Genomic DNA, 57,671 nt, shown 5'->3' with positions numbered 1-57,671 from the left:
TCCTGCGGGACGAGCGTGGACGGGTGACTTCGGTCGAGTTCGGTGGCCGGACGGCGAAGCGAGGCGCTACGGTTACCGGGTAGTAACTTCGGCTGACCAGGAGTGACCATGAGCGAAAAGGCGACCGCGTTGTTGCTGAACCCGGGTGGGTACGACCCCCAGCAGTTCGACCCGGAGACGCGTCGCCTGTTGCGTGCCACCATCGAGTGGTTCGAACAGCGTGGCAAGCGCAAGCTCGTCGAGGACTACCACGACCGGACCTTCTACGCGGACTTCATCGAGTTCGCGGGCAAGGAAGGGCTGTTCTCGACCTTCCTCACTCCCGGCGCCAACGCCGAGGGGAACCCCGACAAGCGCTGGGACACCGCGCGGGTCGCGGCCCTGTCGGAAGTCCTCGGCTTCTATGGCTTGAATTATTGGTACCCGTGGCAGGTCACCATCCTCGGCCTGGGCCCGGTGTGGCAGAGCGCGAACGAGGCCGCCCGCAAACGCGCGGCGGACTCGCTCGCGGCCGGCGGCGTCGCCGCGTTCGGACTGTCCGAAAAGGAGCACGGGGCCGACATCTACTCGTCGGACCTCGTGCTCACCCCGGACGGTGCGGGCGGTTACCGCGCGAACGGCTCGAAGTACTACATCGGCAACGGGAACTGCGCGCGGACGGTGTCGGTCTTCGGCCGCATCGAAGGTGTCGAGGGGCCGGACCAGTACGTGTTCTTCTACGCGGACTCGGAACACCCGAACTACCGCGTGGTGAAGAACGTCGTGCCTTCGCAGATGTACGTCGCCGAGTTCGAGCTCAACGACTACCCAGTGTCCGAAGAGGACATCCTGCACGTCGGCGCCGAAGCGTTCTCCGCGGCGCTGAACACGGTCAACATCGGCAAGTTCAACCTGTGCTTCGGCGGTATCGGGATGTCGACGCACTCGCTGTACGAGGCGATCACGCACGCGCACAACCGGGTGCTCTACGGCAAGAAGGTCACCGATTTCCCGCACGTGCGCAGGGAATTCGTCGAGGCGTACGCGCGGCTCGTCGCGATGAAGCTGTTCTCCGACCGCGCCGTGGACTACTTCCGCAGCGCGAACGCGGACGACCGCCGGTACCTGCTGTTCAACCCGATCACCAAGATGAAGGTGACCACCGAGGCGCAGAAGGTCATCGGCCTGGTCGCGGATGTGGTGGCGGCCAAGGGTTTCGAGGCCGACACCTATCTCGCGATGTCCAAGAACGACATCGACGGCCTGCCGAAGCTCGAAGGCACGGTGGCGGTGAACCTCGCGCTGATCGCGAAGTTCGTGCCCGCGTACCTGTTCGCGCCGCAGGCCTACGAGCCGGTGCCGACCCGTTCCGACGCGGCGGACGACGAGTTCCTGTTCCGCCAGGGCCCCGCGCGCGGGCTGTCGAAGGTGCGGTTCCACGACTGGCGCGAGGCCTACGCCAAGGCGTCCGCGATCCCGAATGTCGCGCGGTTCACCGAACAGGCCGAGGCGCTGGTGAAGCTGTTCACCGACGCGGCCCCGGACGAGGCGCAGCAGCAGGACCTCGACTTCGGCCTCGCGCTGACCGAGCTGTTCACGCTGGTCGTCTACGGGCAGCTGGTGCTGGAGCAGGCGGAGATCACCGGGATCGAGACCGAGGTCGTCGACCAGATCTTCGCCGTGCTGGTGCAGGACTTCAGCGTCGCGGCGATCGACCTGCACGGGAAGTCGTCCTCGACCGAGGCGCAGCAGGCGCTGGCGCTCGCATCGATCCGCAAGCCGGTCGTGGACGCGGACCGCTTCGACCACGTGTGGTCCCTGGTCCGCGATCTCTCCGGTACCTACGCGATGAACCCCTGACCCAAGTACATGAAGGCCCCCATCCTTGCGCCTAGGTACAGGATGGGGGCCTTCATGTACTTCTGAGCCTTACTTGCCGAAACCGGCCTTCCGGAGCGCGTCCGCCATGGCGCCGCCGCCTCCGAAGTTGCCGCCGCGGTCCCGGCCGCCACCACGGCCGCCCTGGCCGCCGCGCTGGCCGCCTTGACGCTGTCCGCCCTGGCCGCGGTCACGACCCCCGCCGCCCTGCTCGCGGGCGGGCTTGCCGGGCTCGTCGTCCAGGCGCAGGGTCAGCGAGATCCGCTTGCGCGGCACGTCGACCTCGAGCACCTTCACCTTGACGATGTCGCCCGGCTTCACGACCTCACGCGGGTCCTTGACGAAGTTCTTCGACAGCGCCGAGACGTGCGCGAGCCCGTCCTGGTGCACGCCGACGTCGATGAACGCGCCGAACGCGGCCACGTTCGTCACGACGCCTTCCAGCCGCATCCCCGGCTTGAGGTCGCCGATCTTCTCGACACCGTCGGCGAAGGTCGCGGTCTTGAACGCCGGACGCGGGTCGCGGCCCGGCTTTTCGAGTTCGGAGAGGATGTCGGTCACCGTCGGGAGACCGAAGGTGTCGTCGACGAATTCCGACGGCTTGAGTGCCTGCAGCGTCCGCGTGTTGCCGATCAGCGAACGGATGTCGGTGCCGGTCGACGAAAGGATCCGCCGCACCACCGGATACGCCGCGGGGTGCACCGAGGACGAGTCGAGCGGGTCGTCGCCGTCCGGGATCCGGAGGAAGCCCGCGCACTGCTCGAAGGCCTTCGGGCCCAGCCGCGCGACCTCCTTGAGCCCGCTGCGGGTCTTGAACGGCCCGTTCTCGTCGCGGTGCGCGACGATGTTCTCGGCCAGCGTCGTCGTGATCCCCGAAACGCGGGTCAGCAGCGGCGCCGACGCGGTGTTGACGTCCACGCCGACGGCGTTCACACAGTCTTCGACCACCGCGTCGAGTGACCGCGACAGCGAGATCTCCGACAGGTCGTGCTGGTACTGCCCGACGCCGATCGACTTCGGGTCGATCTTCACCAGTTCCGCCAGCGGGTCCTGCAGCCGCCGCGCGATCGAGACCGCGCCGCGCAGCGAGACGTCCATGCCCGGCAGTTCCTGCGAAGCGAACGCCGACGCCGAGTAGACCGACGCGCCGGCCTCCGAGACGACGGCCTTCGTCAGCTTGAGTTCCGGGTGCTTCTTGATCAGTTCGCCGGCGAGCTTGTCGGTCTCGCGCGACGCGGTGCCGTTGCCGATCGAGATCAGGTCCACCTTGTGCCGGGCGCACAGCGCGGCGAGTTCGGCGATGGACTGGTCCCATTTGTTCGCGGGCTGGTGCGGGTAGATCACGTGCGTGTCGACGACCTTGCCGGTCGCGTCGACGACGGCGACCTTGACGCCGGTGCGGAAGCCCGGGTCGAGGCCCATCGTGGCGCGGGTGCCGGCCGGGGCGGCGAGCAGCAGGTCGCGCAGGTTCGCGGCGAACACGCGGACGGCGTCGTCCTCGGCCGACTGGCGCAGCCGCATCCGCAGGTCGATCCCCAGGTGCAGCAGGATCTTCGTCCGCCACGCCCAGCGGACGGTGTCGCCGAGCCACTTGTCGGCCGGGCGCCCCTCGTTGGCGATGCCGAACTTGTGCGCGATCCGGTTCTCGTACTCGGTCGGCCCGGTGCGCGGTTCTTCGGAGGGCTCCTCCGACTCCATCGACAGGTCGAGGATCTCTTCCTTCTCGCCGCGGAACATCGCGAGGATCCGGTGCGAGGGGAGCTTGGTGTAGGGCTCGGAGAAGTCGAAGTAGTCGGAGAACTTCGCGCCCTCTTCGGCCTTGCCGTCGCGGACCTTCGAGGCCAGGCGGCCTTCCGCCCACATCTTCTCGCGCAGCTCGCCGATCAGGTCGGCGTCTTCGGCGAAGCGCTCGACGAGGATCGCGCGGGCACCGTCCAAGGCGGCCTGTGCGTCCGCGACACCCTTGTCGGCGTCGACGAACACCGCGGCGGCGGCCTGCGGGTCGGTGTTCGGGTCGCTCAGCAGCCCGTCGGCGAGCGGCTCCAGGCCGGCCTCGCGGGCGATCATCGCCTTCGTCCGCCGCTTGGGCTTGTACGGCAGGTAGATGTCCTCGAGACGGGACTTGGTGTCGGCCGCCATGATCGACGCTTCGAGCGCCTCGTCCAGCTTGCCCTGGCTGCGGATCGACTCCAGCACCGCGACCTTGCGCTCGCCGAGTTCCCGCAGGTAGCGGAGGCGTTCTTCGAGGGTCCGGAGCTGGGTGTCGTCCAGCATCCCGGTGACCTCTTTGCGGTACCGGGCGATGAACGGCACGGTCGATCCGCCGTCCAGCAGGTCGACGGCCGCCTTGACCTGCCCCTCGCGCACGCCGAGTTCTTCGGCGATCTTCTGCTCGACTGTCTGCAGGCCCTGCACGCTCACTCCCACGCTCCTGAAATCCGCCCTCGGGTGCTCTCGGACCCTGCATTCTGCCGCTCGCGCCGAGCCGACTTTCGTATGGCCTCCCCTAACCGAACCCTTGACAGTTGTATTGGTCTGTACCATTTTGATGTGGCCGACATCACCCGTTCGTGGAGGCCAGTCGTGAAAGTGAAGCCGAAACACGCGTTCCTCGCCCTGCTGTCGTCACTGGCCGTGTGCCTGGGGGTGACTTTCGCGGTCTCGGGCAACGCCTCGGCCGCCAACATCCTGACCAATCCGGGCTTCGAACTCGGGACCACGAGCGGCTGGACCTGCTCAGGCACGTCCTCCGTGGTCACCACGCCGGTCCACTCGGGAAGCCGCGCGCTCAGCGCCACCCCGGCCGGACAGGACAACGCCCGCTGCTCGCAGAGCGTGCCGGTCAAGGCCAACACCGCGTACACGCTTTCGGCGTGGGTGCAGGGCAGCTACACCTATCTCGGTGTCACCGGCACCGGGACGGGTGACAAGAACACCTGGACCCCGGGCGGCGGCAGCTGGAGCCAGCTCTCGCTGAGCTTCACCACCGGCGCGTCCACCACCAGCGTCGAGATCTACCTGCACAGCTGGTACGGCCAGCCCGCGTACTTCGCCGACGACGTGAACCTCGACGGCCCCGGCGGCTCGCCCACCACGACGCCGACCACGCCGACGACGTCCACGAGCCCGACGACCACCACGTCGAACCCGCCGACGACCACGACGAGCACCCCGCCGACCGGGAACCTGCCTAAGCACGTGATCACCGGCTACTGGCAGAACTTCTACAACGGCGCGAAGGCGCTCAAGCTCGCCGACGTCCCGACGAAGTACAACATCATCGCGGTGTCCTTCGCGGACGCGACGACCACGCCGGGCGCGGTCACCTTCACCCTCGACTCCGGTCTGTCGAGCCAGCTCGGCGGCTACACCGACGCGCAGTTCAAGGCCGACATCAAGACGGCGCAGGCGCGCGGGCAGAAGGTCATCCTGTCCGTCGGCGGTGAGAAGGGCACGATCCGCGTCGACTCCTCGGCCGCGGCGACGAACTTCTCCAACAGCATGAAGTCGCTCATCGCGACCTACGGTTTCGACGGCGTCGACATCGACCTCGAGAACGGCGTCAACGCGACCTACATGGCGCAGGCGCTGCGCAGCATCCACGCGGCGGGCGGCACCGTCATCACCATGGCGCCGCAGACGATCGACATGCAGAGCCCGGCGGCGGAGTACTTCAAGCTGGCGCTGAACGTCAAGGACATCCTGACCATCGTCAACATGCAGTACTACAACAGCGGCTCGATGCTCGGCTGCGACCAGAAGGTCTACTCGCAGGGCACGGTCGACTTCCTCACCGCGCTGGCGTGCATCCAGCTGCAGAGCGGTCTGCGGGCCGATCAGGTCGGTCTCGGCCTGCCCGCCTCCGGTTCGGCCGCGGGCGGCGGCTACCAGGCGCCCGGCAACACGGTCAGCGCGCTGAACTGCCTCGCGAAGGGCACGAACTGCGGCTCGTTCAAGCCTTCGACGACGTACCCGGCGATCCGCGGCGCGATGACCTGGTCGATCAACTGGGACGCCTCGCAGGGCTACGCGTGGTCGAACACGGTGAGCGCGGGCCTGGCCGGCCTCCCGTGATGATCCGCTAGACCGGGGCGGGGCACCGTCGTCGCGCGGGCGACGGTGCTCCGCCCCTTCCACTTCACGCGTTTCGTCCTCTGGATGCGGTAGTTGGCAGGGCGAACTACCGCATCCAGAGGACGAAACGCGCGGGGGTCAGAGGGGCGTGAGGGGCAGGCGGAGGGCCGCCGGGGCCTCCGGAGGGACGACGGGCTTCAGCGGGGCGACGGGGGACAGGCGCCGGTAGGCGGAGCCGAGCGGCGGCCGGGGATCGTCCTCGCCTTTGTTGGGCCACAACGACATCGCGCGTTCCGCCTGCGCGGTGATGGTCAGCGACGGGTTCACGCCGAGGTTCGCCGAGATCGCCGAGCCGTCGGCGATGTGCAGCCCCGGATATCCGTGCACCCGCTGGTAAGGATCGACGACGCCGGTCTCGGCGCTGTCGCCGATCGCGCAGCCGCCGATGAAATGGCCGGTGATCGGGATGTTCGCCAGATCCGTCCACGCTCCCTGCGCCAGCCCGCCGATCTTGTCAGCCACCCGCCGTGTGACCTCATGCCCGGCCGGGATCCACTCGGGGTTCGGCTCGCCGATGCCCTGTTTCGTGGTCATCCGGCGGCCGAAGAGCCCGCGTTTCGTGTACGTGGTCACGGAATTGTTCAGCGTCTGCATGACCAGCAGCCCGACCATCCGCTCCGACCAGCGTCGCGGGTTGTGCAGCCGCACCAGGTTCCGCCGGTTCCGCCACAGTTCGCGCGCGCCCAGCACCCATCGGCGTTTGCCCGGTTCGGCGTCGACGAGCACCGTCGTCAGCACGCCCATGAAGTTGCTGCCCTTGCCGTAGCGCACCGGTTCGACATGCGTGACGGCGTCGGGATGGATCGACGACGTGATCGCGACGCCGCGCGTGAAGTCCGTGTCGTCGCGCAGCGAGCGCGCGGCGAGGACGGCCTCGGAGTTCGTCCTGGCGAGCAGACCCAACCGCGGCGACAGTTCGGGCAGGATGCCCGAATCCTTGAGCGAGTGCAGAAGTCGTTGCGTGCCCAGGGAAGCGGCGGCGAACACGACCTGCTCGGCGGTGAAGGTCCGCTTGGCCTTGCGGAGCCATCGTCCTGTTCGGACGGTGTCGACCGCGTAGCCGCCGCCGATCGGCCGGACCGACACCGCGGTGGTCAGCGGATGGACCTCCGCGCCCGCCTTCTCCGCCAGGTACAGGTAGTTCTTGACGGTCGTGTTCTTCGCGCCCACCCGGCAGCCGGTCATGCATTCACCGCAGTGCGTGCACGGTTTCCGCAGCGGACCCTCACCGCCGAAGAACGGGTCGACGTCGCGCGCGCCGAAATGGACGCCGACCGGGGTCGGCCGGTAGGTGTCCGCGATCCCCATGTCCTCGGCGACTTCCCGCAGCACGCGGTCGGCCGGGGTGACCAGCGGGTTCTCGACCACGCCCAGCATCCGTTTCGCCTGGTCGTAATGCGGGGCGAGTTCGGCCTTCCAGTCGGTGATGTGCGCCCACTGTGGATCCCGGTAGAAGGTCTCCGGAGGCTCGTAGAGCGTGTTCGCGTAGACGAGCGAGCCACCGCCGACACCCGCGCCGCTCAGGACGAACGTGTTCTTCAGCAGGGTCAGGCGCTGGATACCGAAGCAGCCCAGTTTCGGCGCCCACAGGTATTTCCGCAGCCGCCAGGAGGTCTTCGCGAACTCGTCGTCGGCGAAGCGGCGTCCGGTCTCCAGCACGCCGACGCGATAGCCCTTCTCGGTGAGCCGCAACGCGGTCACGCTGCCGCCGAAACCGGAGCCGATCACCAGCACGTCGTAGTTCACCGCGGTCCCGCCGTCCGGTAGTCGCCGAGGTCGAGCGTCTTCGTCCGGCGGTCGTATTCGGTGACCAGACCGGGCCAGTTCGTGCTCACGCGCCCGTTCTCCTGGCGGTACCAGCTGGCGCAGGACGTCCAGACGCTCTTGCCCAGCCGCCGCTGGATCTCCTCGTCGTACCGTTGCTCGACCTCCGGGACGACGTCCATATAGGACACTTCGGGTTTCGCGAGGTGTTCGACGGCCTGGCGGATGTAGCGGGCCTGCCGTTCGATCATGTAGATGATGGAGCCCGCGCCGAGGTTCGTGTTGGGGCCGTAGACGCAGAACAGGTTCGGGAAACCCGGCACGGTCATGCCGAGGTACGCCCGCGCGCCGCCCTTCCACGCGTCCGACAACGCCTTTCCGCCGAGGCCTTCCACCTTCAGCTCGCCGAGGAAGTCGGTCGCCGCGAAACCGGTGCCGTAGACGATGACGTCCGCCTCGTGCTCGACGCCGTCCTCGGTGAGCACGCCGGACGGGGTGATCGCGCTGATGCGCCGCGTCTCGACGGCGACGTTGTGCTGCGCCAGCGCGGGCAGGTATTCGTTGGTGAACAGGATCCGTTTGCAGCCCAGCGGGTAGTCCGGGGTGAGTTTCTCGCGCAGCGCCGGGTCCTTGATGTGACGGCGGCGCAGCTGGGCCGTCCGCAGCTCGAAGACCTTGGCCAGCAACGGATGCTTCGTCATCGCGTACGTCGCGTATTCGGCGAGCAGGAAGATCCGGAGCCTGCCGAGTAACTGGGTGGCGGGCAGGTGCCGGAACAGCCGCTGCTGCCAGCGCCGGTAGCTGGTGTCCCGTTTCGCCATGATGTAGGGCGCGGTGCGCTGGAAGACGGTCAGTTCGGCCGCCTGGCGCTGGAGTTCGGGCACGAACTGGATCGCGCTCGCGCCGGTGCCGATCACCGCGACCTTCTTGCCGCGCACGTCGACGTCGTGATCCCAGTGCGCGGAGTGGAAACTGGTGCCTTCGAAGGTCTCCTGGCCGGGGATGTCCGGCTGGACGGGGCGCGAGAGCTGGCCGACGGCGGGGACGAAGACGTTCGCCTCATACGTCTCGCCACCCGCGGTCTCCACCCGCCAGAGCCCGCGCTCCTCGTCGAAGGCCGCGGAGGTGACGCGGACGCCGAACCGGATGTGCGGTTCGAGCCCGTAGCGGCGCACCACGCGTTTGAGGTACTCGTGGATGTCCGGTTGCAGCGAGAACCGCTTCGGCCAGTCGGGATTGGGCTCGTAGGAGAACGAGTACAGCGGCGACGGGATGTCGCAGCCCGCGCCGGGGTACGTGTTCTCCCGCCAGACGCCTCCGGGTTCGTCGGCGCTCTCCAGGATGGTGAAGTCGTCGAAGCCGGCGCGTTTGAGCTCGATCGCCGTCCCGACCCCGCCGAAGCCCGTCCCTACGATCAGCACACTCGTATCGCCCATGCCGATCGAAGTTACCCAGCGGTCACCCCTGGTGGAAGTACACGAGCGGCCACTCGATCGAGATTTCCGGCCACGCCCCTCCCGCATTTCGTCCTCTGAATGCGGTGGTTCGCGCTGCCAACTACCGCATTCAGAGGACGAAATGCACCGAGTGGGTCTCCGCCTGCGGGTGCGCCCAGGCCAGGAGGCGGTGCGCGGAGCTCTCCAGGGTGTCCAGATCGCGCTTCGGGACGCGCTCGAACGGCGTGATCACCACCGAAGCCGCCTTCTTCACCGTCTTGATCTCCCAGAAGCCCTTCACCATGCCGCCGACCAGGATGGTGCCCTTGACCAGGCCGTTCTGCGTGATGACGACCTTGCGGTGCTCGTCGCTGATCACCCGCGTGCGGTCGGCGTAGGACAGGACGGTCTGGTCGAACGGGCCCAGCAGCCGCGCGGGCGCGGGCGTGTCCGGATCCGGACGCGAGGCCTCGGGCAGGTCGAAGAGCTCGCGGCCGTTCTCGTCACGGAACGTCCGCAGCTCCGGCCGCAGCCGCTCGGCGACGTCGCCGAGTTTCGTGATCCCGGCCCAGGCCTGCGCGTCCTGCACGCTGGCAGGCCCGAACGCGGCCAGATAGCGCCGGAACATCGCTTCCGGCGACGGCGCGGTGTCCGGTTCGGCGCCCAGCCAGTCGCCGGTGGTCTGATACGTCGGCTGCCCGGACTTGCCCCAGACGCCGCGCGGTGGGATCTGCACCAGCGGCAGCAGCGCCCGCGCGACGTGTACCAGCGACGACGGCGCGACGCCCTCCCAATGCTTCGCCAGTTCCGCGCCGAGGCCCGCCGACGAAAGCGGCCGCTCGCCCAGCAGCTTGCGGGCGGTGCGGGCGATCTCCTGGTGGTCGAGACCCTTGATGTCGGGGCCGTGCTGGGTGTTGCCGAGCACCGAGCGGTCGTAGAGCGGCTGCACGATGGGGCGCCACGCGAGCGCGTCCGACGGCGTGACCAGGTGCACCGTGCCGCGCATGAGCGCGATCCGCACGACACTCTTGTCCAGCAGGAGGCTCGCCAGGTCTTCCTGGCGGAAGCCGTGCAGCCGGGTCCACAGCGCGAAGTACGGCGGGTTCGGCGCCTGCGCCTGCAGGCCCGCCAGATGCTCGACCGCTTCGAGCGCGGTCATCTTCGAACGCCGGAGCAGCAACTGCCGGTCCAGCATGGCGCGGTTCAGCGCGCGCCTGCTCAACGTGTCGGACATGCCGCTCACCCTAAAGGGGATCAAGGACAGTTATGGTCCTCGATGGGCCGATCGTCGCCAGGGGATCCATAATCCCGGCCATGGAACTACCGCCGCCGGTGATCCGGGACTGGGACTACCCGCGCGGCACGGCGAGCATCGTGCTCATGGCCCGCTTCGCCGCCGAAAACGGCGTCGAGGGGCTGGAGTCCTACGAGCACGCCCCCGTGGACGGCCAGGTCGACGCGCGTCAGGAACTCGCGGTGGTCCGGGCCCTGGTCCGCGGGCTCGGCGGCGAGGACGCCGTCGCGCTGCGGCTGAGCAGGCGATACCGGGTCAGCGCGTTTGGCATCTTCGGGTTCGCGTGCATCAGCAGCCCGACGCTGGGGGACGCGATGCGCTTCGCCCTGCGCTATCTGGATCTGAGCTTCACGTTCTGCATCCCGCACGTGACCGTCGAGGCGGGACGGCTCGCGCTCGCCATGGACGACAGCCGCGTGCCCGGCGACGTCGCCCGCTTCCTGCTGCTGCGCGACCTCGGCGCCATCCACACCGTCATGCGTGACATCCTGCCGGACATCTCCTTGCGCTCCCTGGCCTTCCGGCACGACAAACCCTCCACTGTGGACGAATACGTGCGGACCTTCGGGCTGGCGCCGTCGTTCTCGGCGCCGTCACATATCGCCACCCTGGACCCGCTCCTCCTCGACAAACCGCTGCCGCAGGCCAACGACCAGACCGTCGCGGTGTGCGCCGCGCAATGCGAACTGCTGGTGTCGCGGAAACGGGAGCGGTCCGGGATCGCCCAGCAGGTGCGGGAAAGGCTGGTGCGGCTCGGCGGGGTCGACGCGGGTATGGAGGAGGTCGCGCGGCAGCTCGCGCTCAGCCCCCGGACCCTGCGGCGACGGCTGTTCGAGGCCGGGACCGGCTACCGGGCCCTGCTCGACGAGGTCCGCCAGGCGCTGGCGGAGGAACTGCTGGACACCGGCGCGCTCACCGTGGAGGACGTCGCGCTGCGGCTGGGCTACGCGGAGGCGTCGAGTTTCATCTACGCCTTCAAACGCTGGAAGGGGATGACGCCGGCGGCCTATGCCCGGCGGAACGCGTTGCGAGCACGGCCGGGTAGGTGACCCGCAGCAGGTGCAGGATCGACTCGGTGAGGAACACCCGCAGCTCCTCCCGGCCGAGCGTGCCGCGGATCAGCCATTCGCGTGACGCCGCGCGCAGCATCCCGCCGTACGACCGGATCATCGCGCGCAGTTCTTCGCGACCCTCGGTGACGTCGCTCATCAACGCGGCCGCGAGCACGCGATCGGCGGCGATCTCGTCACCCTCCAGCATGATCCGCTCGATCTCCGGATCGCGGCCCACCGCCTCCGGGCCGATCGCCGTCAGCCAGGCCTGCTCGTTGCGCTCGACGACCTCGATCCAATGCCGGACGCTGATCGCGAGCCGCTCTTCAGCGGTCGTCTCCGGCAGGTTCTCGATCACCGGCGCCGGGACGATCATCATCTGCCGGACGACTTCCAGGTACAGCTCGCGTTTGCCGCCGAAGTAGTGGTTGATCAGCGGCCGGGCCACCCCGGCGGCCTTCGCGATGTCCGAGGTCGAAACCGAGGCGTACGTGCCCTCGCCGAACAGCCGCCGGGCCGCGGTCAGGATCTCGGCGCGCCGGGCGGCCGGTTCGAGGCGGCGCCGCCGGGTCTCCGGATCGGTGCTCATGGGCCGAGCGTAACCGTTTCACGTGGCCGTCTGCCGTTACTCATTCGGAACAACCCCTCGGTAACCCCTGGGGCCTTCGCGGCGACGTTCGGGGCGGGGGTACCGGGCGTCATGGGTAGGGACGAATGACCAGTGCTGAGCGCGATCCGGTTCGCCGCGCCGGGCGGTGGGTCAGTGTGCGGCTGCAGCATCGTGACGTCCGCATCCAAGGTGACATCGGGGAGGAAAGCGTCTCCTACGCGGGGATCGTGATCACGAGTTTCGAGAACGGTGCCGAGGTCTGCGAACGCTGGATCCCGCTCGGGGTGGATCCGTCGGAGGCCGACGACGAACAGCTCATCCAGCAACTGCGCGACGCGCTGGTCTGGCAGGCGCGGCGGCCTCCGAAGGCCGCGGGGGAGTAGCGCGGCGCGTGGGTCGTGAAGTGGCGTTTCGGGTCATTCTGCCAAGGGTGTCTTGGCTACCTGCCGGCTTCCGGCCGCGGCCGAGGTTGCGAAAGCCACTTCCGCAACGTTGAAGGTTGCGAAAGTGGCTTTCGCAACCCGCTCGGCGGTAGCCAGCTCTGCCGAGCGTCGTCCGCCCAGACAACGGATGCCGTCCCACCGGTCACGCGCCTAGCAACCCGAAACACTCACGATGCGGCACCTGCGACCGAACCGCCGCTCCCCGTAGCCGACCGGGGCGAAGGCTCCTTTCGTCGCATCAGACTCGGTGAAGGGAGCCTTCAGCCCACGACCGATCCGGCTATTGGGTCCGCAGGCCGTCGAAGGCGATCTTGCACACCGCGTCCGCCAGCTCCGTCCCGGCCGAACCACGACGCGGCCGGTACCACTCGATCAGCGAGTTCACCATGCCGTACAGCAGGCGCGCGGTGACCGCGGGATCGATGTCCGGCCGCACGTCGCCCTCGGTTTCGGCCTGTTTCACCAGTTCCGTGACGAGCCGGTCGAATTCGCGACGCCGCGCGAGCGCCGCCCGTTCGATTTTGGTGTTGCCGCGCACCCGCAGGAGCAGGGTCACGAACGGCAGCTGGTCGACCAGCACGAGAACACTGCCCCGCACCAGATGCTCCAGCTTCTCGATCGCCTTGCCCTCGAAGGATTCCGTCTCGGCGGCGACGGCGAACAGGCCGTTCAGCGCGCGGTCGACGGCGAGCCGTAGCAGCTCCTCCTTGCTCGGCACGTGGTGGTAGATCGCGGATTTCGTGATGCCGAGCTTGCGGGAGAGGTCCTCCATGCTGGTGCCGTCGTAGCCGCGCTCGTTGAACAGCTTCACCGCGACCTGCAGCAGCGACTCGAGGTCGTACCCGGGGCGCCCCCGGCGGGCGGGGGTGCTCAAGCGCGGTCCCGTTCGTCGAGGACGCGGCGCATCTTGCCCAGCGAGCGTTCCAGCGTGTCCGGGTCGACGACCTCGACGCCGACGCTCACGCCGACCCCGTCCTTCACCCCGGCGATCAGCCGGACGGCGGCCTCGGCGCGCTGCTCGGCGGTGGCGTCCGGACGCGCTTCGACGCGGACGGTCAGGTGGTCCATCCGGCCCTTAGTGGACCGGATCAGCTGGAAATGCGGCGCGAGCGCGGGGGTCACCAGCACGACTTCCTCGATCTGCGTGGGGAAGACGTTGACGCCACGCAGGATGATCATGTCATCGCTACGCCCGGTCACCTTCTCCATCCGCCGGTACGCCGGCCGCGCGGTGCCCGGCAGCAGCCTGGTCAGATCGCGCGTGCGGTACCGGATGATCGGCAGCGCCTGCTTGGTGAGCGAGGTGAACAGCAGTTCGCCCTCGCCATCGGTCGGCTTCTCGGTGAACGGGTCGATCACCTCGGGGAAGAAGTGGTCCTCCCAGATGTGCAGCCCGTCCTTGGTCTCGACGCATTCCTGCGCGACGCCGGGGCCCATCACCTCGGACAGGCCGTAGATGTCGACCGCGTCGATGCCGACGCGTTCCTCGATCTCCGTGCGCATCTGCTCGGTCCACGGCTCGGCGCCGAAGATGCCGACCTTGAGCGAACTCGTCTGCGGGTCGATGCCCTGCCGCTCGAACTCGTCGAGCAGCGTCAGCATGTACGACGGGGTGACCATGATGATCTCGGGTTTGAAATCGGTGATGATCTGCACCTGCCGCGCGGTCATGCCGCCCGACGCCGGGATCACCGTGCAGCCGAGCTTTTCGGCGCCGTAGTGCGCGCCGAGCCCGCCGGTGAACAGGCCGTAGCCGTAGGCGACGTGGACCTTGTCGCCCGGCCGCCCGCCCGCGGCGCGGATCGAACGCGCCATCACCGTCGCCCAGGTGTCGATGTCTTCGGACGTGTAGCCGACGACGGTCGGTTTCCCGGTGGTGCCGCTGGACGCGTGGATGCGGCTGACCTGCGCCTCCGGCACGGCGAACATGCCGAACGGGTAGTTGTCGCGCAGATCCTGTTTGGTGGTGAACGGGAACTTCGCCAGATCTTCCAGCGCCTTGCAGTCGTCCGGGTGAACGCCCGCCTCGTCGAACTTCCGCGTGTAGAACGGCACGTTGTCGTACGCGTGCCGCAGCGTCCACTGGAGGCGCTTCAGTTGCAGCGCCTGGAGTTCGTCGATGGTGAGGTTCTCGGCTTCGTCGCTGAAAGTCATCGTCACGCCTTCTGGATGGTGCGGCTGCGGCCGCGGAATTCGGCGACGACCTCCGGCCCGTCGGGGGTCTCCCGGTGCACGGTGACGTCGTAGATGCCGTTGCGGCCGTAGCGGGTCCGCTCGGTGGCGGTGGCGATGAGGTGGTCGCCGAGTTTGCCCGCCGCGACGAAGGAGATCTCCGCGCCGGCCGCGACGGTCACCGGTCCGTGGCTGTTGCAGGCGCAGGCGAAGGTCGTATCGGCCAGCAGGAAGACGTAACCGCCGTGGGCGATGTCGTGGCCGTTGACCATCGCCTCGGTGATCCGCATGGTGGCGACGGCGTGGCCTTCGGCGGCCTCGATCAGCTCGATGCCCAGCGCCTTCGACGCCTGATCGTCGGCGAACATCGTGTGCGCGGCGTTGCCAGTCATACGAGACCACCTGGTTACTGACCGAACGGACGGTTGTTAAAGGGTGCCGCAAGTAAAGGCGCGCTTTCGGGCAGATGTCAAGGGTCCACCGCCGTCAGGGGGTTTGCAAGACCCCGGTCAGGAGCTACAGTGAATTACTGAACGGACGGTCTGTTAATCCCACCATCGAAGGGTCGGCCCCATGGCATTGCTGCGCAGCTACGTCTCCGGCGGGTGGCACACGGCGGAAAGTGACGGAGTACCGCTGCACGACGCCTCCACCGGCGAAGAGGTCGCCCGGGTCTCGTCCGACGGCATCGACTTCGCCGCCGCGCTGGAGTACGGCCGCCGCGTCGGCGGCCCCGCGCTGCGCGAGCTGACCTTCCACCAGCGTGCCGCGCTGCTGAAGGCGCTGGCCTCCCACCTGCGTGAACACCGCGAGGAGCTGTACGCGCTCTCCGCGCGCACAGGCGCGACCAAGGGCGACTCGATGGTCGACATCGACGGCGGCATCGGCGTGCTGTTCGCCTACTCCAGCAAGGGCAAGCGCGAGCTGCCGAACGACACCGTCTACGTCGACGGCAACGTCGAGCCGCTGAGCAAGGGCGGCACGTTCGTCGCCCAGCACATCGCCGTGCCGCTGCGCGGGGTCGCCGTCCAGATCAACGCGTTCAACTTCCCCGTCTGGGGTCCGCTGGAGAAGTTCGCGCCCGCGTTCCTCGCCGGGGTGCCGAGCCTGATCAAGCCGGCCAGCCAGACCGCGTACCTCACCGCGCGGCTGGTCGAGATCATCATCGAATCCGGCATCCTGCCCGAGGGCACGCTGCAGTTCGTCGCGGGCAGCGTCGGCGACCTGCTCGACCACGTCACCGCGCAGGACCTCGTCTCGTTCACCGGCTCCGCGTCGACCGCGCAGAAGCTGCGCGCGCACCCCGCGATCGTGCGCAACTCGGTGCGGTTCAACGCCGAGGCCGACTCGCTGAATCTGTCGATCCTCGGCCCGGACGCCAAACCCGGCACCACCGAGTTCGACCTCTACGTCAAGCAGCTGACCACCGAGATGACGGTCAAGGCCGGTCAGAAGTGCACCGCCATCCGCCGCGCCTTCGTTCCCGCCGACCTGCTGGACGACGTCGCCGAGGCCGCGAGCGCACGCCTGGCGAAGACCACCGTCGGAAACCCGACCGCCGAGGGCATCCGGATGGGTGCCCTCGCCAGCCTGGAGCAGCGCGAGGAGGTCCGGCGGTCGCTCAAGGCGCTGCTGGACGTCGGCACGGTCGTCTTCGGCGACCCGGAGCAGGTCGAGGTCGTCGGCGCGGACGCCGAACGCGGCGCGTTCATCTCACCCGTACTGCTGAAGGCCGACCCGGAACGCTCCGAGCCGCACGAGGTCGAGGCGTTCGGCCCGGTGTCGACGCTGCTGCCCTACACCTCCACCGAGCAGGTCATCGAGCTCGCCGCCCGCGGCGGCGGCAGCCTCGTGGGCTCCGTCGTTTCCGCCGACAAGGAGTTCGTGCGCGAGGTCGTCCTCGGTGTCGCGCCGTACCACGGCCGCCTGCTCGTGCTGGACGCCGAAGACGCCAAGGAGTCCACCGGGCACGGTTCCCCGATGCCGCAGCTGGTGCACGGTGGCCCCGGCCGCGCCGGTGGGGGCGAGGAGATGGGCGGCGTCCGCGGCGTACTGCACCACATGCAGCGCACGGCGGTCCAGGGTTCGCCCGCCGCCCTGAGCACGGTCACCGGCCGCTGGGTCGCGGGTGCGCCGCGTGCCGAAGGCGACGTCCACCCGTTCCGGAAGTCCTTGGCGGAGCTCAAGATCGGCGACTCCGTGGTCGCAGGCCCGCGCACCGTCACCCAGGAGGACGTCGACCACTTCGCCGAGTTCACGGGCGACACGTTCTACGCCCACACCGACCCCGAGGCCGCAGCGGCGAACCCGCTGTTCGGCGGGATCGTGGCGCACGGGTACCTCGTGGTCTCGTTCGCCGCCGGCCTGTTCGTCTCGCCCGAACCCGGCCCGGTGCTGGCGAACTACGGCCTGGAGAACCTGCGGTTCCTCACCCCGGTCAAGGTCGGCGACTCGCTGACCGTGACCTTGACCGCCAAGCAGATCACCCCGCGGATCGACCAGGAGTACGGCGAGGTCCGCTGGGACGCCGACGTCACCAACGCCGACGGTGACTCGGTCGCCAAGTACGACGTCCTCACCCTGGTGGCGAAGGAGCAGTCATGACCGCGACGTTGCCGGAAGAAGACCTCGAACGGCATTTCGAGGCGACGATCGAGCGCGACCAGCGCATCGAACCGCGCGACTGGGTGCCCGAGGGTTACCGCAAGACGATGATCCGGCAGATCGCGCAGCACGCGCATTCGGAGATCATCGGCATGCAGCCGGAGGGCAACTGGATCACCCGCGCGCCTTCCTTGCGGCGTAAGGCGATCTTGCTCGCGAAGGTGCAGGACGAGGCCGGGCACGGGCTGTACCTGTACTCCGCGGCCGCCACGCTCGGCGCCGACCGCGCGGATCTGACCGACAAGCTGATCAACGGCAAGCAGAAGTACTCGTCGATCTTCAACTATCCGACGCTGACCTTCGCCGACGTCGGCGTGATCGGCTGGCTGGTGGACGGCGCGGCGATCTGCAACCAGGTTCCGTTGTGCCGCAGCTCGTACGGGCCGTACGCGCGCGCCATGATCCGCATCTGCAAGGAGGAGTCCTTCCACCAGCGGCAGGGCTACGAACTGCTGATGACGATGATGCGCGGCACCGAGAAGCAGCGCGAGATGGTGCAGGAGGCGGTGAACCGCTGGTGGTGGCCGTCGCTGATGATGTTCGGCCCGCCGGACGCGGATTCGCCGAACACCGCGCAGTCGATGGCGTGGAAGGTCAAGCGGCACACCAACGACGAGCTGCGCCAGCGCTTTGTCGACATGTCCATTCCGCAGGCCGAGGCGCTGGGCGTCACCTTCCCGGACCCGGACCTGAAGTGGAACGCCGAGCGCGGGCACTACGACTTCGGCGCCGTCGACTGGGACGAGTTCAAGAACGTGTTGAAGGGCAACGGCCCCTGCAACGCCCAGCGCGTCGCGCACCGGCGGCGGGCCCAGGAAGACGGCGCGTGGGTGCGGGAAGCCGCCTCGGCGCACGCAGCGAAGAAGGGTTCGCGATGAAACACGACTGGCCGTTGTACGAGGTGTTCGTCCGGGGCAAGCGCGGGCTGAACCACGTGCACGTGGGTTCGCTGCACGCGGCGGACGACGACATGGCGTTGCACCACGCGCGGGATCTGTACACCCGCCGCAACGAGGGCGTGTCGATCTGGGTCGTGCGCGCGTCGGACATCACCGCGTCCTCGCCGGACGAGAAGGACCCGTTCTTCGCGCCCAGCGGCGACAAGGTGTACCGGCACCCGACGTTCTACGAAATCCCCGACAACGTCCCCCACATCTGACATGAGCTTCGACAACGCCTACGAGGCGATCACCGAGGAGAACGACTCCCGCTGGGCCTTCGGCACCGGGTTCGAGGATCCACTGTCCGGTGTGGACACCACGGTTCCGTCCGGTGTGGACGGTGACAGGCTGGCGGCCTACTGCCTGATGCTCGGCGACGACGCGCTGATCTTCTCGCACCGGCTGCAGGAGTGGTGCACGAACGCGCCCGAACTCGAGGACGAGGTCGCGATCGCGAACATCGCGCTCGACCTGCTCGGACAGGCCCGGCTGCTGCTGGCCCGCGCGGGCAAGGCCGACGGCAGCGAGCGTTCGGAGGATTCGTACGCCTTCTTCCGGAGCGAGCAGGAGTACCGCAACGTCCGGCTGGCCGAACTCGAAGGCGGGCACTTCGGGCATCTGATCGCGCGGCTGCTGGTGTTCTCGATCTGGCGGCTCGCTTTGCTGCAGCGGCTTCAGTCCTCTGTGGACCCGGTGCTCGCGGCCATCGCGGACAAAGGGGTCAAGGAAGTCGCGTATCACCGCGACTACGCCGCCCAGTGGGCCGTGCGCCTCGGCGACGGCACCGAGCTGTCCCACGCGCGGATGCAGGAGGGCCTCGACGCGGTCTGGCCGTACGTGGACGAGCTTTTCGCGGCGCACGAGGTCGAGTTCGTCGAGTCGCCGTCGCTGCGGCCGGAGTTCGACGCGATCCTGGACCAGGTGCTGGCCGCCGCGACGCTGAAACGTCCCGAAATCGGTGCCATCGCCGGGGTTTCCGGCCGGATGGGCCGCGACGGCGTGCACACCGAGCGGATGGGCTACCTGCTGGCGACACTGCAGAGTGTCGCCAGGGAACATCCGGACGCGACATGGTGACCGCGTACGCCGTGGCGGCCACGGTCACCGACCCGGAACTGCCGATGCTCACCCTCGCCGACCTCGGCGTGCTGCGAGAAGTGTCCGAAGAGGACGGTCGGGTGGTCGTCGCGATCACCCCGACCTACACCGGCTGCCCGGCGATGGACACCATGCGCGACGACCTCGTGCACGCGTTGACCGGCGCGGGTTACGGCGAGGTCGAGGTCCGCACGGTGCTGCAGCCCGCCTGGTCCACCGACTGGATCACCGAAGACGGCAAACGGAAACTGGCCGAGGCCGGGATCGCGCCGCCGGGCGCCGCGCCGCGGCGGACCGGGCCGATCCCGCTCACGCTGAGCCCGGCGGTGTCGTCGGTCCGCTGCCCGAACTGTGGTTCCGCGGACACCGAAGAGCAGTCCCGGTTCAGCGCGACCGCGTGCAAAGCCTTGCGCCGCTGCCGGTTCTGCCTCGAACCGTTCGAACACGTCAAGGAGATCTAGCGTGACCGCAACCCTGCGCCGCACGGGATTCCACGCCCTGAAGGTGGCGGACGTCCAGCGCCTGTGCGACGACGCCGTCGCGGTGACCTTCGACGTGCCCGACGAGCTCGCGGACACCTTCCGCTTCAAGGCGGGGCAGTCGCTGACCCTGCGCCGCGAGATCGACGGCCGCGACGAGCGCCGGTCGTACTCGATCTGCGCGCCCGCCGGCGCGGCGCCGCGGGTCGGCGTCCGTGAGGTGCCGGGCGGGCTGTTCTCGTCGTGGCTCGTGCGCGACGTGAAACCGGGCGACGAGATCGAGGTGGCACCGCCGACCGGCAACTTCAGCCCCGATCTGGAAGCCGCCGGGCATCACGTGCTGATCGCGGCCGGATCGGGGATCACGCCGGTGTTGTCGATCGCGTCTTCGCTGCTCAGCGACTCCGACGCGACGGTGACCGTGCTCTACGGCAACCGCCGCACGGACACCGTCATGTTCGCCGACGACCTCGCGGATCTGAAGGACCGTTACCCCGCGCGGCTCGAACTCGTCCACGTGCTCTCGCGTGAGCCGCGCGAGGCCGAACTGTTCACCGGGCGGCTCGACGTGGAGAAGCTGCGGCGCCTGTGCACCGTGCTGATCCCGGTCGAGGACGTCGCGCACTGGTGGCTGTGCGGGCCGTTCGAGATGGTGACCGGCGCGCAGGAACTCCTGCGCTCGCTGGACGTCGCCGAGGAGCGGATCCACCAGGAACTGTTCTATGTGGACACTCCGCCGGAGCCGGTGCATCACGTCGACCCGGCCGTCGTGGGTGCGTCCAGCGAGGTCACGCTGGTGCTCGACGGCCGGTCGACGACGATGACGCTGCCGCGCGGGACTTCGGTGCTCGACGGCGCGCAGAAGTTCCGTCCGGATCTGCCGTTCGCCTGCAAGGGCGGCGTGTGCGGCACCTGCCGGGCGAAGATCTGCGACGGCAAGGTGGACATGCGGCGCAACTTCGCGCTGGAGAAGGCCGAAGTCGACGCCGGTTTCGTCCTCACCTGCCAGTCTGTGCCCGTCTCCGATGCCGTCACCGTGGACTTCGACGCCTGACCCACCCTCGCATTTCGTCCTCTGGATGCGGTACTTGCGTGTGCAAGTACCGCATCCAGAGGACTAATTGCGGAGGGGGAGCCATCGGGTGATGCCGATGTCGCTCAGGAACGGCCGGTCATGGCTCGCCACGATCAGCGTGCCCCGGTAGGCCAGCAGCGCCTCGGTGAGCCGCCGCACGCTCGCCAGGTCGAGGTTGTTCGTCGGCTCGTCGAGCAGCAGGAGCTGAGGCGTGGGCTCGGTCAGCAGCAACGTCGCCAGCGCGGCCCGGAACCGTTCCCCGCCGGACAACGACCCCACCTCGCGGTCGGCCGCCTTGCCCCGGAACAGGAACCGCGCGAGCCTCGCACGGATCTCGTTGTCCGTGAGCGACGGCGCGACCAGCCGCACATTGTCCACAATGGACAAAGTGTCGTCCAGTACGTCGATCCGCTGGGGAAGCAGCCTCGCAGGGACGAACAGCCCCACCTCGCCCGACTTCGGCGGCAGCTCGCCGGCGATCGTCCGCAGCAGGGTGGTCTTCCCCGAACCGTTCGGGCCGGTGAGCGCGATCCGCTCGGGGCCCATGACGTGCAGGTCCACCGCCGGGCCGAACCGGGGCACGGCGTCGATGCGGAGCACGTCCGTGCCGCGGGCGACGGTCGTCTCCGGCAGCTCGACACGGATCTCGGCGTCCTCCCGCACCAGTTCCTCGGCGGCCTTCAGCGCCTCGACGGCGCCTTCCAGCCGGTCGGTGTGCAGGTTCCGATACTTGCCCGCGGCGATCTGCGCGTCCTCCTGACGTTTGCGCATCCGCACCTTGGGTTCGCGTTTCCGGTCCCACATCTGCTGGCCGTAGCGGGCCCGCCGGGCGAGTTTGATCCCGGCCTCGACCAGCTCCCGCTTCTGCCGTTTGACGTCCGACTCCGCCGCGCGCACATGTCGCCGGGCGGCCTCCTGCGCGACCTCGACGGCGTGTTCGTAGTCCGCGAGGTTGCCGCCGTACAAGGTGACCTCGTGCTCGCGGACCTCGGCGATCCGGTCGACCAGCCGGAGCAGTTCGCGATCGTGCGAGACCACCACGAGGATCCCACCCCAGCCCGCGACCTCGCGGTGCACGAGTTCACGGGCCCGCAGGTCGAGGTTGTTCGTGGGCTCGTCGAGCAGCAACGCGGCGGGACGGCGCAGCAGCAGGGCGGCCAGCCCGAGCAGCGTGAGTTCGCCGCCGGACAGCTCGCCCGCCCGCCGGTCCAGGCGGACGGCCTCCAGGCCGAGCCGGTCGAGGATCGCGCGGATGCGTTCCTCGACGTCCCAGTTGTCGCCGATGGTGGCGAAGTGCTCTTCGGTGGCGGAACCGTCCTCGACGGCCCTGATCGCCGCGCGGATCGCGGTGACCCCGAGCACGTCGTCGACGCGGCGGCCGGTGTCGAGGACGAGGTTCTGCGGCAAGTAGCCGAGTTCACCCGGTGTGGTGATGGAACCCGTCGTGGGCCGCAGCTCGCCGGCGAGCAGCCTGAGCAGCGTGGACTTGCCGGATCCGTTGGTGCCGACCAGGCCGGTGCGGCCGGCGCCGAGGGTGAGCGAAAGGCGGTCGAACGCCGGGGCGCCGTCGGGCCAGGTGAAGGTGACGTCGGAAAGCGTCAAGGAAGAAGACATGAGACTCCCTGCGAAGGAGGTGGATGAGGGCGCAGGTTCGTCTCAGAAGATCACCGTGGCAGGGTAGCTCGTGGGTGGCCGGGTGGCGACCGATTTTTCGATGTGGGGCCCGGTCGCAGCTCTGGATCATGCGACCGCAACCACCGTCGCCGATATTCGGCGACACGGGGACGATCCCTGGTGCCCTAGGCGCTGTTGTCGAATTGCGGCAATGCGGGGGAGTCGGTCATGTGGCTGCGGTTAGCGTCGTGGATTCCGCGGTCGTTGCCGAATTGCGGCAATGGTCGCCGGTGCGGTCGGCCCTGATTCGGTGCGGGGGTGGTCCCTGGTGTCGGCAGGCGTTGTCGCCGATTTGCGGCAACGGTGCAGGCGTGTCGGTCTCGGTCACGTGACGTCGGACCGGTCCGGGTTCCCGCAGGTGGTCGTTGCCGAATTGCGGTAACGGCCGCCGTGCGGTCGGCCCTGATGCGGCACGGGGGCGGTCCCTGGTGCAGGCAGGCGCTGTCGCCGAATTTCGGTAACGCCGAGGGTGTCGTCCTTGATCGCGCGACATCGGGCGGTCCCGGGTTCCCGCAGGAAACCGTCGCCGATTTGCGGCAACGGCCGCCAGGTGCGTCGGCCCTGGTGTGGCATCGGGCCGGTCCCCGGCAGGTGCGGTCGCCGATTTCCGGCAACGGTGCAGGCGTGTCGGTCTCGGTCACGTGACATCGGGCGGTTCCGGTTCCCGCAGGCGGTCGTTGCCGAATACCGGCAACGGCACCAGAGCGTCGCCCCGACGCGGCACCCGACCCCGGCTCAGGCCGTCGCCGAATCCCGGCAACGAACGACCCGCCACAGAGCCCCGAGTCACGGCCTGTCCCAAACACCCACGAGAGGCATACTGGCGAGCGTGATCGAACGCCCTCATGTCCTGCTCTCCGCCGCGGTCTCGCTCGACGGCTACCTCGATGACGCGAGCGACACCCGGCTGGTGCTGTCGAACCAGGAGGACTGGGCCAGGGTGGACGGCCTGCGTGCCGCGTCGGACGCGATCCTCGTCGGCGCGAACACGGTGCGTGCGGACAACCCGCGGTTGCTGGTGCGTTCTCCGGAGCTCGTGGCGAAAAGGGTCGCGGAAGGACGCCCGGAGCAACCGGTCAAGGTCACCCTCACGCGGAGCGGGTCACTCGATCCGGCGGCGCAGTTCTTCACTGTCGGCGACACAGAGAAGCTCGTCTACGTGCCGCCCGGCGTCGTCACGGGGGTGAAGGCGACCGTCGTCGAACTGTCCGGCCTGAATGAAATGCTGGCCGATCTCCACGCGCGCGGCATCCGGCGGCTGATGGTCGAAGGCGGCGGCGCGATCCACACCCAGTTCCTCACCGAGGGCCTGGTCGACGAGCTGCATCTGGCCGTCGCGCCGTTCTTCGTCGGCGACCCGAACGCGCCGCGCTTCGTAGGGCCAGGTGCGTACCCGCGCGGGCTGACCTTGGTCGAAAGCACAAGGCTGGGCGACATCGCGGTTCTGGAGTACCACGCGACGCCGGAACCGTCCGATGTGGACATCCGGCACCTGCGCGAGGCCATCGCGCTGGCGGAGAACTGCCCGCCGCGCACCTTCCGCGTCGGCGCGGTGATCACCGCCGCCGACGGCGAAGTGCTCTCCACCGGTTTCTCGGGCGACGGCGATCCCGCCAACCATGCCGAAGAAGCCGCGCTCGCCAAACTCGAACCAGGGGATCCGAGGCTGGCGGAGGCGACGATGTACACGTCACTGGAGCCGTGCAGCTCGCGGACGTCACATCCGCGAAGCTGCACCCAGCTCATCCTCGACGCCGGCATCCCGCGCGTCGTTTTCGCCTGGCGCGAGCCGTCGGTGTTCGTCGACTGCGTCGGCGCCGAGACACTGGAGGCGGCCGGACGCCGGGTGATCGAGGTACCCGCCCTCGCCGCCGACGTCCGCCGCGCGAACACCCATATCCCGGGTGTCCACCTCTGAGCTACTTGCAGGCGTCGCAGCAGCCGCAGCCCTGACCGGTGCACGCCGAGCAGCAACCGTGGCGAAGCACGACCCTCAACAGACGCTTGATCATCGCTGTCCTCCCGATCATTGACGTCCCACCGCCCTTGTCACGCTAAGTTCTGCGCATACGACAGTGGTACCGCCGGGAGTGCCACGGCACTGCTCCAGCGGGTGATGTCAGGATTCGAGATCCCCCTCCAGCGATAGGTAGACCTCGCGCAGCTGAGCCAAAAGATCGGCGTCCGGCTCCGCCCACAGGCCCCGATCGGCCGCCTCGTTCAGCCGCTCGATGATGCCGCGCAGCGCCCACGGGTTGGCCTGGCGCAGGAACTCCTGGTTGACCTCGTCGAGCACGTAGGACTCGGTGAGCTTCTCGTACATCCAGTCACCGACCACACCCGCGGTGGCGTCGAAACCGAACAGGTAGTCGACCGTCGCCGCCAGCTCGAAAGCGCCCTTGTAGCCGTGCTTGCGCATCGCCGCCAGCCAGCGCGGGTTGACCACGCGGGCCCGGAAGACGCGGGCGGTCTCCTCGCCGAGCGTGCGGGTGCGGACGGCGTCCGGGGTGGTGCTGTCGCCGACGTAGGACGCGGGCGCGGTCCCGGTCAGCGCGCGGACCGTCGCGATCATCCCGCCGTGGTACTGGAAGTAGTCGTCGGAGTCGGCGATGTCGTGCTCGCGGGTGTCGGTGTTCTTGGCCGCGACCACGATCCGCTTGTACGAGTTCTCCATGTCCTCGCGCGCCGGCCTGCCGTCGAGGTCGCGGCCGTAGGCGAAGCCGCCCCAGACCGCGTAGACCTCGGCGAGATCCTTGTCGTCGCGCCAGTTCCCGGAATCCATCAGCGGCAGCAGGCCCGCGCCGTACGCGCCCGGCTTGGAGCCGAAGATCCTCGTGGTGGCCCGGCGTTCGTCGCCGTGCGCGGCCAGATCCGCGCGCGCGTGGGCCCGCACGAAGTTCTGCTCGTCCGGCTCGTCGAGGTTCGCCACCAGGCGCACCGCGTCGTCCAGGAGAGTGATCACATGCGGGAAGGCGTCGCGGAAGAACCCGCTGATCCGCACGGTGACGTCGATCCGCGGACGGCCGAGTTCGGCGAGCGGGATCGCCTCGATGCCGGTGACACGCCGTGACGCCTCGTCCCAAACCGGCTGGACACCCAGCAGGGCGAGGACTTCCGCCGCGTCGTCACCCGACGTGCGCATCGCCGACGTGCCCCAGACCGAGAGACCGACCGAACGCGGCCAGTCGCCCGTGTCCTCCTTGTAGCGGCGGAGAAGCGAGTCCGCGAGCGCCTGTCCGGTCTCCCACGCGAGACGGCTCGGGATGGCCTTCGGGTCGACGGTGTAGAAGTTGCGGCCGGTCGGCAGCACGTTGATCAGGCCGCGCAGGGGAGAACCGCTGGGGCCCGCCGGGATGTAGCCGCCGTCGAGCGCGTGGAGCACGGCGTCGATCTCGGCGCCGGTGCCCGCCAGGCGCGGCACGATCTCGGTGGCGGCGAAGGTCAGCACGCGGGCGACCTCCTGGTGTTCCGGCACCTCGGCGACGACTTCGGCGACGGCGGCGGGGGACCAGTCCCTGGCCTCCATCGCCTCGACGAGCGAGCGCGCCGTCTGCTCGATGGCGTCCACTTCGGACAGTGGGGCGTCGCTGTTCTCCTTGAGCCCCAACGCGGACCGCAGGCCCGGGATCGCGCCCTGTTTGCCACCCCACATCTGCTGGGCGCGCAGCATGGCGAGCACGAGGTTGATCCGCGCCTCGCCCACCGGCGCGGCGCCGAGGATGTGCAGGCCGTCGCGGATCTGGGCGTCCTTGACCTCGCACAGCCAGCCGTCGATGTGCAGCAGGAAGTCGTCGAACTCCGCGTCGTGCGGGCGTTCTTCGACACCGAGGTCGTGGTCCAGTTTCGCGGCCTGGATCAGCGTCCAGATCTGCGCGCGGACCGCGGGCAGTTTCGCCGGGTCCATCGCGGCGATGTTGGCGTGCTCGTCGAGGAGCTGTTCCAGCCGGGCCATGTCGCCGTAGCTCTCGGCGCGGGCCATCGGCGGGATCAGATGGTCGACGATCGTGGCGTGCGCGCGCCGTTTCGCCTGCGCGCCCTCGCCGGGGTCGTTGATCAGGAACGGGTAGATCAGCGGCAGATTGCCCAGGACGGCGTCCGGCGCGCACGAGTCCGAGAGACCCGCGGTCTTGCCGGGAAGCCATTCCAGCGAACCGTGTTTGCCGAGGTGGACGACGGCGTGCGCGCCGAATTCCTCCTCCAGCCAGCGGTACGCGGCCAGGTAGTGGTGGCTCGGCGGGAGGTCCGGGTTGTGGTAGATCGCGACCGGGTTCTCGCCGAAACCGCGCGGCGGCTGGATCATCAGGATGACGTTGCCGGACTGCAGCGACGCCAGCACGATGTCCCCGTTGTCCACGTAGAGTTCGCCGGGCGCCGGGCCCCAGTGCTCCTCCATGTCCTCGCGCAGTTCCGCGGGCAGCTCGGCGAACCACTCGCGGTACTTGTCCGCGGGCACGCGGATCGGGTTGCCGGACAGCTGTTCCTCGGTGAGCCACTCCGGATCCTGGCCGCCCGCGGCGATGAGCGCGTGGATCAGCGCGTCGCCGTCGGGCTGGTCGGTGCCGGTGGGTTCGACGCCGGGGAACGGATCGTCACCGAGGTCGTAACCCTGGTCGCGCATGCGGCGCAGCAGTTCGATCGCGGACGCGGGCGTGTCGAGGCCGACGGCGTTGCCGACGCGGGAATGCTTCGTCGGGTACGCGGACAGCATCAGCGCGATCCGGCGTTCCGGCGGGGGAGTGTGGCGCAGGCGGGCGTGCGCGAGCGCGATCTTGGCGACCCGCGAAGCGCGCTCGGCGTCCGGCACGTACTTGGGGAGGCCGTCGTCGTCGATCTCCTTGAACGAGAACGGGACGGTGATGAGACGGCCGTCGAACTCGGGGACGGCCATCTGGTTGCCCGCGTCGAGCGGCGAGAGGCCGTCGTCGTTCGCGGACCAGGTCTCGCGATCGCTGGTGAGGCACAGTGCCTGCAGGATCGGGATGTCGAGCGCGGCCATCTCGGCGACGTCCCACGCCTCGTCGTCGCCACCGGCGCCGACCTCGGACGGCCGGGTGCCGCCGGCGGCCAGCACGGTGACCAGGAGCGCGTCGGCCTTGGCCAGCTCGGCCATCATCTCCGGCTCGCGGGTGCGCAGGGAGGCGCAGTGGATCGGGAGCGCGCGGCCCCCGGCGTCCTCGACGGCGTCGGCGAGGGCGTGGACGAACTCGGTGTTCCCGGACAGGTGATGTGCCCGGTAGTAGAGGATCGCGACGACCGGGCCCTCGGTGCTCTTCGGCTCGCGCTCCAGGACGCCCCACAGCGGCTGCACGGCGGGTGGCTCGAAGCCGTCACCGGTGAGCAGGAGGGTGTCGCTCAGGAACCGGTGCAGCTGGGTGAGGTTGGCCGGGCCGCCCTGCGCGAGATACGCGTGCGCCTCCGCCGCGGTGCCCGCCGGGACGGTGGACAGTTTCATGAGCTGCGCGTCCGGCGTCTGCTCGCCGCCGAGGACCACGACGTGCGCGCTGCTCGCGCGGACCGTGTCGAGCCCCTCCTGCCAGCTGCGCTCGGAGCCGAGGATCCGGACGACGACGATGTGCACGCCGTCGAGCAGGGAGGGCAGCTCGGCGAGGTCGAGGCGGGCCGGGTTGGCCAGCCGGTACTCGGCCTCGCTGGAACGGGCGCTGAGCAGGTCGGTGTCCGAAGTGGACAGAAGCAGGATCACGGCAGTCCTCACTCGGGGTGTCCGCGCCCCGGGTCGGGTGGTCGCGACGGCCGGAGTTCCTGGCTCCCCTCCCGTGCCGGGAGGGTGACAGTGGCGGGACCGCCCCGGACTCTCACCGGGTTCCTCCCTCTGCCGTCGCATGGGTCGAGTTCACTCTCCGGTGCGCTCCGGCGGGAGTCAAGGTGATGTGTGACCGGGGTCGAACGCGTACCCCATCCCGCGCGCGGTGCGGATGTGGCCCGCCCCGATCTTGCGCCGCAGGGTGCGGACGTAGACGTCGACGATGTTGGAGCCCGGGTCGAAGTCGTACCCCCACACGTGCGAGAGGATCTGCTCGCGGGTCAGCACCTGGCCCTGGTGGCGGATGAACAGCTCCAGCAGGGCGAACTCGCGCGAGGTCAGGTCGACACCGGTGCCGTCGACGTCCGCGCGGCGCGTGCGCAGATCCAGCGACAGCGGGCCCGCGTGCAGCACCGTGGTCTCGGCGACGAGTTCGGTGCGGCGCAGGCGGAGCCGGATCCTGGCCAGCAGCTCGTCGAAGCGGAACGGTTTGGCCATGTAGTCGTCGGCGCCGCCCTCCAGCCCGGCCAGGGTGGTCTGCGGCGAATCGTGCGCGGTGAGGATCACCACCGGGATGGTGTTGTGCTGTTCGCGCAGCGTCCGCAGCACGGACAGGCCGTCGCGGGAGGGCAGGCCGAGGTCGAGTACCAGCAGGTCGTAGCCGTCACCGAGGGCGTACTGGAGGGCCTGCTCACCGTCCGCGACGACGGTGGTGGTGAAGCCGTTGGCGACGAGCCCCTTGCGGACGAACGAGGCGATGCGCTCCTCGTCCTCGGCGATCAGGATGCGGGCCACGACGTGCCTCCTTCGGCTGAACGAACCGGGATTTCGATGGTGAACCGGGCGCCGTGTCCCGGCGCGGATTCCAGGCGCACCAGGCCGTGCTGGGCCTCGGCGATGGCGCGCACGATCGCCAGCCCGAGCCCGGCCCCGCTCCGATGGCCGCCCGACGGACCCCGGTTGAATCGCTGGAAGATCTTCTCGGCGTCCTCTCGCGGCACTCCCGGGCCATGGTCGGCCACCCAGAACGACACGGTGTCCTCGGTGACGGCCGAGCCGATCAGGATCTCGTCGCCGTCTTCGGTGTGCTGGACCGCGTTCTGGGCCAGCTGCACCACGGCCTGGGTCGTGCGCTGCTCGTCGAGCGGCACCTGGCCCTCGCCGAGCGCCTCCAGCCGCCAGCGACGATCGCCGATGGTGCGGACCTTGGCGTAAAGATCGCTGGTCAGCTCGGTGACGTCGGTGAGGGCGAGGGTGACGAAGTCGGGCTGCTCGGCCTTCGCCAGCAGCAAGAGATCGCCGACGATGCGGTTCATCCGGTCCAGTTCGTCGACGCACAGCCGGATCGCCTCGGCCCGCGCGACCGGGTCGTCGTCGAGCAGTTCGAGATGGCCGAGCACGATCGTGATGGGCGTCCGCAGTTCGTGGCCGGCGTCGTCGAGGAAGCGCCGCTGGGTGGCGAACGCGAGGTCGAGCCGGTCGAGCATGGCGTTGAACTGTTCGGCGAGCGCGGCGACGTCGTCGCGGCCGTCCACCGGGATGCGGCGGGTCAGGTCGTGTTCGGTGATCTCGGCGGCGGCGCGGCGCACCAGCCGCACCGGGGCGAGGATCTGCCCGGCGACCAGCCACGCCGCGGCCCCGGCCAGGACGAGCCCGAGCAGCCCGACGAACAGCAGGGTCCGCACGGTGGTGGCGATCTCGGCGCGGTCGCGGTCCACGAAGTAACCGACGACGAACGAACCGCGGTCACCCTCTCGGGTGCCGGACGCGTCGACCCGGATCCAGCGCATCTCGCCGGCGGGGGTCTCCACGCTGCCGCTGCGCGCCGGGTCGGCGAGGATCGGATCCAGCACCGCCGGGCTCTCGCCCAGCCGGAACGGTTCCTCGCGGTCCTGCAGGATCGGCCCGGACGACGGCGTCCAGGCCAGGACCACTTCGTCGTCGTCGACGTACTGGCGCCGCAGATGCGCCGACAGCGCGGACCGCACGTCCGGGAACGGCTGCCCGGTGGCGCGGTCCACCCCCTCGGCCAGCACCTGGCCCAGTTCGGCGGCCTCCTGCTCGAGCGCGGCGTTGACGTCGCTGTCGACCTCGCGCAGCAACAGGTTGTACGTGACCAGCGTCGTCGACACCGTCACCACGGCGACGAGCAGCAGCAGCCAGCCCATGATCCGGACGCGCGCGGGGACCGCCCGCATCCTGGTTTCAGTCGTCGTCGGCACCGTCGTCGTCCTGGTCGTCGCCGGGCGGGACCACCGGGGGCGGTGGCACGACCACCGGCGTGGAACTGCTCGGCGGAGGGGGCTGGGTGGTCGACGTCGGATGTTCCTTCAGTTTCACCTCGATCGGCGCCTGCGGCGCGGGCGGCTCCGGCCATGCCCAGGTGACCGCGGCCGCACCGAGCGGGAGCGCCACGGCGGCGATGAGGAGGGCGATACGCGGCGAACGGGCCATGGCTCCACCCTTCCGGTCGTCGATGTGGCGAAGATGAGGACAAGATGAAGGAATCTTCACATAACGGGCGTGGACAGACGGGTGCCGACCAGCACCATCCGCAGCAACCGTTCGGCGGCGTCGGTGAGGAACTCCGCGCCGCGCAGGATCGCCTCGTCCAGATCCACCGGGCCGGGCTGGATGGCCTGGAAGGCGTCGATGCCGACCGCGTAGGTGGTGTCGGCGTCCAAACCGATCCGCCCGGCGAGCGCGACCACCGGCTTGCCGTGCGCCTTGGCCCGGCGCGCGACCTCGGCGGGCACCTTCCCGTGCGGGGTCTGGGCGTCGATCGTGCCCTCGGCGGTGACCACGAGATCGGCCGCCGCCAGCCGCGCGTCGAGGTCGACGTGGTCCAGCAATACCTCGAAGCGTGGCAGCAGCCGGGCTCCCAGCGCCGCGCACAGCCCCGCGCCGAGGCCTCCGGACGCGCCGGAGCCGGGGACGAGCGCGACGTCGGCGCCCAGATCGCGGCGCAGGACGTCGGCCCAGTGGTCGAGCGCCGCCGACAGCCGCTCCACCTGCTCGGGAGTGGCGCCCTTCTGCGGGCCGAACACCCTGGCCACGCCGCGAGGGCCGCACAGGACGTTGTGCGGGTTGACCGCCAGCCGGAGTTCGGTGTCCGCGAGTCTCGGATCGAGCCCGGACACGTCGATGTGGCGGGCCCGCGCCAGCTCCGCCCCGCCGGGTCCCACCTCCTGACCGGCGCGATCGAGCACCCGGGCACCCAGCGCCTGGAGCGCCCCGGCGCCGCCGTCGGACACGCCGGAATCGCCGCAGCCGACGAGCACCGACGAACAGCCCGAGTCGAGCGCGGCGATCATCAGCTCGCCGACGCCCCGGCTGGTGGTGCGCCCGGGATCGCGCCGATCGGCGGGTACCAGGCGGAGACCCGCGGCCGCCGCCATCTCGACCACCGCCGTCGACCCGTCGCCGAGAATCGCGAAATGGGAGCGCACCGGCAGCCCGACCGGACCGGTGACGACGGTGTCCACGATCTTTCCGCCGGTGCTCCCGGCCAGGGCCGCGGCCGACCCCTCGCCGCCGTCCACGAGCGGGACGCGGTCGATCTCCGCGAACGGGACGACCCGCAGCACGCCCTCGGCGATGGCGTCGGCGGCGGCTTCGGCACCGAGACTTTCCTTGAACCCACTGGGGGCGACGACGATCCGCATGACTTCCTCCTGGTGGTTCACGGGATGAGCGAGAGGCCGAGGTGCGGCCAGACGAGCAAGGCGAAGACGGCGACGACGACCACGTGCAGCGGCGCGAGCACTTTCGACAGCCGGAGCAGGTCGCGGGACGAATAGGTCGGCACGCCGTCGATGTCGGAGAAGAGGGCGACGGGTTTGGCGGACGAGGTGAGGGTGTGGCAGAACCCCGCCGCCGCGGTGGAGGCGAACACCGCCGCGGCCGGGGCCAGCCCGGTGGCCGCCGCGAGCGGGATCACCACCGGCACCAGCACCGAAGACCGCGCCGAGCGGGACTGCACCGCCAGATGCGCGGCCGTGCTCACCACGATCACCGCCGCCAGCACCATCCACGCCGGCGCGCCCCGGACGGGACTCAAGGCCACGTCCGCCACCCACGCCGCCGCGCCCGACCCCACCAGTGCGCCGCCCAGCGCGGCCGTCGCGGCGGTGAAGAGCAGCAACGACCACGGCACGGTCTTCAGGGCCGTACCCGTGGTGACCCGATGCGGTGGCACGCACATCGCCAAGGCGCCGACGAGCCCGACCAGCGCGGGCGGCAGTCCGTGCCACGGCTCGGTGCACCACAGCACCAGCACGGCTCCGATGGTGACCGCCGCGCACCGTTCCGTCCGGGTCCACGGCCCTCGCGGCGGGAACCTGGAGCGCAGGTCGAACCGCTCGCGACGGTCTTCGCGGGTGGTGAACAACCGCAAGACGACCTCGGCCGCGAGATGGGACGAGACCACCGCCAGTGGCAGGCCGAGCAACAGCCAGCGCAGGAAGCCGATGCCGTCGCCGGTCGCTTCACGCAGAAGCTGATCGGCCACCAGATGCGCGCCCGCGCCGATGAGCGTCGAGACCGCCGACAGCAACACCACCGTCGGGAACAGCACCGAGAGCGCCTTGACCATTCTCGGGAGCGCGCTGGCCAAGGCGGTGAACACCGGCACGGCCAGCGCCGCCCGCCCCGACGTCGAGGGGACCACCAGCGACGAGACCACCACCGCGACCGTCGACAGATGCGCCAGCCCGCGCACCGATCGCGCCCGCGCCGGGACCAGGGCCACGAACCGGTCGACCAGTCCTGAAGCGGTCAGCCCCGCCGCCAGCACGAACGCCGCGATCAGCAGCCACACCAGATCCGCACCGAGGGTGGCGAACAGGTCGGCGGGGGCCAGAACCCCTGCCACGGCAAGGACGGCCACCGCCGCCAGCGCGATCCACGTGTCGTCCAGGCTGGTCAGGATCCAGGCGCCCACTGCCGCGGCGAAGACGGCCAGGACCAGTGCGCCCTGCCAGCCCGGTCCGCCCGGCACGAGCGCGGTGCTCAGCGCCGGGATGGCTGTCGTGGGGATCAGCCATGCCTTGGTGTGCTTGGGTTTTTCGGGGTTGGGGGGCTTTCTCGGTGGGCTGGTCGTGTAGGTGTAGGCGGTCACGGTGATGAGTTTGTGGCGCGCTTCTGAATCGTCCGTTAAGGACGGATGAGGAGGTCTTCATGTTGGTTGGGGCTTTGGGGTTCTGGGTTTTCGGGTGCGGGTGTTTCGGTCGTGACTGGCTGGTGGTGATGGGCTGTGGATTTTGGGACGTCAGATGTCCCGAAATCCACACAGTCGCCGACTGCGGGCATGACGAAGGGCCCGTCGACGGCGTGGCCGACGGGCTCTTCGGTGGTCAGACGTGATGCAGGGTGTTGCGACGGGGTTGTCGGAGCGGGTCCCGGTATTGGGGTGGGATGAACTCCGGTAACCCATCGGCCGCCATCCGGACTTCCCAGTCACCGTGGTGAATCAACCGATGATGGAAGCCACACAGCAGCACGAGATTCCGAAGATCGGTCGGACCTCCGTCTGCCCAATGATGAATGTGGTGGGCGTGGCAATTCTTGGGTTTCCGGTGACAGCCGGGGAAGGCGCAGCCGCCGTCTCGGATGTTGAGTGCGCGTCGTTGGCCTGGGGTGACGAATCGTCTCAGCCGCCCCATATCCAGCGGCTCACCCGAGGCGCTCATCACGACCGGCACCATCAGGCAGTCGCAGGCCGCGAGCCGGGCTTCCCGGGCGGTCATGGTTCCGACGAAGTCGAGGCAGGCGGTGCCGAGACCGGATTTGAGTTCCTCAAGCCCAATGGTCACGTGGACGAGGGTTCGGTAGCCGCTGGTGCCGGGCTGGTCCGGGCAGGCGATGGCCAGGTCCAGGAGTTCGGCCCAGGCGTCTCCCAGGCGTTCGCATTTCATCCGCAGATCCGCTTGGCCGAACTCGTCGACCGGCCGTGGCTGGGCGTGCGCCTCCAGCGCGGCGGCGGTCCGGGCCCCGGTCTCGTCGTCGAGGAGGCCGGTGAGTTTCCAGAACCCGTCCTTGCGGCGCTCCAGGGTGATCTCGCGGCGCGGTTCCTTCGGTTCGGGATCTTTGGGTTCGTTGCCGTCGGGATTGAGCCAGCCCTGCAGTTTCGCCTCGGCCTTGGCGAGCTGCCGAGGGCCAGCACTCGGGGCAAGGTCAGCGAGGATCTTCTCCGCGCTCTCCCGATCCTCGGCAGACGTGTCGGCGGGGAGGTTCTTCAAGATCTCCAGGATCTGATCAATCCGCTCATCCCCGACCAACCCCTGAGCCGCCACCGCGGCAGTCGCCGGTGCGACCGGCGGAACCTCCGTGCCATCCAAAGCTCGCGTGGGATTGAGCGCGATGGCCCGCTTGACGATTGGGCCCGCTTCGCCGCGTGATAGTCCCGCCAGCTCCGCGAACCAGCTGGCCGTGCTGCCATGCCCGTACAAGTCTTTGACGCCACGAGACTCGATCTCCGCCAAAAACCGCCCCAGACAAGCGGTCGCCATCCGGATCACCTGCAACGACTGCTGCACGCCATGGGCAAGCTCCAGCTTGCCGGCGCGCCACAGTTCCTGCGGCAGTTCGGGGAGGAAGGTCTCGGACACCCCTCCATAATACCCAAAGAAATCGAACACGTGTTCGTAATTTTAAGCAACAACCCAACTCGCACCGACAACACGGAAGGGTGAAACAGTCGCCAACGCCGATTCACCCTAAGTGACCCGCATTTAGTCGACTAAATGCGGAAGAACCCGCCGCATTTAGTCGGCTAAATGCGGCGAAGGAGGGCGGCGACCTCGGCCCGCAGCGAAACGACCGCCTCGGCCAGATCCACCGGATCGACGGTCGCCGCCCATTCCCGGATGAGTACGGAGCGCCGCCGCTCGACCTCTTTCTCCTTGTCGCGGATGAGACCAGCCTGGGTGTACTCCTGCGCATCGACGGCCGCTTCCTTGCGTCGCCGATATTCGGCGATCTCGGAAGTCAGCGCCTCGATCTCGACGGGCGGGTCCGCAGGGCCGCGCTTCGGACTGCCGGGCCCAGGGCCTCCCCAGGGGACGTTCTTATCCAGAAAGGGAGCCCAGATCCGCGCGTAAGCCTCCCGCACCCGCTCCTCGGTCACCCCGTGTTCGCCCAGGACGCGAGCCGCTCCGCCCCCGGCGGCCAGCAGGCCGGCGACCAGCTCCACCAAACCCGAGGATCGGGGCACGTCAAGGACTTCGGCCGTGACCGGATAGCCGTCGATGCTTCCGGCGGCAGGCGACGAAGCCGCTTTCTCCAGTCGCCCCACAAGGACATCGCGAGAGATCCCCAAAGCATCCGGGAGCGCGTGTCCGACGCCGTCGTCGAGAACGGCGAGCAGAAGTTCCTCGCCCCCGATGCGATCGCGCCCCAGTCGGACCGCGTGCGCGTGCGCCCGCTCCAGCAGGCTCACGCCGACCGCTCCGACGAAGAGTCCCCGATCCGCGGGAAAGGGGCGGTGGAGAAGATGATCTCCACCGCCACCTCGAAGAACTCCGCGATCCGCAGGGCGAGGTAGAGGCTCGGGCTGTACTCGCCGCGTTCGAGGTAGCCGATGGTCTGGTAGTGCACGCCCAGCGCATCGGCGAGTTCGCGGCGGGAAATGCCCCGTTCCGCCCGCAACATCGCGATCCGGTTGTAAACGACCTCGCTCATGAGCTAGCCAATTCGCTGCATCGCCTTTTCCCGTCGTGCCGCCACCGAGGACCCGGACTCGCGCCGCGCCATACGCCGCAGGACGACCGGGGCCAGCGTCAATCCGATCACGGCCCACACCGACAGCACGCCGAGGGTCTCCCAAGGCCGCCAGGACTGGCCGATCTCGATGGCCACCGTCGAGTCCGGCAGCAGCGCCGACCGCATGCCGAGGCCGAGCCAGTACATCGGGAACACCTGCCCGAGGTACTGCAGCCATTCCGGCAGCGCGGTGATCGGGTAGAAGATCCCCGAGATCGCGCCGATCCCCAGTGTCGGCAGCATGATCAGCCCGATGCTGCGCGCGTTCGAGGTCAGCGAGCCGAAGATCGCGCCGATCGGCATCGTGGCGAGCAGGCCGAGCACCAGCACCCACAGCAGGCCCAGCCACGACGTCAGCCCGCCGGGCGCGATGCCGTCGAACAGGATCAGGCTGGGGATCAGTACCAGCAGCATGCCGATGACGGTGCTCATCGACACCGTGACGACCTTGCCGACGAGGTAGCCGATCATCCCGTTCGGGGTGGCCTTGGCGCGCAGGAGCGTGCCGTCCTCACGTTCGACGGCGAGGACGCCCGCCATCCCGAGCATGCCGGTGAACACGATCGACGCGCCCAGCACGCTCGGCACGGTGGCGGCGCCGAGCGAGAACTCCATGCCCGGCAATTTCGCGTCGCGCATGAAGAACATGACGATCACGAAGATCGCCGGGTAGAGGAAGGTGTTGAAGAGGTCTTCCCGGTTGGTCATCATCTGGCGGGCCTCGAGCCAGCCGCGCCGGAAGCCCAGCCGGACACTGTGCTGGATCGTGTTCATCGCGCGCCCACCGCCTCCAGGGATTCGGCCTTGCGGACCAGGGTCATGTACGTGTCTTCGAGCGACGCCCGCCGGACCTCCAGATCGCCGATGGCGTCCCCGTGCTGTTTGAACAGTTCGTGCACGTACTTCGTCGATTCGGTCGTGGAGTGCACGAACCGCTGGCCGTCCAGCGTCCAGCGCACCTCGGCCTCGCCGGCGATCTGCCTGCTCAGCGCGTCGGCCGAACCGTCGGCCACGATGCGGCCGTGGTTCAGGATCAGGATCCGGTCGGCCAGCTTCTCGGCCTCGTCGAGGTCGTGCGTGGTCAGCAGGATCGTCGTGTCGTCGTCATCGGTCAGCCGGTGCACGAGTTCGTGGAACTCGCGCCGCGCCTCCGGGTCCAGCCCGGCGGTCGGCTCGTCGAGGAACAGCAGTTCCGGGCGGCCGACGATGCCGATCGCCACGTCGAGCCGTCGCCGCTGCCCGCCCGAGAGCATCCGGACCTTCTTGTCCGCGTGCGCGGTCAGGCCGACCGCGGCGACCAGCTCGTCCGGATCCCACGGCCGCCTGATGCGATCCGTGGAGTACGGCGCGTAGTAGCCGCCCAGGTGCTCCAGCAGCTCGCGCACCCGCCATTTCGCGTGGTCGCGCCAGGCCTGGAGGACGACCCCCAGTCGCGCCCTCCAGTTCTCGTCGGCGTGCGCCGGGTCGACGCCCAGCACGTTGACCTCGCCCTCCGACCGCATCCGGAAGCCTTCGAGGATCTCGATCGTCGTGGTCTTGCCCGCCCCGTTCGGGCCGAGCAGGCAGATCACCTCGCCGCGGTGCGCGGTGAAGTCGACGCCGTGGAGGACGTCGTTCGTGCCGTACCGCATCCGGAGATCTTTGACGGAGATCATCACGTCGTGTGGATCTCTCATTTGGTCACCCCCATCTCAGTGCTGCGATCGAATGTAGCACACCTACTACATATGATCTGAGACATACTCTCGGTGGAATCGGCCATCTACAGTGAGCGCATGTCCACGAGCGCACGTGTCCGAGCCGACGCGTGCCCTGGTGTTTTCGCCACGCACGACGCGGCCGACGGTCCGCTCGCCCGGATCCGGCTACCCGGTGGCGCCATCTCGGCGGCTCAGTTCAGGGCGCTCGCCGACGCCGCCGACGACCTCGGTGACGGCGCCCTCCACCTGACCTCCCGCGGCAACGTGCAGCTGCGCGGCGTCACCCGGCCGGGGCTCGCGGGCAGGCTCGCCGCGGCCGGGCTCCTGCCTTCGCCGTCGCACGAACGCGTCCGCAACATCCTCGCCTCACCGCTGAGCGAGACCGCGCAAAAGCTCGCTCGGGAATTCGACGAGGCCCTGTGTGCCGTCCCGGAGCTGGCCGAACTCCCGGGACGCTTCCTTTTCGCCCTCGACGGGGGCCAGGGCGACGTCGCCGGTGAGGGCGCCGACGTCTGCTGGCGCGACGGCGCCGTATTGCTCGCGGGCGAGGACACCGGCCTGCGTGTCCCCGCCGAGCACGCCGTCGAGACGCTGCTCGCGGTCGCGCGCGCGTTCCTTCGCACGAGGGGAACGGCCTGGCGGATCAGCGAACTCGCCGACGTCGAGCCGCTGCTCAGGGACATCCCCGGCGAGACGACGGAGCCGCGGCGGTTCGAGGTGAACCCGGGCCTCCCGATCGGGCCGATCGGCGAAGCGATCGGGGTCGCCCCGGTCTTCGGCAGGCTCACCTCGGCTCAGGCGCGCGCGATCGCGAACGCCGGGAACGCCGTGGTCACGCCGTGGCGATCGATCCTGGTCCTCGGCCCCTTGGCCGCGGACACGGGGCTGATCACCGATCCGGACGCGCCGTCGCTCGGGGTCAGCGCCTGCATCGGGCAGCCGGGCTGCGCCAAGTCGCTCGCCGACGTGCGGGCCGACGCGGCGCGGATCGGGCGGGCCCCGCGAGCCCATTTCGCCGGTTGTGAACGGCGCTGCGGCAAACCCGCGCGCGAGCACGTCGACGTGCTCGCGACGGAGGACGGTTATCTGGTCGACGGGGCGTTCGTCCCGGTCGGCGAGCTGGCGAGAACGTTGGCGGAGAAAGGGACACAGTGATCGACTACATCCGGGACGGAGCCGAGATCTACCGGCATTCGTTCGCCACCATCCGTGAGGAGGCGGATCTCGCGATCCTGCCCGACGACGTGGCGGTGCTGGCCGTGCGGATGATCCACGCCTGCGGGATGGTCGACCTGGTCGACGATCTGCGCTACAGCCTGGACGTGGTGGAATCCGGCCGCGCCGCGCTCGAAGCGGGCGCGCCGATCCTGTGCGACGCGAACATGATCGCCTCCGGGGTGACCCGCAAACGTTTGCCTGCCGCCAACGAGGTGCTGTGCACGCTGTCCGATCCGAAGGTGCCCGGGCTGGCCGAGCGGATGGGCACCACCCGGTCCGCGGCCGCGCTGGAGCTGTGGCGCGACAAGCTGCCCGGTTCCGTGGTGGCGATCGGCAACGCGCCCACCGCGCTGTTCCGCCTGCTGGAGCTGCTGGAGGAGGGCGTCGGTGCCCCGGCGGCGATCATCGGGGTCCCGGTGGGCTTCATCGGCGCCGCCGAGTCCAAAGTGGAGCTCGCGAAACGGGCACCGGCCCCGTACCTGGTGGTGCACGGACGACGCGGCGGCAGCGCGATGGCCGTCGCCGCGATCAACGCGATGGCGAGTGAGGTCGAATGAGCGGGCTCGGAAAACTCTGGGGTGTCGGGCTCGGACCGGGTGACCCCGAGCTGATGACGGTCAAGGCCGCGCGCCTGATCGGCGAGGCCGACGTCATCGCCTATCACAGCGCGCGGCACGGCCGGAGCATCGCGCGTTCGGTCGCCGAGCCGTACCTGCGGGACGGCCAGATCGAGGAGAAGCTGGTCTACCCGGTCACGACCGAGACCACCGACCACCCCGGCGGTTACGAAGGCGCCATCGCCGACTTCTACGAGCTGAGCGCGAAACGGCTCGCCGAACACCTCGACGCCGGACGCGACGTGGTCGTGCTCTGCGAAGGCGACCCGTTCTTCTACGGCTCCTACATGTACATGCACGAACGCCTCGCCGACCGCTACGAGGCGACCGTGGTGCCGGGCGTGACGTCGGTCAGCGCGGCATCGTCGGTGCTCGGCCGCCCGCTGGTGCAGCGCGACGAGGTCCTCACGATCCTGCCCGGCACGCTGCCCGCCCCGGAGCTGGCGCGCCGCCTGGCCGACACGCAGGCCGCGGCGGTGCTCAAACTCGGCCGCACGTTCGGCAACGTCCGCGAGGCGCTGGCCGAAGCCGGGAAACTGGACGACGCCTTCTACGTCGAACGGGCGACCTGGCAGGCACAGCGCGTCGAGCCGTTCGCCGACGTCGATCCGGAGTCGGTTCCGTACTTCTCGCTGGCGCTGCTGCCCAGCCCGGCCTACGCGTCCCGGCTCGCCGACGAACCCGAAGTCACCCGCGAGGTGGAAACGCACACCGGCGGGGAGGTCGTGGTCGTCGGCCTCGGCCCGGCGGGTCCGGATTGGCTGACCCCCGAGGCGACCGCGGAACTGGCCGCGGCGGAGCACATCGTCGGCTACGGCCCGTACGTCGCGCGAGTGCCGCAGCGCGCGGGCCAGCAGCGGCACGCGTCGGGTAACCGCGTCGAGGCCGAACGCGCCGTCGAAGCGCTCGATCTGGCCGCCAACGGGGCCAAGGTCGCGGTGGTCTCGTCGGGCGACCCCGGCGTGTTCGCGATGGCGTCGGCGGTACTGGAGCAGGTCGCGGCCGGACACGGCGCGGGCGCACGGGTGCGGATCGTGCCGGGCGTGACCGCCGCGCAGGCGGCCGCGTCCCGGGTCGGCGCCCCGCTGGGCCACGACTACTGCGTCCTTTCGCTGTCCGACCGGCTCAAGCCGTGGGAGATCATCGAACGACGGCTGGACGCCGCGGGTGCGGCGGATCTCGTGCTCGCGCTGTACAACCCGGCTTCCCGCACGCGGACCACGCAGCTCGCGCAGGCCCGCGACGTCCTGCTCCGGCACCGCGCGCCGGAGACGCCGGTGGTCGTCGCCCGGGACGTCGGCGGCCCCGAGGAGGACATCCGCGTGGTCACCCTCGGCACCCTCGATCCGGCCAGTGTGGACATGCGCTGCCTGCTGATCATCGGCTCGTCGAAGACCCGCGCCGAGAACGGCGTCGTCTGGACACCTCGCACTTACGAGTGACGGCCGAGCCCGGCGTTCCGGGCTTGGGCGAGCAGCACCTCCCGGTCGTCCGTGCCCGCCTTGGCCTGGATCGAGGTGACGACGTTGCGCACGGTCTTGGGCGCGAGCCCCAGCCGGCGCGCGACGTCCGGGATCGTCAGCCCGCCGGCCAGATGGTCGAGCACCTCGTGTTCGCGTGAGGTCAGCCGCGGGAACGCCCGCATCGGCTGTGAAGCGGACAGCAGGCCGTAGAGCCCGTCCGCGGCGCGCTCGCCGAAGACGACCGCGCCCGCCGCGACCCCGCGGATGAAGCGGATCAGATCGTCGGGGCCCGCGCTGCGGGACAGGACGCCCCGCGCGCCCGCGAGCATCGCGGCGACCACGAGTTCGCCGTCGCCGGGCGGCGTCAGCACCAGCACGGCGGTGTCCGGTACGCGGGATGAAACCTCGCGTGTCACGGCGAGCCCGTCGAGCGCGGGCGGGTGGACGGACAGGACGAGGACGTCCGGCCGCAGCGCCCTGGCGTGCCAGACCGCTTCACGTTCGTCGGGGGTATGGGCGACCACCTCCAGCTCCGAGGACGCGGGCGGTTCGGGCACGCCCGCGAAGACCACGGTCACCGCATGGGTTCGAATCGGCACGCCATCGGTTGTAGCGCAGAACTTTTGTACAGTGTCGGGCCGTTTTCGGTGAACAATGTCCAATCGGTAACGGTTCGACGATCAGGGGGGCCTGGTGCCGAGACGCGAGCGCCCGCTGGGGCCGGGTGACGACGTCGTCGTGGGCTTCGCGGCGGATCTTCGCCTGCTTCGCGAGAAGGCCGGCGGGCCGACGTACCGCGAGCTTTCGACCCGCGCGGGCTACTCGGCCGCCGCGCTTTCCGAAGCCGCGGGCGGACGGAAGCTGCCGGGGCTGGCGGTGACGACGGCGTACGTCGCCGCGTGCGGAGGTGACGTCGCGGCGTGGGAGGAACGGTGGCGCGCGGTCGCCGCCGGGCTCGCCGCGGCCTCCGGCGAACGCGACGAAACCGAACTCCCGTACCTCGGGCTGGCCGCGTTCCAGACGGCCGACGCCGACCGCTTCTTCGGCCGCGAGCGGCTGGTCGCCGAGCTGACCGGCAAACTCGCGGAACGACGGCTCGTCGGCGTCTTCGGCGCGTCGGGCTCGGGGAAGTCGTCCGTCCTGCGGGCCGGGCTGGCGGCGGTGAGCGAACGCCCTGTCGTCCTTCGCACGCCAGGGGCGCATCCACTCGACGAGGACCTCGACGCCGAGGGGCGGTTGCTGATCGTCGACCAGTTCGAGGAGGTCTACACGCTCTGCGGCGACCGGATCGAACGCGAGAAGTTCATCGACGCGCTGGTCACGCTCGCCCGCGACGAGCACGGCACGCGGGTCGTCCTCGGTGTCCGCGCGGATTTCTACGGTCACCTCTGCCGTCACGCCGGTCTGGTCGAGGCGCTCACCGACGCGCAGGTGATGGTGGGGCCGATGACCGCCGACGAACTCCGGACCGCGATCGTCGAACCCGCCGTCCGCGCGGGGTGCCGGGTCGAGGCGGCGCTGGTCACGACGCTCGTCGCCGACGCCACCGGCCAGCCGGCGGTGCTGCCGCTGGTCTCGCACGCGTTGCTGGAGACGTGGCGGCGGCGTCAGGGGATCACGCTGACCAGCGCGGCGTACGAGGCGGCGGGCGGGATCCTCAACGCGATCGCACGGACCGCGGAGGCGGTCTACACGGATCTGGAGCCGGACCGGCAACGCGTCGTACGGCAGATCTTCCTGCGCCTGACCGCGCTCGGCGAAGGCACCGAAGACACGAAGCGCCGTCTCAACCGGCGCGAACTCGACGACGACCCGGCGACGACGGAGGTTCTCGAACGCCTCGCCGACGCGCGCCTGCTCGTCCTCGACCGCGACGGCGTCGAGATCGCCCACGAGGCCTTGATCCGCGGCTGGCCGCGGCTGCGCGACTGGCTCGCGGAGGACCGCGAAGGGCATCGCCTGCATCGGCAGCTGGCCGAAGCGACCGAGCTGTGGGAGTCGCTGGACCGCGACAAAGGCAGTCTCTATCGCGGCACGCGGCTGGGGCTCGCGGCCGAATGGGCGGACCGGGAGCCGGACGCGCTGAGCGCGCGCGAGCGGACGTTCCTTCAGGCCGGGCTCGACGCCGAAGCCGAGGAGACCGCCGTCGGCCGCAAACGGACGCGGAGGCTGCGAAGACTCGTCGCGCTCCTCGGCGTCCTGCTGCTCCTGGCGGGTGTCGCCGTCGGGTACGCCGTCGATGCCGGGCGGACCGCCACCGAACAGCGGAACGAGGCGCTCGCGCGCAAGGCCGTCGTCGAGGCGAAGACGTTGCGGGAGTCCAATCCGGCGCTGTCGACCCAGCTCAGTCTCGCCGCGTACCGGCTCGCGCCGATCCAGGAGACCCACGACGGCCTGCTCACCGCCATGGCGGCGCCGTTCGCCACGCGGATGACCTTCGACCCCGGTGACGTCACCGTCGCGCTGAGCGGGCAGCTCATGATCACCTCCGACTCCTACCGGGCGACGCAGGTGTGGTCCATCGCCGACTCGCGGCATCCGGAACTCCTGGCGACGCTGCCCGGATCGGAGGAGGTCCGCGGGCCGCTGGCGTTCAGCCGCGACGGGCACGCGCTGGCGACGGCCACCCGGGATCATCGGGTCCGGCTCTGGGATCTGACCGATCCGCGGCGTCCGGTGCGGAAAGCGGATGTCACCGGACATCGCGACGTCCTGCTCTCCCTCGACTTCAGCCGGGACGGCCGCCTGCTCGTCAGCGGCTCGGTCGACCGGACGGTCCGGCTCACCGACGTCGGCGACCTCGGCGCGCCGAAACCGCTCGGCGGGATCCCGGCCGAACAACTCGAACGCGCCGTCCTGAGCCCCGACGGCACGCTGCTCGCGGTCACGAACACGAACTGGACGGCGGAACTCTGGGACGTCACCACCCGGTCCGCGCCACGGCGGCGCTCCGTCCTTTCCGGACACAAGGATCTCCAGCTGACGCCGTCGTGGAGCCCGGACGGCAGGCGGCTGCTCACCACCAGCTGGGATCGCACCGCGAGGCTGTGGGACGTCGCCGATCCGGCGGCGCCGCGGCCCTTGTCGACGTTGACCACCCCGGCCGTGGTGTGGGCGGCCGGGTTCAGCCCGAGCGGCAGGCTCGTGGTGACCGCGGGGGACGACCAGTCCGTGCGTCTTTGGGACGTCACGGGGCCGGCGAAGGAGCTGCCGCCGCTGTCCGGGCACACGAACGCCATCTGGTGGACCGCGTTCTCCCCGGACGGCAAGACCATCGTGTCCACCAGCGCCGACCGCACCGTCCGGCTGCAGGATGTCGGCGAACTCGCGCTGGCGTCGAGCGCGGGCTGGAACGTCGGCACCTTTCTCGAACAGGGGCGCATCCTCGTCACCGCGGGGGACGACGTGCGGCTCTGGGCGATGGATGATCTCCGCGCGCCGAGGCAGCTTTCGAAGCTGCCCGGGCCCGCGACCGTCACCGCGGTCGCGGTGAGCCCGGACCGGCGGAGTCTCGCGCTGGCGGCGCACGCCGGTGCCGGGGTGGCCGGGACCTTCGTGCTCCAGCGCTGGGACATCGGCGATCCGACGACGCCGAAACTGCTGGCGTCGACCGAGGTCCTGCCGACCTACTCGCTCGCCTTCAGCCCGGACGGGAAGACCTTCGCCTCCGGCCGCGACGACGGACCGATCACGCTCTGGGACGTCAGCGACCCCCGGCGGTTCACCGGACCGCGGGATCTGCCGGTCGGCGACGGCACCGTGTGGTCGCTCGCGTTCACCCCCGACGGGCGGACGCTCGTGGCGAGCCAGGGGCCGGACTCGTCCGCGGTGACCCTGTGGGACGTCGCCGATCCCCAGCGGCCCAGCCTGGTGTCGACCCTGCGGCCCGACGGCGGGACGGTGTTCAAGATGGCGCTCAGCCCCGACGGCCGCACGGTCGCCGCGGGCAGCAGCGACCGGAACGTCTACCTGTGGGACATCACCGATCGCGCGCACGTCGCGCGGCTCGCGAAATTGGGCGGGCACGCCGAAGGAGTCGGGCCGCTCGCGTTCGGCCCGGACGGCCGGGAACTGGCGGCGTCGGCGTTCCGGACGGTGCGCGTCTGGGACGTGGCCGATCCGCGGAAACCGGTGGAGACGACGCAGCTCACCGGCTTCGCGGCGACGGTCAACTCGCTGGCGTACCGGGACGACGGGCATACGCTCGCGATCGGGAGCAGCGGGGTCCAGCTGTGGCAGACGGACACCGCGCGCGTGGCCGAGGAGATCTGCGAGCTGGCGACGCCGAGGATCACGCGGGAAGAGTGGGAGAAGTACTTTCCGGGGCTCGAATACGCGCCACCGTGCGGATGAGCGACTCCCGGAACTGTCCCCAAAGGACAGTGGGCCGGGTGCCGCGAAAGCCACTTTCGGGACATCACACGTCGCGAAAGTGGCTTTCGCGACGTGTCCAGGGCATGGGGCTCAGCAATGCCGCATCGGCAGCGTTGCGAAGGCCTCCTTCGCTACCTTCAGAGTAGGGAAGGAGACCTTCGCTACCGTCTGGGCCGACTCGCGCCCCTGCCTCCGCGGGTGTCGCGAAAGCCACTTTCGGGACATCACACGTCGCGAAAGTGGCTTTCGCGACACGTCGACTTGCGTGGATACAGGGCCCGAGCGGGCCAAGAAGTAGACGAAGCAACTCCCTCCGTAATAAACATATAGCGCATGGGGGGACTTGCCACAAGACCCCGGTGATGCCTCAGACTCACTCGCCGTAGCCGAAACCTGGCGAAATGGGAGTCTGTGTCAACTCAGGGTCATGAAGAAGAGCTCCGGTCCGAACGCGAGTACGTCGCCGGGCTCTACACGCGCCTGGACGCCGAACGCGCGCGGGTGAAGGGGGAGTACCAGGCCGCGCTGGGCGGAACCGGCGGGACGGCCATGGAACGTGACGTCGAGGTGCGCGCGCTGGCCAGGGAGTCGCGGCGGCTGGACGTCGTCGACAACGGGTTGTGCTTCGGCAGGCTGGACAGCCTCGCGGGGGAGACCTCGTACATCGGCCGCATCGGTCTCTTCGACGAGGAGAACGACTACGAACCGGTGCTGCTCGACTGGCGGGCGCCGGCGGCGCGCCCGTTCTACACCGCGACCGCGGCGACGCCGGAGAAGATGCGCCGTCGCCGTCAGTTCCACACGCACGGCCGTGAGGTGCTCGGGTTCACCGACGAGGTGTTCGGCCGCCCCGGCGGCGACGCGGAGGGTGACGCGGCGCTGCTCGCGGCCGTCAACGCGCCGCGTGGCGAGGGGATGCGGGACATCGTCGCGACGATCCAGTCCGAACAGGACGAGATCATCCGGCACGAGCACCCCGGGGTGCTGGTGATCGAGGGCGGGCCGGGGACCGGGAAGACCGTGGTCGCGCTGCACCGCGTCGCGTACCTGCTCTACACGCAGCGCGAGCGGATGGAGCGCCACGGCGTGCTCGTGGTCGGGCCGAATCCGGCGTTCCTGCATCACATCGGCCGTGTCCTGCCGTCGCTGGGCGAGACCGACGTGGTGTTCATGACCACCGGCGATTTCGTGCCCGGCAAGCACGTCACCGCCGAGGACGGGCCGGAGGCCACGCGGCTCAAGGGGTCACTGAAGATGCTGGACGTCCTCAAGGCCGCCGTCGCCGATCGTCAGCGGCTGCCCGAGGAGCCGGTGCTGATCGACCTCGCCGACGTCACCGTGCGGATCGACGCCGAGACCGCGGAATGGGCCCGCGACGAGGCACGCAAGAGCGGTCTGCCGCACAACGAGGCGCGCGGGACGTTCACCGACATCGTCACCTACGTGCTGACCGAGCGGGCGATCGCGCGGATCGGCCGCGGCTGGCTCAGCCGCGACGACCGCGACGAATGGGAGCGGCTGCGGAAGGACCTGCTGAAGGAACTGGCGGAGAGCGAGACGTTCACCGCCGCGCTCGACGACCTTTGGCCGATCCTCACGCCCGAGAGCCTGCTGGGGTCGCTGCTTTCGTCCTCGGAACGGCTTCGCGCGGCGGGGGCCGACCAGGCGTTGCTGCGCGCCGACGGCGAAGCCTGGACGGTGTCGGACACGCCGCTGCTCGACGAACTCGTCGACCTGCTCGGCCGCGACAAGGCGGAGGACAAGGCCGCCGAGATGGCGCTCGCACGGGAGAAGAAGGCCGAGGCCGAGTACGCCGAAGGTGTGTTCGACACGATGAAGCTCGACCGCGAGGAGATGGACGAGGACGTCATGCTGTCGGCGGAGAACCTGCTCTTCGCCGACGAACTCGCCGACCGGTTCGTCGAGCACGACACGCGCAGCCTCGTCGAGCGTGCTTCCGCGGACCGCGACTGGACGTACCGGCACGTCGTGGTCGACGAGGCACAGGAACTGTCCGAAATGGACTGGCGGGTGCTGATGCGGCGCTGTCCCAACCGGTCGTTCACCGTCGTCGGCGATTTGGCGCAGCGCCGCTCCGAGGCCGGGGCGCGTTCGTGGGACGCGATGCTGAAGCCGTACGTGCCGGGGCGCTGGGTGTACCGCTCGCTGACGGTGAACTACCGCACCCCGGCCGAGATCATGGCTGTCGCGGCGTCGGTGCTCGCCGAGTTCGCGCCGGAGGTCCGGGCGCCGGAATCGGTGCGGTCCAACGGGGTCCGGCCGTGGGCGCGGCAGGTCGACGCGGATTCGCTGGCCGGTGCCATCGAGGAGTTCGTCAAGGACGAAGCCGGACGTGAAGGCACCAGCGTCGTGATCGGGCCGCCCGGCGTGCCGGGCACGGTGCCCGCGTCGGAGACGAAGGGGCTCGAGTACGACGCCGTCCTCGTCGTGGACCCGGAGCGGATCCTGGCCGACGGACCGCGAGGTGCCGCTGAGCTCTATGTGGCGCTTACGCGCGCTACGCAGCGCCTCGGCGTCCTTCACGAGGCTCCGCTGCCGCCCGCGTTGGCGGGCCTGAACGCGTAACTCGCGTGATCAGACAGCGCACTCGCGTGATTGGGGCCGGAACTCGTGAGTTCCGGCCCCAATCACGCGAGTTACGGGCTCAATCACGCGAGTGACGGCTAGCGGGTCGGGTCCTTGCCGTTCGGCTGCCGCGGTCCGGGGCCGGGTGACCACCAGCCGGGGACGACCTTCTCGCCGTGGACGATCGTCGGCGCGATCCCCTCGGTGAACGGTTCGACCTGCAGCAGCTGGCCCCAGGACTGGCTCGGCTGGCCGATCAGGTAACTGGGCACCTCGGGTTCGGCCGCGACCTCTTCGAGCCAGCCGATCGGGCCGCCGTTGGTGCTGGACGCCCAGTTCGCCTCGTCGGCGACGGCGCCGGCGGTGATCCGGTACTCGGGCATCTTCGAGATGCCGTCGTGCGAGGTCACCGGCTGCACGCACGGGTAGACGAACGACGCGGGCCAGTCGACGTACACCGGCTTGCCCGCGATCTTCTCGGTCAGCGTGGTGAACGTCGGCACGCGCGGCGCGGACGCGGCGATCCAGCCGTCCTCGGTGAGGTCGTTGTCGACGATGTTGATCCGCACGGACGTCGTCTCGGCGGGGAGGTCGCGCAGGTTGATCCGGGTGTCGTTCCAGCCGTTGGTCCCGGCGCCCGGCGGCAGCACGAACTGGCTGCGCACGACCTTCACGCCTTCGCTGGTGTTCACGCCGTAGTCGAGGCTGACCGACGTCGGGCGCCGGGCCGCGCCCGCGGTGGCGACCACGATCTGGCCGTCGGCCGGCTTCTCGGAGAGGGCGTACCAGTCGCTGCGCAGCCGCCCGGCCCGCGTCTCGGGGTCGAGGAAGCTGCTCCACATCGGGACTTCGTCGGGTTTGAAGCCGTGCGGCGGTTCGGCCAGCGGATCCTTGTCGTCGATCGCGCGCGTGTGGAACCCGGTCTGCACCCGGCCGTTGTCCTGCTCGGGATCGGGCAGCGGCGGCGGGGTCTGCCCGGCGGGCGGCTCCTCCTTCTTCACCGGGACCGTCCGCTGTTCGGGCTGGGCCCGAAGGATGCTGGTCGCGGCGTCCCGTTCCACCATCACGTGGTCGGAGAGGTTGCAGCTCTTGCCGAACAGATGCCCGAAGTTCGCGGCGCCGAGGCTGTAGGAACCCTGCTGGTTGTGGATCGCCCACGCCATGCTGACGAACTCGCCCGTGGCCATCAGACCGCAGACCACCACCAGCGAGAGCGAACCGAGCCGCAGCGACCGGCTCCGCCCTTCCTGCGGTCCCGCCTGCAGGCCGGGCCGGTGCGCGCGGACGTTCTCCACGAACGCGTACACCCCGGAGATCGCCGCCGCGATCAGCAGGATGGTCGACAGCGGGATCCCGCCGATCGACGGCGCCACCGCCGTCCACTGCACGCCGAGTTTCGAGACGAACCAGTACGAGTTGGGCCCGGTCGCGGCGAGCGCGCCGACCACGAGCAGCCCGGCTAGGAACGCCGCCCGGTTACGCCGTGAGCGCAGCACCGTCGAACTGGTCGCCAGCGCGGTCAACGCCGCCATCGCCGCGCCGACCGCGGCGAACGCGCCGAAGTGGTGCGTCCACTTGGTCGGGGTCAGCGCCAGCAGCAGGAAGAACAGCGCGACCGTGCCGATCAGGCGGCGGCTGGGGCCGAGTGCGGCGCCGGGGATCCGGCCGCGGCGCAGCAGCACCACCAGGCAGGTCCCGGTGCACAGCAGCACCAGCAGCACGGGGAACCGGCGTGGCACGGAGCCGTCCGGCAGGCTTTCGAACAGCAGCTGGTAGCGCGCGAGTTCCTGGAACCACGACAGGTTCGGGCCGACCAGGGTGCGGATCCGGGTCGCCTCCTGCACGGTGGCGAAGGTCTGGTCGGCGAACACCACGACCAGCACCAGCAGCCCGGCGGCCAGCACCGGCGCGAGCACCGGGAGCCAGCCGTTCTCGGCGCGCTGGCGGACCAATTTGTACAGCGGGCGCGCGGCGACCAGGAAAGGCGCGACCGCGATCAGCCCGGTCGGCGTCGCGGCCAGGGTGAACCCGGCCGCGGTGAGCCCGAGGCACAACGGCAGCAGACGACGGGTCACCAGCGCGCGCTCGACGGCGCAGATCGCCAGCAGTGAGCCCAGCGCGGCGACCGGTTCCGGCCGGACCCCGTTGTTGAACGGCATCCACCAGACCAGGAACACCGCGGCGGCGGCCCAGCCGGCGGCGCGGCTCGTGCGGACCTGGGTGCCCAGGCGCGGCATGACCTCGCGGCTGATCAGCAGCCAGCTCAGCACGCCGAGCACGAACGACGGGAGCCGGATCCACGGCGGCACCGTGCTGACGTGCGCCATCAGCTGGTAAACGTGGTAGAACCAGCCGAACGGCGCTTCGGCGACCCCGAACCAGCGGTGGTAGTTCGTGAGGTAGCCGGTCTCTTCGGCCACTCTCGACATCGTGAGGATGTAGCCGTCGTCCGAGGTGACCGGGCCGATGAACACCCACGCGCCGAGCGCGATGATCACCGTCGCGTCGCGGGCGGTCAGCCGCCACCAGCCGACCGGCGCCCAGCGCGGCGCGCGGCGGGCGAATCCGGAGTCCATCCGCCACACCGCGATCAGGCAGCCGATGAACGACAGTGCCGCGATGACGCCGACGATCCACTTCCACACCGTCGGCGACGTCTGGTAGCGGGTGTCCGGGACGACCGAGACGTGCAGGCCGGCGATCGGGTCCTTGCCCGCGTTGATCGACGAGTAGATCCCGACCAGCCGCGGCCGGACGTCGCCCTCGGCGTGGAACACCACGGTCTCGGCGACGGTCAGCGTCATCTGGTTCGCGTCCGCCGACAACTTGACGTCACATTTGTTCTCCGGGAGCGGCTGCTGCACGATCTGCTGCCCCTGGCTGGAGGCGAGCAGCACCCCGTTGTCGATGCGCAGCTGCAGGCCGACGCCCTTGCCCGCGCGCGGGTCGGTGCGGCCGTCGGGCACGGTGGAGAACAACAGCGCCTGGCCCTGCGAACGCGCGTCCAGCGAACGGACGGTCGTGCACGGCAGGTCGACGCGCAGGTCCTGCGCCCAGTACCCGGTCAAGGGCGCGTTGACGGAGCGGGTGTCGCCGCCCGTTGGCCAGACGACCTCCGCTGTGTCCTGCACCACCGGCAGGAAGGGGAAAGCCAATGCGCACAAGGCGGACAGCAACCCCAGCGTGACAGCGATCAAACGCATCGGCGCAACGCTAACGGGTCTGGTCCGAACGGCTTACGCAGGGCTGCCCTTCGTCTTGTCGCCAAGCCAGGTTATAGCGCCCTGAACTGTCGTTACGCTGGCCGTTTCCGGCCGATGCGGCCGCCGTACGACGACCACCGGGAGGCCGAGCCCGCGGGCCGCGGTGAGCTTCGCCGCGGTCATCGCGCCACCGCTGTCCTTGGTGACGAGGACCTCGACGCCGTGCCGCTCCATGAGCGCGCGTTCCTTCTCCACCGTGTACGGCCCGCGGTCCAGCAGGAGTTCGTGACGGCGGGGGAGCGGCGCCTCTGGCGGGTCGACGCAGCGGATCAGGAACCAGAGATCCAGCCCGGCGAAGGCGGCGAGGCCCTGCCGTCCGCTGGTGAGGAACACGCGTCCGCCGAGCGCCGGGAGCAGCCGCGCGGCGTGGTCGAGGTCGTCGGCCCAATGCCAGGTGTCGCCGGGCTCTTCGGTCCAGCCGGGCCTGGCGAGCCGGAGCAGCGGTGTGCCCGTTTCCCGCGCCGCGATGGCCGCGTTGGCGCCGATGCGTTCGGCGAAGGGATGCGTGGCGTCGATCACCGCGTCGACGTCGTTCTCGGTCAACCAGCGCGCGAGCCCTTCCGGACCGCCGAAGCCGCCGACGCGGGTCTCGCCGTCGGGCAGCTTCGGTCGTGCGACGCGGCCCGCAAGTGAGGACACGACGTGCTCGCCGCGCGCCACCAGCTCTTTCGCGAGCTCGCGTGCTTCGCCGGTGCCGCCCAGGATCAGCAGCGTCATCGGGCCACAGCCTCGCGCCATCGTTCCAGCGTGCGCAGGTTCGCGAGCGTCTCCGCCCAGGTGAGTTCAGGCGCCTGGCGGTCTTCGATATGCGCCGCGACGTGGTCGGCTTCGCGGGCGAAAAGGCCTTGTGTCGCCTCGACTTCGATCACCTCGGGCTCGCCGCCTTCCGGCGTGAGCACGATCTGCGACGTCTTCGGCTTGCGCATTTCGTGGATCCACGCCGGTTTCGGCACGTACAGCTGCCCTTCGGAGCCGTACACGCGGATGTGGTCGTCCTGCGTCAGCTGGAAACCGCAGGCCAGCTGCGCGAGGATCCCGCCCGGCAGCCGCAGCAGCCCGAACGCGACCTCGTCGACGCCGTTCTCATCCAGCCTCGCCATCCCGAGCACCTCGTCGGGCTCGACGACGTCCTGTCCGGTCGCGGCCTGCGAGACCAGCCGCGCGAGTGACGTGCAGTAGCAGCCGACGTCGAAGATCCCGCCGCCGCCCAGCGCGGGATCGGTGAGCCGGGGGACGGCGAAGTTGTAGCTGAAGGCGACGTCCACGGCGCGGACCTCGCCGATGGCGCCACACGAGATCAGCTCGGCCAGCCGCCGGATCTGCGGATGCAGCCGGTACATGAACGCCTCCATGAGGAAGACGTCGTTCGCGCGGGCGGCTTCGACGACCTTCTCGGCCTCGGCGACGGACATCGTCAGCGGTTTCTCGCACAGGATGTGCTTGCCCGCTTCGGCCGCGCGGATCGCCCATTCGCCGTGCAGCGGATGCGGCGTCGAGATGTAGATCGCGTCGACGTCCGGATCGGCGAGCAGATCCTCGTAGGCGCCGTAGCATTTCGGGATCTCGAAACGGCTCGCGAACTCGGCCGCGCGGTCGGCGGATCGCGCGGCGACGGCTTCGAGCACGCCGTGCTTGCTCTCCTCGACGCCCGCCGCGAACTCGGCGGCGATGGTCCCGGCGGCCAGCAGGCCCCAGCGAAGACTCTTCACAACGACTCCGGTTGGTTCGCTCGATCACGGGTGGCCGAATACAGGAAACTGTCGGGAAACCCTTCCGCGGCAAGGACTTCCCCGACGAAGATCATCGCGGCGCGGCTGATCCCGGCCTCGCGGGACTGCGCGGCGATGGTGCCGAGCGTCCCGCGCAGCACCTGTTCACCAGGCTGGCTGGCCAGCGCGACCACCGCGGCCGGGCAGTCTTCGCGATAGAACGGCCGCAGTTCGTCGACTACCTGCTCGATGCGGTTGATCGCCAGATGCAGCGCGAGCGTGGTGCCGGTGCGCGCGAAGTTCGCCAGCGTTTCCCCCGGCGGCATGGCCGTGGACCGGGCCTGAGCCCGCGTGATGACCAGGCTCTGCCCGACCTCGGGCACGGTCAGCTCGCGGTTGAGCAGCGCGGCCGCGGCGGCGAACGCGGGAACGCCCGGCGTGACGTCGTACGGAACGCCTGCCGCGTCGAGGCGGCGCATCTGCTCGGCGACGGCGCTGTAGATCGATGGATCGCCCGAGCACAACCGCGCGATCTGGTGGCCCTTCCCGTGCGCTTCGACCATGCGCTCGACGATCGCGGGCAGGTCGAGGTTCGCGGTGTCGACGAGCACCGCGTCGTCCGGGCAGTACTCCAAGAGCGCTGTCGGCGTCATGCTGCCGGGGTACAGGCAGGTTTCGCAGCGGGCGAGCAGGTCACGGCCTCGTACGGTGATGAGGTCGGCCGCACCCGGACCGGCGCCGATGAAGTGGACAGTCACGACTTGCTCCATTGGGTCACGGCTCGCGCCGGGGTCCAGCCGGTGAATCCGCCGAGCGGCGCGGCCTGTTCGACGGCGACGCGGATCAGTTCCCCGCCGTGTTCGCCGTACGCGCGGGCCAGGGCCTGTTCGGCTTCGAGGGTCACGCCGTGCGCGACGATCCGCGCGCCGGTCGCCAGGCAGGCGTCGAGGACACCCGGCACGGTCAGTCCGCCGCCGATGAAGATGGCTTGCGGAGTGGCCAGCCCTTCGAGGGCTTCCGGTGCCGCGCCGGTCACCACGTCGAGTTCCGGGACGCCGAGCGCGTGCGCGTTCCGGGTGATCCGGGCGGCCCGTTCCGGCGACCGCTCGATCGCGATCGCCCGGTTCAGCGGATGCGTCCGGGACCACTCGATCCCGACGCTGCCCGCGCCCCCGCCGACGTCCCACAGCAGTTCGCCGGGCGACGGCGCGAGCCTGGCCAGCGCGGACGCGCGCAGGTCGCGTTTGGTGAGCTGGCCGTCGTGCTCGAAGGCGTCGTCCGGCAGCCCGGTCAGCGGCAGCGCGGGACCGTCGGCCTCGATGGCGAACACGGTCAGCGAGCCGGGGCCGACCCGTTCGTCGGGGCCGCCGAGATCGGACAGCGCGGTGACGCGGCTCTTGCCGTAACCGCGGGTTTTGAGCAGGTCGAGCAGGTCTTCGGCGTTCGCGCCGAGGACGAGGATCTTCCGTCCGGGCGCGAGCGCGCGGCTCACCCGCGCGATCGCGCGGCCGACGACGGTCACCACCTCGGTCTCCTCCGCCGCCCAGCCGAGCCGCGCGCGGGCGAGCGTCACCGAGGAGAGCGCGGGCAGGACCTCGACGTCGTAGCCGCGCTGGATCAGCGTCGTGCCGATGCCGGACAGCAGTGGGTCGCCGCTGGCCAGCACGCAGACACGGCCCTCGCGTTCGGCGAGGAAGTCGTCCAACCCCGGCAGGAGCGGACTGGGCCAGGGCTCGGATTTCAGCCCGGCGGGCAGGTACGCGAGCTGACGTGGAGCGCCTACGACCACGTCGGCGTTCAGGACCGCTTCCCTGGCCTGCGAGGACAGGCCGGGCCAGCCGTCGGCCCCGATCCCGACGACCGTCAGGGGTGATTTTTCGCGCACCTCGGTCACGCTAGACGACGGATTTCCTGTGCGATGATCGGCCGGAGGTCGTCGAGGATGAGGGAGAGCTGTGAAGCCGTACCCGTTCACCGCCGTTGTGGGGATGCCGGATCTGCGCCTGGCGCTGGTGCTTTCCTCCATCTCGCCCGCCGTCGGCGGGGTTCTCGTGCGCGGTGAGAAGGGCACGGCGAAGTCCACGATGGTGCGCGCGCTGGCCGGTCTGCTGCCCGGCGTCGACGTCGTGGACGCGTGCCGGTTCTCCTGCGACCCCGTCGAGCCCGATCCGGCCTGCCCGGACGGCCCGCACGCGGAAGGTTCGCCCGCCCACCGTCGTCCCGCGCGGCTGGTGGAACTGCCGGTCGGCGCGGCCGAAGACCGCGTGATCGGTTCGCTGAACCTGGAACGCGCGCTCGCCGACGGCGTCACCGATTTCCAGCCCGGTCTGCTCGCGGCCGCGCATCGCGGGCTGCTGTACGTGGACGAGGTCAACCTCCTGCACGACCACCTGGTCGACACGCTGCTCGACGCCGCCGCCATGGGCCGCGCGACCGTCGAACGCGAGGGTGTCTCGGTGTCGCACGCGGCCCGGTTCGTCCTGATCGGCACGATGAACCCCGAGGAAGGCGAGCTGCGGCCGCAGCTGCTGGACCGCTTCGGGCTCACCGTCGAGGTCGCGTCCAGCCGGGACCCCGAACTGCGGGTCGAGGTCGTCCGGCGGCGGCTCGCCTACGAGGCGGACCCCGACGGTTTCGCCGGCCAGTACGCCGCGGCCGACGCCGAACTCGCCGCGGACATCGAGGCGGCGCAACGACTTCTGCCTTCGGTCAAACTGCCCGACGACGCGCTGCGGCAGATCGCGGAGGTCTGCGCGTCGTTCGAGGTCGACGGGATGCGCGCGGATATCGTCACCGCGCGGACCGCGGTCGCGCACGCCGCTTGGGCGGGGCGCACCGAGGTGACCACCGACGACGTCCGGGTCGCGGCCAGGCTCGCGCTGCCGCACCGCCGTCGCCGCAATCCCTTCGACGCGCCCGGGATCTCCGAGGAGCAGCTGGAGCAGGCGTTGCAGGACGCCGAACCCGAAGGCCCCGGTCCCGACGACGACGGTCCCGGTTCCGGTACCCCGCCCGAGGGCGGTGAGGCCCCGCCGCCCTCGCAAGGTGGCCAGGAGCCGTCAGGCGGCGGGAGTGGCGGCGAGCAGAAGCCGGTCGGCGCCGGGGAAGCCTTCCGTGCCCGGCGGTTCGAGGTGAAGGGCACCGGTGAGGGCGCGGCCGGACGGCGATCGAGGGCGATCACCGACAACGGGCGGACCATCGGCGTCCAGCCCGCCGGCACCAAGGACGGGCATCCGCATCTGCTCGCGACCGTACGCGCGGCCGCGCCGCATCAGCGTTCTCGCGGCCGCAGCGGCGCGGGTCTCGTGGTGCGGCCCCAGGATCTGCGGTTCGCGCGGCGGGAAGGACGCGAGGGCAACCTCGTGCTGTTCTGCGTCGACGCGTCCGGCTCGATGGGTGCGCGGCAACGGATGCGCGAGGTCAAGACCGCCGTGCTGTCGCTGCTGCTCGACGCGTACCAGCGCCGCGACAAGGTGGGCCTGGTGACCTTCCGCGCCTCGGGCGCCGAACTCGCGCTCCCGCCGACGATCAGCGTCGACGCCGCGGCGTCCCGTTTGGACGGTCTCGCCACCGGTGGCCGGACGCCGCTGGCCGAAGGACTTCTCGAAGCGGCAAGGGTTCTGCGGATCGAAGCGGTCCGTGATCCGTTGCGGCGTCCGCTGCTGGTCGTCGTCACCGACGGCCGTGCGACCAGCGGAGCCGACGCCGTCCAGCGCGCCCGTCAGGCGGCCGGGCTGCTGGCCGGGAACGTGACCTCGATCGTGATGGACTGCGAGAGTGGCAAGATGCGCCTCGGGCTCGCCGCCGAACTGGCGGAACACCTTGGCGCGGAACACGTTCCGGTCACCGAGGTCGCCGCCGACACCCTCGCGGGCGCCGTCCGCACCCGTATCTCCGGAAAGGCGGCGTAATGCCACAGGGCAAACCGGAAACGGTGCCGAACGACGGCCTCACCACCCGCCAGCGGCGCAACCGCCCGCTGCTCGCCGTGCACACCGGCGAGATGAAGGGCAAGTCCACGGCCGCGTTCGGGATGGCGCTGCGCGCGTGGAACCAGGGCTGGTCGATCGGCGTGTTCCAGTTCGTCAAGTCGGCGAAATGGCGTGTCGGCGAGGAAGCCGCGTTCCGCGCGCTGGGCAAGCTGCACGAGGACACCGGCCAGGGCGGCGCCGTCGAGTGGCACAAGATGGGCGAAGGCTGGAGCTGGGCACGAAAGTCCGGTTCCGAGGAGGATCACGCCGAGAACGCGCGCGAGGGCTGGGCCGAGATCAAACGCCGTCTCGCCGCCGAAACCCACGACTTCTACGTCCTCGACGAGTTCAGCTACCTGCTCAAATGGGGCTGGCTCGAAGTGGACGACGTCGTCTCGACGCTGACCGGACGTCCCGGCCATCAGCACGTGGTGATCACCGGCCGGTACGCGCCGCCGGAGCTGATCGAGGCGGCGGACCTGGTCACCGAGATGACGAAGGTGAAGCATCCGATGGACGCCGGGCAAAAGGGCCAGCGAGGCATCGAATGGTGAA

The 57,671-nt window shown here is 69.9% G+C and carries 46 protein-coding genes and 1 riboswitch (2 of these 47 running past the window's edge); of the genes, 20 read left to right on the top strand and 26 right to left on the bottom strand.

The window, feature by feature from the left end; translation table 11 throughout:
* Both DMC64_RS25130 and DMC64_RS25125 read left to right on the top strand, forming a co-directional pair.
* Positions 1–83, top strand: partial view of a serine hydrolase gene (locus DMC64_RS25130; protein ID WP_125735528.1) — the 3' portion only. Its footprint begins 1,255 nt before the window's first position; only the last 83 of its 1,338 coding nucleotides appear in the window; its start codon lies beyond the left edge, outside the window; its stop codon occupies positions 81–83.
* Between the two features lie 25 nt (positions 84–108).
* Positions 109–1,839: an acyl-CoA dehydrogenase gene (locus DMC64_RS25125; protein ID WP_199755087.1), complete on the top strand. Its 1,731-nt coding sequence runs from the start codon at positions 109–111 to the stop codon at positions 1,837–1,839.
* A gap of 69 nt (positions 1,840–1,908) precedes the next feature.
* Here the strand turns inward: DMC64_RS25125 and DMC64_RS25120 are convergent, their stop codons facing one another.
* A complete protein-coding gene (locus DMC64_RS25120) occupies positions 1,909–4,278 on the bottom strand; it encodes a Tex family protein (RefSeq protein WP_199755086.1) in 2,370 nt (789 codons plus the stop codon).
* Between the two features lie 162 nt (positions 4,279–4,440).
* On the opposite strand from DMC64_RS25120, the gene DMC64_RS25115 reads away from it, so the two are divergent.
* The gene (locus DMC64_RS25115) at positions 4,441–5,931 is read left to right on the top strand and encodes a chitinase (protein ID WP_125735527.1); all 1,491 of its coding nucleotides are present in this window, start codon (positions 4,441–4,443) and stop codon (positions 5,929–5,931) included.
* 138 nt (positions 5,932–6,069) lie between these two features.
* Here DMC64_RS25115 and DMC64_RS25110 read toward each other — a convergent pair whose 3' ends face one another.
* From DMC64_RS25110 to DMC64_RS25100, 3 genes are all read right to left on the bottom strand, one after another.
* Positions 6,070–7,737: a GMC oxidoreductase gene (locus DMC64_RS25110; protein ID WP_125735526.1), complete on the bottom strand. Its 1,668-nt coding sequence runs from the start codon at positions 7,735–7,737 to the stop codon at positions 6,070–6,072.
* Positions 7,734–9,191 carry an NAD(P)/FAD-dependent oxidoreductase gene (locus DMC64_RS25105; protein ID WP_125735525.1) on the bottom strand — a complete coding sequence of 486 codons (1,458 nt, stop codon included), beginning with the start codon at positions 9,189–9,191 and terminating at the stop codon, positions 7,734–7,736. Before DMC64_RS25105 ends, DMC64_RS25110 begins: the two co-directional genes overlap by 4 nt.
* Before the next feature lie 130 nt (positions 9,192–9,321).
* Positions 9,322–10,425, bottom strand: a complete 1,104-nt coding sequence (locus tag DMC64_RS25100; protein WP_125735524.1) for a winged helix DNA-binding domain-containing protein — start codon at positions 10,423–10,425, stop codon at positions 9,322–9,324.
* Between the two features lie 80 nt (positions 10,426–10,505).
* Here DMC64_RS25100 and DMC64_RS25095 point away from each other — a divergent pair, with 80 nt between their 5' ends.
* Positions 10,506–11,534, top strand: coding sequence for an AraC family transcriptional regulator (locus DMC64_RS25095; RefSeq protein WP_125735523.1), 1,029 nt, complete (start codon positions 10,506–10,508; stop codon positions 11,532–11,534).
* Here the strand turns inward: DMC64_RS25095 and DMC64_RS25090 are convergent.
* On the bottom strand, positions 11,461–12,126 hold the full coding sequence (locus DMC64_RS25090; RefSeq protein WP_125735522.1) for a TetR/AcrR family transcriptional regulator: 666 nt from the start codon (positions 12,124–12,126) through the stop codon (positions 11,461–11,463). The genes DMC64_RS25095 and DMC64_RS25090 overlap by 74 nt on opposite strands.
* A 125-nt stretch (positions 12,127–12,251) precedes the next feature.
* Between DMC64_RS25090 and DMC64_RS25085 the strand changes: the two genes are divergently transcribed.
* Complete coding sequence (locus DMC64_RS25085) at positions 12,252–12,530, top strand: hypothetical protein (RefSeq protein ID WP_125735521.1); 279 nt, start codon at positions 12,252–12,254, stop codon at positions 12,528–12,530.
* Positions 12,531–12,870: 340 nt separating this feature from the next.
* Here DMC64_RS25085 and DMC64_RS25080 read toward each other — a convergent pair whose 3' ends face one another.
* The 3 genes from DMC64_RS25080 to paaI are packed head-to-tail and all read right to left on the bottom strand — an operon-like array spanning position 12,871 to position 15,130.
* Positions 12,871–13,464 (bottom strand): TetR/AcrR family transcriptional regulator, encoded by a 594-nt coding sequence (locus tag DMC64_RS25080; protein ID WP_034323145.1) that lies wholly within the window; start codon positions 13,462–13,464, stop codon positions 12,871–12,873.
* Complete coding sequence (paaK, locus tag DMC64_RS25075; protein ID WP_125735520.1) at positions 13,461–14,744, bottom strand: phenylacetate--CoA ligase PaaK; 1,284 nt, start codon at positions 14,742–14,744, stop codon at positions 13,461–13,463. Before paaK ends, DMC64_RS25080 begins: the two co-directional genes overlap by 4 nt.
* A 2-nt stretch (positions 14,745–14,746) precedes the next feature.
* The gene (gene paaI / locus DMC64_RS25070; RefSeq protein WP_370324852.1) at positions 14,747–15,130 is read right to left on the bottom strand and encodes a hydroxyphenylacetyl-CoA thioesterase PaaI; all 384 of its coding nucleotides are present in this window, start codon (positions 15,128–15,130) and stop codon (positions 14,747–14,749) included.
* A 205-nt stretch (positions 15,131–15,335) separates the two neighbouring features.
* On the opposite strand from paaI, the gene paaZ reads away from it, so the two are divergent.
* From paaZ to paaE, 6 genes are read left to right on the top strand one after another with little or no spacing between them, the layout of a single operon-like run.
* Positions 15,336–17,366, top strand: coding sequence for a phenylacetic acid degradation bifunctional protein PaaZ (gene paaZ / locus DMC64_RS25065; RefSeq protein ID WP_125735518.1), 2,031 nt, complete (start codon positions 15,336–15,338; stop codon positions 17,364–17,366).
* Complete coding sequence (gene paaA, locus DMC64_RS25060) at positions 17,363–18,304, top strand: 1,2-phenylacetyl-CoA epoxidase subunit PaaA (protein ID WP_037346626.1); 942 nt, start codon at positions 17,363–17,365, stop codon at positions 18,302–18,304. The genes paaZ and paaA overlap by 4 nt, the downstream gene beginning before the upstream one ends.
* Positions 18,301–18,585, top strand: a complete 285-nt coding sequence (gene paaB / locus DMC64_RS25055) for a 1,2-phenylacetyl-CoA epoxidase subunit PaaB (protein ID WP_037346994.1) — start codon at positions 18,301–18,303, stop codon at positions 18,583–18,585. The genes paaA and paaB overlap by 4 nt, the downstream gene beginning before the upstream one ends.
* Position 18,586: 1 nt before the next feature.
* Entirely contained in the window at positions 18,587–19,444 is an 858-nt protein-coding gene (gene paaC / locus DMC64_RS25050) for a 1,2-phenylacetyl-CoA epoxidase subunit PaaC (RefSeq protein WP_125735517.1), read from the top strand.
* Entirely contained in the window at positions 19,438–19,926 is a 489-nt protein-coding gene (gene paaD, locus DMC64_RS25045; protein WP_037346628.1) for a 1,2-phenylacetyl-CoA epoxidase subunit PaaD, read from the top strand. The genes paaC and paaD overlap by 7 nt, the downstream gene beginning before the upstream one ends.
* A 1-nt stretch (position 19,927) precedes the next feature.
* Positions 19,928–20,998, top strand: a complete 1,071-nt coding sequence (gene paaE / locus DMC64_RS25040) for a 1,2-phenylacetyl-CoA epoxidase subunit PaaE (protein WP_125735516.1) — start codon at positions 19,928–19,930, stop codon at positions 20,996–20,998.
* A 63-nt stretch (positions 20,999–21,061) separates the two neighbouring features.
* On the opposite strand, the gene DMC64_RS25035 is transcribed toward paaE, so the two are convergent.
* Positions 21,062–22,633 (bottom strand): ABC-F family ATP-binding cassette domain-containing protein, encoded by a 1,572-nt coding sequence (locus DMC64_RS25035; protein ID WP_125735515.1) that lies wholly within the window; start codon positions 22,631–22,633, stop codon positions 21,062–21,064.
* Between the two features lie 889 nt (positions 22,634–23,522).
* Here DMC64_RS25035 and DMC64_RS25030 point away from each other — a divergent pair.
* Positions 23,523–24,611, top strand: coding sequence for a dihydrofolate reductase family protein (locus DMC64_RS25030; RefSeq protein ID WP_125735514.1), 1,089 nt, complete (start codon positions 23,523–23,525; stop codon positions 24,609–24,611).
* A 201-nt stretch (positions 24,612–24,812) separates the two neighbouring features.
* Here the strand turns inward: DMC64_RS25030 and cobN are convergent, their stop codons facing one another.
* From cobN to DMC64_RS24975, 11 genes are all read right to left on the bottom strand, one after another.
* Positions 24,813–28,394 carry a cobaltochelatase subunit CobN gene (gene cobN, locus DMC64_RS25025; RefSeq protein WP_125735513.1) on the bottom strand — a complete coding sequence of 1,194 codons (3,582 nt, stop codon included), beginning with the start codon at positions 28,392–28,394 and terminating at the stop codon, positions 24,813–24,815.
* Between the two features lie 53 nt (positions 28,395–28,447).
* A riboswitch (cobalamin riboswitch) is annotated at positions 28,448–28,520 on the bottom strand.
* A 51-nt stretch (positions 28,521–28,571) separates the two neighbouring features.
* Entirely contained in the window at positions 28,572–29,249 is a 678-nt protein-coding gene (locus DMC64_RS25020) for a response regulator transcription factor (protein ID WP_125735512.1), read from the bottom strand.
* A complete protein-coding gene (locus tag DMC64_RS25015) occupies positions 29,234–30,676 on the bottom strand; it encodes a HAMP domain-containing sensor histidine kinase (RefSeq protein WP_233629800.1) in 1,443 nt (480 codons plus the stop codon). Before DMC64_RS25015 ends, DMC64_RS25020 begins: the two co-directional genes overlap by 16 nt.
* The gene (locus DMC64_RS25010; RefSeq protein ID WP_037346637.1) at positions 30,660–30,908 is read right to left on the bottom strand and encodes a hypothetical protein; all 249 of its coding nucleotides are present in this window, start codon (positions 30,906–30,908) and stop codon (positions 30,660–30,662) included. Before DMC64_RS25010 ends, DMC64_RS25015 begins: the two co-directional genes overlap by 17 nt.
* A gap of 56 nt (positions 30,909–30,964) precedes the next feature.
* The gene (locus tag DMC64_RS25005) at positions 30,965–32,119 is read right to left on the bottom strand and encodes a glycerate kinase (protein ID WP_125735511.1); all 1,155 of its coding nucleotides are present in this window, start codon (positions 32,117–32,119) and stop codon (positions 30,965–30,967) included.
* Positions 32,120–32,136: 17 nt separating this feature from the next.
* Complete coding sequence (locus DMC64_RS25000; RefSeq protein WP_125735510.1) at positions 32,137–33,573, bottom strand: SLC13 family permease; 1,437 nt, start codon at positions 33,571–33,573, stop codon at positions 32,137–32,139.
* Between the two features lie 235 nt (positions 33,574–33,808).
* Positions 33,809–35,062: an HNH endonuclease signature motif containing protein gene (locus DMC64_RS24995; protein ID WP_125735509.1), complete on the bottom strand. Its 1,254-nt coding sequence runs from the start codon at positions 35,060–35,062 to the stop codon at positions 33,809–33,811.
* A gap of 164 nt (positions 35,063–35,226) precedes the next feature.
* Complete coding sequence (locus DMC64_RS24990; RefSeq protein WP_125735508.1) at positions 35,227–35,892, bottom strand: UvrB/UvrC motif-containing protein; 666 nt, start codon at positions 35,890–35,892, stop codon at positions 35,227–35,229.
* Positions 35,889–36,134 carry a helix-turn-helix transcriptional regulator gene (locus DMC64_RS24985; protein ID WP_005162705.1) on the bottom strand — a complete coding sequence of 82 codons (246 nt, stop codon included), beginning with the start codon at positions 36,132–36,134 and terminating at the stop codon, positions 35,889–35,891. The genes DMC64_RS24990 and DMC64_RS24985 overlap by 4 nt, the downstream gene beginning before the upstream one ends.
* Before the next feature lie 3 nt (positions 36,135–36,137).
* Entirely contained in the window at positions 36,138–36,989 is an 852-nt protein-coding gene (locus tag DMC64_RS24980; RefSeq protein ID WP_125735507.1) for an ABC transporter permease, read from the bottom strand.
* Positions 36,986–37,891, bottom strand: a complete 906-nt coding sequence (locus tag DMC64_RS24975; protein ID WP_125735506.1) for an ABC transporter ATP-binding protein — start codon at positions 37,889–37,891, stop codon at positions 36,986–36,988. Before DMC64_RS24975 ends, DMC64_RS24980 begins: the two co-directional genes overlap by 4 nt.
* 99 nt (positions 37,892–37,990) lie before the next feature.
* On the opposite strand from DMC64_RS24975, the gene DMC64_RS24970 reads away from it, so the two are divergent.
* From DMC64_RS24970 to DMC64_RS24960, 3 genes are read left to right on the top strand one after another with little or no spacing between them, the layout of a single operon-like run.
* Positions 37,991–39,070, top strand: a complete 1,080-nt coding sequence (locus tag DMC64_RS24970; protein ID WP_125735505.1) for a precorrin-3B synthase — start codon at positions 37,991–37,993, stop codon at positions 39,068–39,070.
* Positions 39,067–39,690: a precorrin-8X methylmutase gene (locus tag DMC64_RS24965; RefSeq protein WP_016332061.1), complete on the top strand. Its 624-nt coding sequence runs from the start codon at positions 39,067–39,069 to the stop codon at positions 39,688–39,690. The genes DMC64_RS24970 and DMC64_RS24965 overlap by 4 nt, the downstream gene beginning before the upstream one ends.
* A complete protein-coding gene (locus tag DMC64_RS24960) occupies positions 39,687–41,192 on the top strand; it encodes a precorrin-2 C(20)-methyltransferase (RefSeq protein ID WP_125735504.1) in 1,506 nt (501 codons plus the stop codon). The genes DMC64_RS24965 and DMC64_RS24960 overlap by 4 nt, the downstream gene beginning before the upstream one ends.
* Here the strand turns inward: DMC64_RS24960 and DMC64_RS24955 are convergent.
* The gene (locus DMC64_RS24955) at positions 41,183–41,812 is read right to left on the bottom strand and encodes a response regulator transcription factor (protein WP_233629799.1); all 630 of its coding nucleotides are present in this window, start codon (positions 41,810–41,812) and stop codon (positions 41,183–41,185) included. The two genes, DMC64_RS24960 and DMC64_RS24955, sit on opposite strands and share 10 nt — an antisense overlap.
* 94 nt (positions 41,813–41,906) lie before the next feature.
* On the opposite strand from DMC64_RS24955, the gene DMC64_RS24950 reads away from it, so the two are divergent.
* Together DMC64_RS24950 and helR are read left to right on the top strand one after the other, a co-directional pair.
* Positions 41,907–45,566 (top strand): NACHT and WD repeat domain-containing protein, encoded by a 3,660-nt coding sequence (locus tag DMC64_RS24950; RefSeq protein ID WP_125735503.1) that lies wholly within the window; start codon positions 41,907–41,909, stop codon positions 45,564–45,566.
* A gap of 432 nt (positions 45,567–45,998) precedes the next feature.
* The gene (gene helR, locus DMC64_RS24945) at positions 45,999–48,173 is read left to right on the top strand and encodes an RNA polymerase recycling motor ATPase HelR (RefSeq protein WP_125735502.1); all 2,175 of its coding nucleotides are present in this window, start codon (positions 45,999–46,001) and stop codon (positions 48,171–48,173) included.
* Positions 48,174–48,271: 98 nt separating this feature from the next.
* On the opposite strand, the gene DMC64_RS24940 is transcribed toward helR, so the two are convergent.
* From DMC64_RS24940 to cbiE, 5 genes are read right to left on the bottom strand one after another with little or no spacing between them, the layout of a single operon-like run.
* Positions 48,272–51,376, bottom strand: coding sequence for an arabinosyltransferase domain-containing protein (locus tag DMC64_RS24940; RefSeq protein WP_125735501.1), 3,105 nt, complete (start codon positions 51,374–51,376; stop codon positions 48,272–48,274).
* Between the two features lie 33 nt (positions 51,377–51,409).
* Entirely contained in the window at positions 51,410–52,153 is a 744-nt protein-coding gene (locus DMC64_RS24935) for a cobalt-precorrin-6A reductase (protein WP_199755085.1), read from the bottom strand.
* Positions 52,150–53,145, bottom strand: coding sequence for a Gfo/Idh/MocA family protein (locus DMC64_RS24930; protein ID WP_125735499.1), 996 nt, complete (start codon positions 53,143–53,145; stop codon positions 52,150–52,152). Before DMC64_RS24930 ends, DMC64_RS24935 begins: the two co-directional genes overlap by 4 nt.
* Entirely contained in the window at positions 53,142–53,903 is a 762-nt protein-coding gene (gene cobM, locus DMC64_RS24925; protein ID WP_125735498.1) for a precorrin-4 C(11)-methyltransferase, read from the bottom strand. The genes DMC64_RS24930 and cobM overlap by 4 nt, the downstream gene beginning before the upstream one ends.
* On the bottom strand, positions 53,900–55,039 hold the full coding sequence (gene cbiE / locus DMC64_RS24920) for a precorrin-6y C5,15-methyltransferase (decarboxylating) subunit CbiE (RefSeq protein WP_125735497.1): 1,140 nt from the start codon (positions 55,037–55,039) through the stop codon (positions 53,900–53,902). The genes cobM and cbiE overlap by 4 nt, the downstream gene beginning before the upstream one ends.
* Before the next feature lie 61 nt (positions 55,040–55,100).
* Between cbiE and DMC64_RS24915 the strand changes: the two genes are divergently transcribed.
* The 3 genes in view from DMC64_RS24915 to DMC64_RS24905 are tightly spaced (each overlapping or abutting the next) and all read left to right on the top strand, a layout consistent with a single transcriptional unit that may run on beyond the window.
* A complete protein-coding gene (locus DMC64_RS24915; RefSeq protein WP_125735496.1) occupies positions 55,101–57,056 on the top strand; it encodes a putative cobaltochelatase in 1,956 nt (651 codons plus the stop codon).
* On the top strand, positions 57,056–57,670 hold the full coding sequence (gene cobO, locus DMC64_RS24910) for a cob(I)yrinic acid a,c-diamide adenosyltransferase (protein ID WP_016332072.1): 615 nt from the start codon (positions 57,056–57,058) through the stop codon (positions 57,668–57,670). Before DMC64_RS24915 ends, cobO begins: the two co-directional genes overlap by 1 nt.
* A protein-coding gene (locus DMC64_RS24905; protein WP_125735495.1) for a cobyrinate a,c-diamide synthase crosses the window boundary here: on the top strand, positions 57,664–57,671 show its 5' end (the start). 1,327 nt of this gene lie beyond the right edge of the window; 8 of the gene's 1,335 nt are visible here — the first part of the coding sequence; the start codon lies at positions 57,664–57,666; its stop codon lies off the right edge, out of view. The genes cobO and DMC64_RS24905 overlap by 7 nt, the downstream gene beginning before the upstream one ends.

This window comes from Amycolatopsis sp. WAC 04197, assembly GCF_003947475.1.
Lineage (GTDB): Bacteria > Actinomycetota > Actinomycetes > Mycobacteriales > Pseudonocardiaceae > Amycolatopsis > Amycolatopsis japonica.
The sequence above is the reverse complement of the archived record's forward strand: the minus strand, read 5'-3'. Positions and strand labels throughout refer to the sequence as shown.

Bases quoted from the DNA above. Each gene is read 5' to 3' on its own strand.
- DMC64_RS25125 (WP_199755087.1), top strand. From the start codon at position 109: ATGAGCGAAAAGGCGACCGCGTTGTTGCTGAACCCGGGTGGGTACGAC.
- paaK (WP_125735520.1), bottom strand. From the start codon at position 14,744: ATGACTTTCAGCGACGAAGCCGAGAACCTCACCATCGACGAACTCCAG.
- DMC64_RS24980 (WP_125735507.1), bottom strand. From the start codon at position 36,989: ATGAACACGATCCAGCACAGTGTCCGGCTGGGCTTCCGGCGCGGCTGG.
- paaB (WP_037346994.1), top strand. From the start codon at position 18,301: ATGAAACACGACTGGCCGTTGTACGAGGTGTTCGTCCGGGGCAAGCGC.
- paaD (WP_037346628.1), top strand. From the start codon at position 19,438: ATGGTGACCGCGTACGCCGTGGCGGCCACGGTCACCGACCCGGAACTG.
- DMC64_RS25005 (WP_125735511.1), bottom strand. From the start codon at position 32,119: ATGCGGATCGTCGTCGCCCCCAGTGGGTTCAAGGAAAGTCTCGGTGCC.
- DMC64_RS24985 (WP_005162705.1), bottom strand. From the start codon at position 36,134: ATGAGCGAGGTCGTTTACAACCGGATCGCGATGTTGCGGGCGGAACGG.
- DMC64_RS24940 (WP_125735501.1), bottom strand. From the start codon at position 51,376: ATGCGTTTGATCGCTGTCACGCTGGGGTTGCTGTCCGCCTTGTGCGCA.
- paaI (WP_370324852.1), bottom strand. From the start codon at position 15,130: ATGTTCGCCGACGATCAGGCGTCGAAGGCGCTGGGCATCGAGCTGATC.
- paaA (WP_037346626.1), top strand. From the start codon at position 17,363: ATGACCGCGACGTTGCCGGAAGAAGACCTCGAACGGCATTTCGAGGCG.
- DMC64_RS25105 (WP_125735525.1), bottom strand. From the start codon at position 9,191: ATGGGCGATACGAGTGTGCTGATCGTAGGGACGGGCTTCGGCGGGGTC.
- DMC64_RS24960 (WP_125735504.1), top strand. From the start codon at position 39,687: ATGAGCGGGCTCGGAAAACTCTGGGGTGTCGGGCTCGGACCGGGTGAC.
- DMC64_RS25085 (WP_125735521.1), top strand. From the start codon at position 12,252: ATGACCAGTGCTGAGCGCGATCCGGTTCGCCGCGCCGGGCGGTGGGTC.
- DMC64_RS25010 (WP_037346637.1), bottom strand. From the start codon at position 30,908: ATGGCCCGTTCGCCGCGTATCGCCCTCCTCATCGCCGCCGTGGCGCTC.
- cobO (WP_016332072.1), top strand. From the start codon at position 57,056: ATGCCACAGGGCAAACCGGAAACGGTGCCGAACGACGGCCTCACCACC.
- DMC64_RS24935 (WP_199755085.1), bottom strand. From the start codon at position 52,153: ATGACGCTGCTGATCCTGGGCGGCACCGGCGAAGCACGCGAGCTCGCG.
- paaZ (WP_125735518.1), top strand. From the start codon at position 15,336: ATGGCATTGCTGCGCAGCTACGTCTCCGGCGGGTGGCACACGGCGGAA.
- DMC64_RS25035 (WP_125735515.1), bottom strand. From the start codon at position 22,633: ATGTCTTCTTCCTTGACGCTTTCCGACGTCACCTTCACCTGGCCCGAC.
- DMC64_RS25095 (WP_125735523.1), top strand. From the start codon at position 10,506: ATGGAACTACCGCCGCCGGTGATCCGGGACTGGGACTACCCGCGCGGC.
- DMC64_RS25090 (WP_125735522.1), bottom strand. From the start codon at position 12,126: ATGAGCACCGATCCGGAGACCCGGCGGCGCCGCCTCGAACCGGCCGCC.
- DMC64_RS24970 (WP_125735505.1), top strand. From the start codon at position 37,991: ATGTCCACGAGCGCACGTGTCCGAGCCGACGCGTGCCCTGGTGTTTTC.
- paaC (WP_125735517.1), top strand. From the start codon at position 18,587: ATGAGCTTCGACAACGCCTACGAGGCGATCACCGAGGAGAACGACTCC.
- DMC64_RS25100 (WP_125735524.1), bottom strand. From the start codon at position 10,425: ATGTCCGACACGTTGAGCAGGCGCGCGCTGAACCGCGCCATGCTGGAC.
- DMC64_RS24975 (WP_125735506.1), bottom strand. From the start codon at position 37,891: ATGAGAGATCCACACGACGTGATGATCTCCGTCAAAGATCTCCGGATG.